We start from the raw sequence: 56822 nt of genomic DNA on the forward strand, positions 1-56822 counted from the left end.
CGGCGGTGAGGCCGGCCTTGTCGAGCTGGCGCGGGAGCAGGTGGTCGCGGGCGATCGCCACCTTCTCGTCCTCGGTGTAGCCGTCGAGTGTCACGACCTCCATGCGGTCCAGCAGCGGGCCGGGGATGGCCTCCAGCACATTGGCGGTCGCCAGGAAGAGCACGTCGCTGAGGTCGAGCTCGACCTCCAGGTAGTGGTCGCGGAAGGTGTGGTTCTGCGCCGGGTCGAGCACCTCCAGCAGCGCGGCGGTCGGGTCGCCCCGGTAGTCGGAGCCCACCTTGTCCACCTCGTCCAGCAGCACGACCGGGTTCATCGAGCCGGCCTCGCGGATCGCGCGGACGATCCGCCCCGACTGGGCGCCGACGTAGGTGCGGCGGTGACCGCGGATCTCGGCCTCGTCGCGGACGCCGCCGAGGGCGACACGGACGAACCTGCGGCCCATCGCGCGGGCGACGGACTCGCCGAGGGAGGTCTTGCCGACTCCGGGAGGGCCCGCCAGCGCGAGCACGGCGCCGCTGCGCCGTCCGCCGACCACGCCGAGCCCCCTCTCGGCCCTGCGCCCGCGGACGGCGAGATATTCGATGACGCGGTCCTTGACGTCGTCGAGGCCGGTGTGGTCGGCGTCGAGGACGGCGCGGGCCGCGGTGATGTCGTAGGAGTCCTCGGTCCGCTCGTTCCACGGAATGTCGAGGACGGTGTCGAGCCAGGTGCGGATCCAGCCGGTCTCGGGAGACTGCTCGGAGGTCCGCTCCAGCTTGTCGACCTCCTTGAGCGCGGCCTCGCGCACCTTGCCCGGCAGGTCGGCCGCCTCGACGCGGGCCCGGTAGTCCTCCTCCTCGGTCTCCGGGGAGGAGCCGTTGAGCTCGGCCAGCTCCTTACGGACCGCGGCGAGCTGCTGTCGGAGCAGGAACTCGCGCTGCTGCCTCTCCATGCCCTCCTGAACGTCCTTGCGGATCGTCTCGGCCACGTCGAGCTCGGCCAGGTGCTCGCGCGACCACTCGACCAGCATCGAAAGCCGGTCGGCGGGGTCGGCGGTCTGCAGAATCTCGACCTTGCGCCGGGTGGTCAGCCAGGGGGCGTAGCCGGAGTTGTCGGCGAGGACCGACGGGTCGTTCATCTGGTTGACCGCGTCGACGACCTGCCAGGCGCCCCGCTTCTGCAGGATGGTGGTGGCCAGCGCCTTGTACTCCTTGGCCAGTTCCTCGGCGCGGGGCCCCACCTTGACGGTGTCGATCAGGGTGGCCTGGACCCACAGGGCCGCACCGGGGCCCGTCGTGCCCGCGCCCACCCGGACCCGGCCGACGCCGCGCACCACGGCGGCGGGCTCGCCGCCGGGCAGCCTGCCGACCTGCTCGACCACGGCCTTGACCCCCACGGAACCGTACCTGCCGTCGATGCGGGGGACGAGCAGCACCTCCGGCTTGTTCTCGGCGAGTGCCCGAGCCGCGTCGATCGCAGCCCGGACCTCGTTCTCGGACAGGTCCAGCGGGACGACCATGCCCGGGAGCACGACCTCGTCGTCGAGCGGCAGGACCGGGAGGACCAAACTCTCACTCATCTGCACTCCAGGGGTTGAGTTATACAGACTCAATTAATGGGAGCGCAGGATTGTTCCCGACGTTGAGCGTGTTCGCTGTGAGCGATGGTAATGGTGTAATTTTCCCGCCGGGAGGGCGTGCCGGGTTCCCTCGGCCCGGCCTCCGGGCCGCCGGTGCGGCCACCGCCCCGCCCCGGCCCCCGATCACGCGGGCGCCGTCACGGGCCACGCCGGGCCGTCGACGACACCGTCGGCCGGTCGGCCCGGCCGGGGTGTTTTAATGACAGGGTGTCGTCATCGACTTGACGAGGGTTCCCGCTCTTTGTGACACTGTGTCATGAAAAGCCCTTCTGACGCGGAGTGATCATGAGCGAGTCGCCCTTCTCTGAAGTACTCAGAAACGCCACCTGGAGCGACCACGAGTCCGCCGAGGACGAGGGCTACCTCAAAGCCCTGATGGCGGGCCGGCTCAGCCGCGAGGCCTACGGCGAGCTGGTGGCCCAGCACTACTTCGCCTACGTCGCTCTCGACAACGCCTCCCGCGCGCTCGCCGACGACCCCGTCGCCGGGCCGTTCGTCTTTCCCGTGCTCTACCGCGAGGAGGCGCTGATCCGTGACCTGGAGACGATCTACGGCGCCGACTGGAGGTCCAGGATCGAGCCTTCCAGGCCGACCAGGACGCTGGTCGCCAGGATCGAGCAGGTCGCCGACTGGCCGGGCGGCCACATCGCCCACCACTACACCCGCTACATGGGCGACCTGTCCGGCGGGCAGTTCATCCGGATGGAGCTGCAGAAGATCTACGGCTACCAGCCGGGCGGCGGCGTCGACTTCTACCTCTTCGACGAGGTCGGCAGCCTGCCCCGCTTCAAGAACGACTACCGCGCCCGCCTCGACGCGCTCCCGGTGGACGAGGCGGAGAAGCAGCGGATCATCGGCGAGACCAGGCTCGCCTACCAGCTCAACACCGAGGTCCTCGCCGACCTCGGCCGGGTGGCGCGGGCCGAGCTCGTCGCCTGACCCGCGGCCCGACCTGCCGCACGCATGGCGAACGCTCCGGTACGGCATGCCGTACCGGAGCGTTTCACACCCGGGACGCGGCGCCGCGGGGCACGGCACCGGAGAGCGCGGACGCGGCGCGAGGCCGTACGGCGGGGCGGGAGGACGGCCCCGGAAACCCCGGAGGACCGTCCCCGAGGACCCGGCGGGAACGGCCCGGTCGCACCACCGGCACTGTGCGACCATGGGAGCATGCCCCGGATTTCGGCCGCGACCATCGGCGAGCACCGCGCCCAGACCCAGGACCGGATCCTGCAGGCCGTCTCGCGCCTCTCGCGCGACCAGGGCATCGACACCATCTCGATGACGGACGTGGCGCTTGAGGCCGGGATCACCCGGACCGTTCTCTACAACTACTTCCCCGACAAGGCCGCGCTGCTGCTGGCCTTCACCGAGCGGGTGACGCACTACTTCATCGAGAGCTACGAGCGTGAGCTGCACGGGCAGGCCTCCCCCGTCGAGCGACTGCGGGTGTTCGTCAGGCTCCAGCTGGCCGGGCTGCTCGCCCACCCCCATCCCGGCCCCGCCGACCTGTCGGCGGCCCTGGGCCCCGACGCCTACCAGCGACTGGCCGACCACGTCGCGCCGATGCAGCGCATCCTGACCGGCATCATCGACAGCGGCGTGGCCTCGGGCGACTTCCAGGCTCCCGATGTGACCGCCACCGCCCGGATCATCCTCGCCGTCATCGGCGCCGAACGGGTGCCGCTGCTCAGCGGCACGGTGACGCCCGAGGAGGCCGAGACGATCGTCTGCGGGTTCGTCCTGCGCGGGCTGGGCGCCTGAACCGCCCCACACGGGCCTCCCGGATCACCGGCGTCACCACGAGGGATCGGCGTCACCGTGGGTGCCGGGCTCGCCCCATGTCCGGCGGGCGGCCTCTCACCCGCCGGGGCGCAAGGCCGTCAACGATGAACCTCAACGGAAGAGGGCGAACCGGACGCGCGGCGCGGTGATCGCCCGGTCCCGGTCCGCCGGGAGGAACGGTCCGCCGGGAGGAAAAAATGTCGGCGGCGGCCGATAGCTTTCGATCACCCCCGATTCGAGGAGCCTACGAGATGTACCGCCAGGGAGACATCCTGATCGTGCCCGTCCGCGAGGAGACCGTGCCCGCCTCGGCGCTGACCTCGCCGTCCGTACCGCGTGACGCCCACGGCCGCCTGGTGCTGGCCCTGGGCGAGGCCACCGGCCACGCCCACGCGGTGGTCGGCTCGGGCACTCTGGTCCGCGGCCTGCGCCCGATGGACCCCGACTTCCTCCACGTCCCCGCCGGCGGGCGCGTCGTCCACGAGGAGCACGCCGCGATCTCCCTGCCCAAGGGCTGGTACCGCGTGCAGCGCCAGCGCGAATACATCCCCGGCGCCTTCCGCGTCGTCGCCGACTGACTTTCGAGGAGACCCGCGAAGATGACCGTCACCACAGAGCTGGCCGACGTCCTGACCTCCGCCGCCCTCCGCTGGGAGCGGGTGGCCTTCCAGACCGGCCCCGCCGACCGTCCCGGCGCGGAGGCGGGGGTACGGCTGGCCTACCGGATCGCCGGGCTGGCCGAACCCGAGAAGATCGTCTGGGTCGGCTCCCCCGCCGCGGGCGCGAGGGCCGTCGCCGCACTCGGCGCCGAAAGACCGGTGCGCGACGCGGTGCGGACCGGGCCGTGGGAGCGGGCGAGGGCCGACGCGCACGCCTCGCTCGGCATCACGACCTGGTCACTGGCCTGGTCGCTGACCGGTGGGCGGCTCTGGGATCCGGCGAACAGGCTGATCACCCAGATCCGCCGGGGCATCGCCGCGACGGAGGAGTCGGAGACGCTCGCGGCCGCGCTGCGCGCCTCCACCCTGGACGCCGTGCTGGGCCAGCAGGACGCGCCGTGGCTGTCGCTGTTCGACGCGCTGGACAGGCCGGAGGTGGAGGGGCTGGTCCAGGTCGCCCGGTCGGCGGGCTGGTGGTGGCCCTTCGAACAGGTGGCCGTCGTCTGCGAGCGCCCCTCCGAACTGCATCTCGACGACCTGTCGCGCCTGCACCGCGCCGACGGCCCGGCGCTGCTGTTCCCCGACGGCTTCGCGGTGCACGCCTGGGGCGGCATGCCCGTCCCGGCCGATTTCGCCGCCTCCATGGCGACGCTGACCCCGCAGCGCATCCGCGCCGAGGAGAACGCGGAGCTGCGCCGGGTCATGCTGGAGCACTTCGGCTACGACCGCTATCTCGCCGAGTCCGGCGCGACCCCGCTGCACCAGGACGAGACGGGCGTCCTCTGGCGGATCGAACTGCCCGAGGACGAGCCGGTCGTGATGGTCGAGGTGGTCAACTCCACCGCCGAGCCCGACGGCACCTTCCGTAAGTACTGGCTACGCGTCCCGCCGTCCGTCCGCACCGCCCGGGAGGGCGTGGCCTGGACCTTCAACCTGTCAGAGACCGACTACCGCCCCGCCCGGGAGACCTGAGGTCCGCCGGATCCGCCGCCCGCGACCGGGTTCACACGGGGGATACGCTCCAGGATCCCGCCGGCGAAGACGTCGTAGAGGCCGGTCCGTTCCAGGTGGACGTAGCCGATGTGACAGTCGCACAGGGCCGCCGGGCAGGCCCTGGCCTCCGGGCGGAACGTCCCGTCGTAGAGGTTGCCGAGGACGGCCGGGACGAAGTGGCAGCGCCGTACGGTGCCCTCGCCGTCCACCGAGATGACGGTGTCCCCCGTACGGCAGGGCTGCCCGGCGCTGCGGTGCGGCGTGCGGCTGTAGGGGAAGAGCCGGTCGATCTCGGTCCAGTGGGCCGCCTCGTCGTCGGTGTAGAGGTGCCCCTCGGCGGCGTTCACCCACAGATACACCTCGGCGGGCAGGTCGGCCCGCAGGCGCCGGGCCCGGTCCAGGTGCTCGGGCAGCCCGACGACGCCGACGCTGAAGCGGACCCCGCGGGTGACCAGGTCACGGCACCTGTCCAGGAAGCGCTCGTAGTCGACCTGGCCGGGGTGGTAGGTCACCCAGAGGGCGAGCGTGTCCAGGTCGGCCTCGGCCAGCCAGCCGGGGCGGCAGCTGAAGTTGGTCTGGATGGCGACCCGGCGGACGTGCGGGAGATGGCTGAGCTCGACCATCGCCCGCCGGTACCAGGACCGGACCAGCCCCTCGCCCCAGGGTGTGAACAGTATCGAGATCGGGCGCTCCCGCTCCGCCACCCACCCGGTGAAGCGCTCCAGCGCCGCCCGGTCCCGCCGCAGCCGCTCGGGGCTGTCGCGGCGCTTGGCGAACGGGCAGTAGGGACAGTCGTAGTCGCAGCTCGACAGCGGCCCCCGGTACAGGATCGTCAGGTGGCCTCCGGCACGGTCCTCTCCCCCGAGTCCCTGGAGGACGGGGAGGTGAACCCTCTCGCGCTCGTTCACCTGTCCTCGTATCCCGCCATCAGCTCGCGGACCCTGCCGGAGAACAGCGCCGGGCCGATCGCGTCGGAGTGGGCGAGCCCCTCGGGGGTGAGCCGGAGGCGGGTCTCACCGGCCCGCGCGGTCTCCAGCCAGCCCCGGGCCGCCAGGCGCTCCAGTTCCCCGCCGAAGTCGGCCGCCGCCTCGGTGCCGAAGCGCTCGCGGTAGGCGGCCGTGTCCAGCCCCTCGGCCTGCAGCAGCGACTGGATCAGATGGCGGCGGCGGCGCTCGCCGTCCTCCAGGCGGAACCCCACGTTGGCGACCGCGAACTCCTCCGGCGCGAGCCGTACGTAGTCGTCGATGATCGCGCGTACCCGGCCCGCGCCCACGGCGTACTCGTAGGAGTAGTGAAGATCGGAGGTGTAGGACCGGGCTCCGCAGCCGAGGCCGACCATGCCGTCGCTCTGGCAGCAGTACTCGGTCGCGCCGGAGGATCCCGGCAGCCGGAACATCCGCATCGAGACCTGCTCGTATCCGGCGGCGAGCAGCCGGTCGCGCCCCTGCCGGTAGAGGCCGAGCCGGTGGTCGTCCCAGTTGCGCGCGCGACGGCCCAGGCCGGTGAGCGGGCGGACGTACAGCGGGTAGAGGTAGATCTCCTCCGGCTCCCAGCCGAGCGCCGCGTCCAGCGAGTGACGCCAGGACCGCTCGGTCTGCCCGTCGATCCCGTAGATCAGGTCGATGTTGAGCGCCTCGAAGCCGGTCTCCCTGATCCGGCCGAGCGCCGCCTCCACCTCCTGCCGCCTCTGCGGCCGGACCGCCGCGCGCGCCTCGGCGTCGACGAAGCTCTGCACACCGATCGAGATCCGGGTCGTGCCCCGCTCCGCCAGGACGGCGAGCCGGTCGGCCGTCGCGGTCGCGGGCGAGGTCTCCACCGACAGCGGCACGGCCCGCAGGTCGGCGCCCATGATCCGCTCGGTGAGGTCGAACATCCGGGTGAGCTCGGCCGCGCTCAGGTAGGTCGGCGTGCCGCCGCCGATCGCCGCGGTGACGAACCGGGGGCCGTCCAGCGCGTCCCGTACGGCGTTCGCCTGACGCTCCAGGGCGTCCAGGTAGGCGGCGACGAGTTCCTCGGGGGCTCCGGTCCGGGTGAACAGGTTGCAGAATCCGCAGCGCATCTCACAGAACGGGATGTGCAGGTAGAGGAAGAGACCGCCGGACGGCTCGCCCTCCCACACCTCCCGGAGCGACGGGCGCGGATCCAGCGGCCGGTAGGCCGTCTTGTGCGGATAGGCGTAGACGTATCCCTGGTACGGTCCCGCGTCGATCGAACCACTCGGACCACCGGCCGGACTCGGCGTCAACGCCATTCTCCCCGCTCCATCGTGAACTCTCCGTAGGGCACGGTCCAGACGACCTCGTGGCCGATCCGATGACCGATGTATCCGTCTTCACCGTAGGCAGTGCCGTGATCGGAACAGACGATCGCGAACCCCGGCCGCCGAGCGCTCATCAGCGCGAAGAGCCGACCGATGTGCCGGTCCACGTACTCCAGCGCGGCGGCGTGGCTCCGCCTGTCGTCACCGTGCCCGGCGGTGGCGCCCGGCAGGTGGAACCAGTTCGGCTGGTGCAGCGCCGACACGTTGACGAACAGGAACACCGGCCCGTCCGCCCCCGCCACCGCCCGCTCGGCGCACGCGATCTGCGCCTCGAACGAGGTCGGCGAGGTCACCCCGAACGCCGGATCCCAGTGGCTCTCGGCGAACAGTCCCGGCAGCGCGGAACCGAGCGGGGTGAGCTTGTTGAAGAACCCCACTCCCCCGACGCAGACGGTGTGGTAGCCCGCCCCCGCCAGCCCGCCGGGCAGGTCGGGGGCGTCGAACGCCCATGTGGTCCCGGCCGTCGTCTCGCTGCCGGGGAACGCCGCCGCGAACAGCCGGGGATGCGGCCCCGGCGTAGCCGGGGTGGGCAGGAAGCCCGCCAGGATCGCGGCGTGCGCGGCGTAGGTGAAGCTCCCGGGGCTGTGCCGCCGTTCCCACCGCCCGCCGGGGAGCGCCCTGGCCAGAGTGGGCAGCCTCCCCGCGCCGATCAGCTCGTCGGCCACGTCGTAGCGGAGCGTGTCCAGCGTCACCAGCAGCAGGTCGTGGCCGCCCACGATGTCGTTCATGTCCCGCACGAGCCTCACCGCGCCCCCGTCCCCGCCACCGCCCCGGCCTTCGCCGTACGGCGGGCGATGACGGCCCTGACCTGGGCGTCATAGGCGTCCAGGCCCTCCGCGCCGCCGCCCGGCATCCCGGTCAGCCCGGGCAGCAGGTCGCCGAAGGCGTTGACCTCGGCCACCGCGACGTTCCGCCAGCCGACACCGATCATCAGGTCGACCCCGGCCGACAGGCTCCCGGGAAAACACGCCGCCGCCCCCGAGCAGGTCTCCAGAACCCGCTCCCAGCCTCGCGGGCCGAGCCGCCGCCTGACCGCGTCGAGATCACCGCGTTCCCCTCCGAGGTGCAGATTGGTCATGGGCGTGCGGCTCGCGCGGACCACCGCGTGCGTCGGCGTGCCGTCGACGACCACCACCCGCAGATCGATCGTCCGGCCGCCGAGCCCCGCCTTGGGAAACCACCGCTCCACGTGGAGCCCGTCACCGGCCAGCAGGTCGACGATCGCCGCCACGTCGATCTCGTCCTCGTAGGAACGCACCCGCAGCGAGTTGTACAGCCCACCGGCGGCCGGCTCCGCCGACGTCACCGCCTTCACCCGCTCTCCGGACGCCTGCAGGGCGACGACCCCTGAGGCCGAGGAACCGTGGGCGGGCTTGACGAACACCCGGCCCCACCCCGCCTCGCCCATCCGCTCGCGGAGCTCGGCGTAGCCGCCGATCGGCCCGGGCAGGGCGGGCGGCACCGGCACCCCCGCCTCCGACAGCCTCGCGTGGCACAGCCTCTTGTCGAACATCACTGCGATCTCGCCGACGTCGGCGAGCAGCACCGCTCCCGGCGTCCGCTCGACGGCCTCGCGGACGCGCGCCACGGCGGTCGTGAAGGCGGCGTACCAGGCGGCTCCGCCGCCGACCCGGGAGGGCTCGCCCGGCCCGCGCAGCAGCGCGTCGGCCGCGGCGTCGCCTCCGGGCGACTCGATCCGCACGAGCGTCCCCGGCTCCAGCCGGATCTCCGCGCCCCGGAGCACGGAGGTCCACGGCACGACCTCGGGTTCGCGCAGGCCGTTGCGGAGGCAGGCCTCGGCGAACATGGTCACCCGCCGTTCTCCGGGCGTGCCGACGACCGTCAGCGCGGTCGCTCCGGCACCTCCGCGTAACGCCGGGTCCTGTGGTGGGGCTGCGGCAGCACGCCCGGCGAGGGACGTCATACGCTCATGGATCATGGAAGAACCTGTTCGCTGATCGCGACGTGGCGCGTTGGGGAGACTCATGCGCGGATCGGCGACGCTACTCGGCCACCGCGACGTAACGCCACTCGTCGTCCGATCGCTCCTGCTCCGAGACGTCGACCTCGACGCCCGCGAGGGCCGTCTCGACGCGGCTCGTCATCGCGTCGCTCATGAAGTGGTGGTGCAGGTCGAGGCGCCTGAGGTGGGTCAGCGGCTGGCCGGACAGCAGCGCCTCGGCACCCTCGTCGGTGAGGACGCCCATCGACAGGGCCAGCGACTCCAGCCGCGCCACCACCGGAGCCGACGCCACCGCCGCCGCGATCTCGTCCTGGATCTCGCTGTCCTGCAACCCCAGGTGCCGCAGCGCGGGCAGCCTCTCCCCCGACAGGATCGGCTCCAGGTCCGCCACCGTGGCGTCCCCGCCGTACCCCGAGACGCCCAGCCACAGCTCCAGGTACTTCAGCGCGGGGAACTCGCTCTCGGCGACACCCCGGACCACCGAGGCGGGCAGCCCACCCGTCTCGAACCGGAGCATTCGCAGGTTGGCGTGCCTGACCGGGCGCAGCTCCAGCCCGGTTCCCCCCCTGACGTCCAGCCGCTCCAGCAGCGGGAACGCCTCCAGCAACGGGGTGACGTCACTCTGCTGGATCCAGGAGATCTCGCACTCCTCCGACGACATCTCCCCGAAGAAGAGCAACCGGAGCGCCGGGAACCGGGCGGCGTTCTCCACGAGCAGCCGGACGACGTCCGCCGAGCTCCTCTCGTAGGCCTCGCCCCATCCACCGATGATGATCGCCCTGACCTCGGCGGTGGCCACCGTCTCCAGGAAACGGCCGAACAGCTCCTCGAAGGTCTCCTCCGAATCGTGCACGTCCTCCGAGATCTGCCACACCACCTCACCGGCGGCGAGTGTCCGCACGTCGGCGGAGCTCAGGTCCGCGATCGGCAGGCCGGCGTAGTTTCCTCGGTAGAGGTCGTCGACCTCGTCGTTGAACTCGGTGTGGTCCATCCAGGGCTCCTGTCAGGCGAAACGTGACAGACCACGTCCTACCAGAGATCACCGACACTTCGAGAATCCTTCCTCCGGACTGGACGGGCAAAAACGGTCAGTCAAGATGAAGGTTATGGACAACGGCCGCATACGGCTCAGCTCGGCCTCCGGCCGCTGGGTCCTGCTCACCACGGTGCTCGGCTCGGGGATGGCCATGCTGGACGGCACGGTCGTCAACGTGGCGCTGCCCGCGCTCGGCGCCGATCTCAAGGCCGACATGGCCGGCCTGCAGTGGACGGTCAACGCCTACACCCTCACCCTGGCCGGGCTGATCCTGCTGGGCGGCTCGCTCGGCGACCGTTACGGCAGGCGCAAGGTCTTCCTGATCGGCGTCGTCTGGTTCGCGGTCGCCTCGGCCCTGTGCGGGCTGGCCCCCACCATCGAGACGCTGATCGCGGCCCGGGCGTTGCAGGGTGTCGGCGGGGCGCTGCTCACCCCCGGATCCCTCGCCATCATCCAGGCGTCCTTCGCCCGGGAGGACCGGCCCAGGGCGATCGGGGCCTGGTCGGGGCTGGGCGGGGTCGCGACGGCCATCGGACCTCTGCTCGGCGGGTGGCTGGTGGAGACGGCCGGCTGGCGATGGGTGTTCCTGATCAACCTGCCGCTGGCTGTGCTGGTGGTGGCGGTGGCCGTACGGCACGTGCCGGAGAGCAGGGACGTGCGGGCGGGAGGCCGGTTCGACGTGCTGGGCGCGGCGCTGGCCGCGCTGGCGCTGACCGGGATCACCTACGGCCTGATCGGCCTGGAGACGATCCCGCTCGTGGCGGGCCTGCTCCTGGGCACCGCGTTCGTCTGGCTGGAGATCAGGCGCTCGCCCGGCGCGCTCGTGCCGGTCGGGGTCTTCACCTCGAAGGTGTTCACCGCGGTCAACGTGGTGACGTTCGTCATGTACGCCGCGATGGGAGTGGTGTTCTTCCTGCTGGTCGTGCAGTTGCAGGTCTCGGCGGGCTTCTCCCCGACGGTGGCCGGGGCCGCGCTGATCCCGGCGACGGTCCTGATGCTGCTGCTGTCGGCCCCGGCGGGTGAGCTGGCCAAGCGGATCGGCGCCCGGATCCCGATGACGGCCGGCATCCTGACCTGCGCGGCCGGGATGCTGCTGATGTCACGGATCGGCGAGGGCTCGTCCTACGTCATGGATGTGCTGCCGGCGACGACCCTGTTCGGGCTGGGACTGTCGGCCGCGGTCGCCCCGCTCACCGCGACCGTGCTGGCCACCGCCGCCGAGCGCTACGCGGGGGTGGCCAGCGGGGTCAACAACGCCGTGGCCCGGACCGGCGGACTGCTCGCGGTCGCCGCGATCCCGCCGCTGGCCGGCCTGACCGGCGACGCCTTCGACTCCCCGCCCGTCTTCACCGCCGGGTTCCACACCACGATGCTGATCGCCGCGGCGATGATGGGCGTCGCCGCGGCGATCACCTCCCTCACCATCAGGGAGAACGTCCTGGCCGAGTCCCAGCCCCGGCCGGACTGCCCGGTGGCCGCCCCCCATCCGGGAAAATGACGCCTCCCCCTCCGGGGAACGACACCGCGCCGGCACCCGCCGGGCGGCCGGTGACACGGCGGCACACGGGCGGTACGGTTCCCCCGCCTCGCCCGCGGGCGAGGACGCGAGACCGCGGGGTCAGAAGGTGAACGCCTGGGTGCGGACGCTGTTGTCGAAGTTGGAGACCAGCAGTTCGGGCTCGCCGACCGAGCGGATCTCCGGCAGCCGGGTCAGCAGTTCGCGGAACATCGTCCTCATCTCCTGGCGGGCGAGGTTGGCGCCCAGGCAGAAGTGCGGGCCGGGACCGCCGAAGCCCACGTGCGGCTTGGTGTCGCGGGTGATGTCGAACCGGTCGGCGTCCGGGAAGACCTCCTCGTCGCGGTTGGCCGAGCCGTAGAAGAGCACGACCTTGTCCCCGGCCTTCAGACGCAGTCCGCGCAGGTCGTAGTCCTGGGTGACGGTGCGGCGGAACTGCATGATGGGCGAGACGTGGCGGACCATCTCCTCGATCGCCCCGCCGATGCGGGCGTCGAAGTCCTCCACCAGCAGACGGCGCTGCTCGGGGTTGTCGGTGAGCAGCTTGATGCCGTGGGCCATGGTGTTGCGGGCCGTCTCGTTCCCCGCCACCAGCAGGAGCGCGAAGAACGACCCCAGCTCGCGATCGGTCAGCCGCTCGCCGTCCACGTTGGCGGTGACCAGCGCCGAGACCAGGTCTCCCCCGGGCGCCTCCGCGCGCTCCCTGCCGAGTTTGATCACCAGACGTTGCAGGGCGAGCAGCGCCGTCATGTTCCGGGCGCCCATCCGGACCGTCTGCGCGAGGCTGGGCCGTACCCCGGTGTAGGCGGTGGAGACGTCCACATGCCGGTGCACCCGGGTCCGCACGTCGTCGGGGATGCCCATCATGTCGCAGATCACGTGGATGGGCAGCCGGGCGGCGACCTGGGCGACGAAGTCACCGGGGCCGGCGGCCACCACGTCGTCGACGATCCTCGCGCACGCCCCGTCGATGTCGCCCTGCAGGTTGCTCAGCATCCTGGGGCTGAACGCGCGGGAGACGATGCGCCGCAGCCGGGCGTGCCGGGGGTCGTCCATGTTCACCATGGACTCGCCGAACACGTGCTTGACCCAGCCGGGCGGCTCGGGGTTGGTCACCGCGGGCTCGCTGGAGAACACCTTGGCGTTGCGGCTGGCCTCCACCACGTCGGCGTGCCGGACGAGGGCGTAGAACCCCTTGCCCGAACGGAGCAGCGGCACCCGCCTCTCCGGGAAGAAGACCGGCCGGTCGAGCTCCCGCAGCCGCGCGAACGCCTCGTGCCGCTCCTTCGGCGGGCGGCGCCAGAACCCCAGATCAGCCAGGTCGATTCCCATACCCCAATCCTGGCACGTTCTTTACCCGCGCCCGCCCGCCGGGAACACGCTCCTCCACTCCGCGCTCAAAGGACCTTCGACGTCGCCCTGACGTGATGGCGGATCCGCTTGGCGAGCCTTCCCACGGAGACGCCCGGTTCGTCGGTGACGACCGCGCCGAACCTGGCCACGGCGGTTCCCCGGCGCGAGCCCACCCATCCGCGCAGTTTGACGGTGGTGGAGTCCCCCTTGTCGAGCGAGGAGATCAGGCAGGCCAGGGTCCGCCGCTTGACGGCACACCTGACGCTGCGCGGTCTGTCGATCACCTTGAGCCTGCGGAAGTGGCGGGAGAACTCCCCGACGAGCGCCACGTAGTGCTGGCCCCTGGCCTTCCGGTTGCGCACCTTCACGGTGTAGGTGAGGTATCCGCCCCGGCGGGTGTACTTGGGGAAGTAGACGTCGTAGTGGAAGTCGGCGGCGGTGGCGGCCGCGGCGGTGGTCATGGCGGTGGCCGCGGCGGGAGGTTGGACGAGGAGGGTACCGCCCAGCGCGGCGGCGAGAACCCCGGCGGCGAGCCTCTTGGCGACGTAACTCATATGCCGCATCATCTAACAAATCATTCAGAATTCCTGGCGATCAGATCAAGCGGGAGAGCGGCCCGCCGTACCGGAGTCCGCCGGCCCGGGGCCGCTCACCCGCGTCCGCGCCGTCAGCCCAGGTACGGCTCCAGGTGCTCGTTGAGCGCGCCGCAGCCCAGATACTTCTCCACCGTGTGGAAGTCGAGCCAGTCGAGGTTCACCAGCGTCTCCTGGTCGACCCCGGTGAAGCACCCTCGCAGCGCCGCCGGGATGGCCGCGATGTCATCCTTATCGGCGATGTTCACCCATCGCCGGACATGTGGCGGTTTTTCACCCCAGCCGTTGACCGGGGCGGGCAACAGGCGGTCGAAGATCACGTTGCGCATGCCGAGCGGGCTGCCGAGAGTGATCAGCAGATCCACCTCCGGGCCGGGATCGGCCCAGAGCGCCTCGTAGGTCACCACGCTGCCGAGCGAGTGCGCGATCACCACCTCCGGCCGACTGCGCTCGATCACCTCCGCCACGGCGAGACGCGCCTTCGCCCGCGTCTCGCCGTCGGCGGTCATGTACGCGGCGACCTCGGGGCAGAAGAACCTGGCGAAGTCGGCGGCCTTGGCCTGCAGGCGGTCCAGCAGCCAGCCGGTCATCCGGTGCAGCGCGCCGGTCAGCCCCTCCCCCAGCGAGCCGGGCAGCCCCTCCCTCAGCGAGCCGAGCTGCCCGGCCCACGCGACGAAGACCTGCTGGGACGGGACGTCCATGGTCTGCACGGCGCGAGGAGACTCGTCCTTGTGCTCCCCCAGCAGGTGGGCGTAGTAGGCGATCTCGGTGATATACCGCTGCCGGTCGTACGGCAGGCCGCCGGTCAGCCCCCTGTGCAGATAACGGTCCCACTTGTCGCGCACCGCCGCGGCCGCGTCGCCCACCGAGTTTCCGGCCTCCCGGTAGTAGTGGTACTTGCCTATCCCGTGCACGCCGACAATCTTGCCCACGCGTTCCCGCCCTTCCGTTCGCGGATCCGTGCGGCCCCCCAGGTCACTGTGACGGAAAAAGACCGGGACTCACAAGTCCGTATCCGTCGCCCCATTCAGGATGGGCATAAATCACTTGATCAATAGGTTTGTCCTCTCGATATCCTGGACGCACACCCCGATCAAGACGTCCCGGTGCACCCCGTGGGAAGGAGGCGGTCGCCATGTCGGGCCCACTTCAGGTCAGCGACTCGGTCTCCGTCCCCGAGGCCGAGCTCCACTGGCGGTTCTCCCGTTCCTCGGGCCCCGGCGGGCAGGGGGTCAACACCACCGACAGCCGGGTCGAGCTCAGCTTCGACCTGGCCGCCACCGAGGCGCTCGACCCGGCACTCAAGGTCCGCGCCCTGCAGCGCCTCGGACCCCGCCTGGTGAACGGGGTCATCACCATCGCCGCCTCCGAGTTCCGCTCCCAGCTGCGCAACCGCGAGGCCGCCGAGACGCGCCTGGCCCGGCTCCTGCGGGAGGCCGTCGCCCCGCCGCCCAGGAGGCGCCGCCCCACCAAGCCCAGCAGGGGCGCCGTCGAGCGGCGGATCTCCGCCAAGAAGCGCCGTTCCGACCTCAAGCGGCTGCGCCGGGACGACCACTAGGCCTCCGTTCTCCGGACGTGGCGCCTCGTCGCCGCCCGGAACGCCGAGAGGTCCGGCGCCGCGGGTGGTCGCCCCGGACCGGCCCGGATCGGGTAAGGACGCGCCGGCGCTTACGGGCAGGGGAACCTTACCTTCAGGGCACGGTGACTTTGAGTAGTCGATCTGAAACACTCGGTCACTGTCGGGCTGAGCCCCGAGCCGGACGACGAGTCGGCCCATCCAGCCCGCGGTCCCTCTCCGCAGTACAGACAAGGAGCATGTCCCCATGTTCACCATCCGCAGGATCTCCGCGCTCGCCGCCCTCTCCGCGAGCCTCCTCGCCGCCGTCGTGGTCGCCGGGGCGGGTCCGGCCTCGGCCGCCCCCGACGGCAGGATCTTCATCCGGAACGAGGGCGGAAACCAGAATCTGGATGTGTCCGAGGGGGACGTCAGACCGGGCGCGGTCGTGCTGACCTACACCCCCAACTGGCAGGACAACCAGAAGTGGATCCTGGACAGGCAGAACGACGGCACCTTCCACATCATCACCGTCGTCGACCCCGACCTCTGCGTCACCGCCGAGTCGCCCCGGAGCACCACCGGTCAGATCAAACTGCGCATGTGCGACACCCGAGCAGCCCAGAAGTGGCACTTCTCGCCCGAGGGCCCCAACATCGGCCTGTTCGAAAGCGCCAGGTACGAGGGGCTGTCCCTGGCCGCCGGAGACGACGAGGCCGGCGCCGTTCTCAGCCCGACCGACCCCGACGACGACTACCAGCGGTGGAGCTTCATCGACGCGTCCTGACTCGGCGAAACCCCCTGCCGCGGACCTCGTGACCACAGGTGGCCGGCCTCGCCCCCTGCGGCACGCGCGGGACGAGGCCGACCACCGTCCAGCGGCGGCGCCCGGTCACCTGCGGACCGGGGTCTCCACGGTCAAGGTGACAGAATGAACAGATGCCTCTCGTCCCCAGCGTCCGCGCGGTTCTCCTCGACGACGACCGGCTCGTGCTGTTCCGGCGTACGGTTCCCGGCGAGGAGCTCTACTGGTCCATCCCCGGCGGCCACGTCGAGCCCGGGGACGCCTCCCTGGAACACACCCTGCACCGCGAGGTGCTGGAGGAGCTGGGCGCCACCGTCTCCGGCGTCACCCCGCTGACCACCCTGGAGTGCGTCCGCGAGGAGGGCGTCAAGACCCAGCACGTCTACGGCTGCCGCCTGGTCTCCATGGATCTCGCCCTGCGCTGCGGCCCGGAGTTCTCCGACCCCGCCAGGGGTCTCTACGAGGTGGTCCGGCTACCGCTCGATCCCGCCGAGATCACCGCCATCAACCTGGTCCCCCCGGAACTCGGCGCCTACCTGGCCGACCACATCACCAGGCTGCCCGAGCTGATCTCCTGACCCGGCCCCGGATCCCCGCCGGCCCGGCACGACCTTCCCGGACGCCCCGCTCCCCGGACGGTTAGCAGACCTTCCCAGCCTGCCGCGGCGCCGCCTCCCCGGGTGGTCGCGCTCCCCGGGCGGCCCTGGCGGACCCTCCCGGGCGATCGTGTCAGGTACCGTTGTCGATCATCTCGATCAGGTCGGCGACCGAGTCGGCCACCTGGGAGGGGCGGAACGGGTAACGGTCCACCTGGTCCCTGGTCGTGACGCCGCTGAGCACCAGGATCGTGTGGAGCCCCGCCTCCATCCCGGAGACGATGTCGGTGTCCATCCGGTCGCCGATCATGGCGGTGCTCTCGCTGTGGCCGTCGATGGCACGCAGCGCGCTGCGCATCATCATCGGGTTGGGCTTGCCGACGAAGTAGGGCTGCACACCGGTCGCCTTGGTGATCAACGCCGCGACCGCACCGCAGGCGGGCAGCGAGCCCTCGTTCGACGGGCCGACCGGGTCGGGGTTGGTCGCGATGAAGCGGGCCCCGCCCTCGATCAGCCGGATGGCCCGGGTGATCTGGGTGAAGCTGTAGGTACGGGTCTCACCGAGCACCACGTAGTCGGGCTGGATATCGGTCAGGATGTAACCCGCCTCGTGCAGGGCGGTGGTCAGGCCCGCCTCACCGATCACGTAGGCGGAGCCGCCGGGACGCTGGCCGTCCAGAAACCTGGCCGTGGCCAGCGCCGAGGTCCAGATCGACCGGGCGGGGATGTCAAGACCGGCGGCGCGCAGCCGTACGGCCAGGTCGCGCGGGGTGTAGATGGAGTTGTTGGTGAGCACCAGGAACCGTCTGCCGGACTCGCGCAGGCGCCGGATGAACTCGTCCGCACCGGGGACGGGGTGGCCCTCGTGGACGAGAACCCCGTCCATGTCCGACAGCCAGCACTCGATCGGCTTGCGTTCCTCCATCACTCCCCCGTGTTCTCTCCGCGGTCCCGCACGACGGACCCAGGACAAGGGTGACAGGTGAGACGGGGCCGCGTGTCATCAGGTCCACCGCACCGCTCTACTGCTCGATGCGCCAGGACTGTTCCTCGACCAGTTCCCTGCTGCGCCAGCCGTAGGGGGTGCGGATCAGGCGGTGGTGATACCACCCGCCGCCGCGGACAAGCCCGGCCTCGCCGCCGGGGACCGCGCCCCTGGACCGCGCGAGCGTGCCGGTGAACGAGACCGTGACCACGGCCTCGTCCCCCTCGAACCTGATGACCGGCACCCCGATCAGGTGATGACGCCCCGGCCAGCGTGACAGCGTCTCGGCCAGCCACCGCCGCGCCTCGTCCCGGGTGCCGCGGACACCGCCGGACGCGGTGTAGTCGATCACCGCGTCCGCGGTGAACACGAGGTCGAGCCGTGCCCAGTCCCCGTTGTCCACGGCGTAGGCGTACTTGGCGAGCAGGTCGCCGATCTCCAGCCGGTCCGCGATCTCCCGTTCCCTCATACCCATATCCAACTAAACGCATGGTAAAGGCGCGAGGGCCTCCGGCACCGCCTCGGGGCGGCGCCGGGTGAACCGGTCCGCGGGTCGAGGTTGAGATCGTGGAGGACGTCCCCGGCGTCCCTGGCCTCCGGCCCGGCTCACCCCGGCGAGGCGGGCCTGTGCTCAGACCCCCGTACGGCGGCGCCGCGATCGGTGGTTCACTTGCCGGATGAACGACAGCGACGATCTGATCGGCGAGCTCCGGCGCCTCGCCGTCCGGTACGGCTCGGCCCCCGCGGAGGTGCTGCCGACCAGGCCGGACGTGATCATCGTGCGGGCCGGATCCGTCGTGGTGAAGGCCCACTCCCCCGGGGCGGAGCGGGCGCCGCTGGTGCGGCGGATGCACGCGGTCGCGGGGCCGGCACTGCGCGAGATCATGCTTGAACCGCTGACCGAGGAGGTCACGGTCGTCGGTGACCGGCTGGTCACCGTGTGGCCGGCCGGAACCCCGGTGGACCATCACGATCCGGACGCGGCCCCCTGGGAGGCGGCGGCGCGGCTGCTGGCGCGGCTGCACGCCGTGCCGGCGCGGACGCTGCCCCCGCTGCCCCCGCTGCCCCCGGCGGGCGGCCCGGCCCGGGTGGCCGCGATGGTCTCCCGGCTGGAGCACGGCTCGGCCGCGGCGCTCGTCGTGCGCCGGGCCCTGGCCTGCCTGCCCCCGGCACCGCCCGGTCCGGCCACGCCGGCGCACGGCGACTGGCACCTGGGCCAGATGGTCCGGATCCGGGGCGAGTGGATCCTCATCGACGTCGACGACCTGGGGATCGGCGACCCCGCCTGGGACCTGGCCAGACCCGCCGCCTGGTTCGCCGCCGGGCTGCTGGAGCCGGAGGTCTGGCACCGCTTCCTCACGGCGTACCGCATGGCGGGCGGGCACGCCGCCGGAGCGGACGGCGACCCGTGGGAGCGGCTGGACCTGCCGGCGCAGGCGATGACCGTGCAGCTCACGGCGGCGGCGGTGGCCAAGGCCGAGCGGGAGGGACGGCCACTGGACGAGGTCGAGCAGATCCTCGTCGATACCTGCCAAAGGATTGTCCGGTTCCGAAGCGCCTGCCATAGTGTGCCCACGCAGTAGGTTGTGGTTACGTCAACGACAACCCCGGGAACAAGGAGATCAGCCAGATGCAGTGCCCGAAGTGTCGGGGCGCGATGCGCACTTACGAGCGCAACGGCGTCCACATCGACCAGTGCGACAGCTGTCGCGGCATCTTCCTGGACTATGGCGAGCTTGAGACGCTGACCCGGATGGAGAGCCAGTGGTCCCAGCAGCGCCACGCGGCTCCCCCGCCGCCTCCGCCGCCCCCGCCGATGCACCACGGCGCCCCCGGCTGGGGCGCGCAGCACGGCCACTACGGCCACCACCGCCAGCGCAGCTGGGTGGGCATGCTGTTCTCGTCCTGATCCGACCGGGGGGACGCCGAGACCGCGATCTCACCACCGGGATCGCGGTCTTCTCGTCTCCGGCTCCTCCCCACGGTTCCCCGACGGCCCCGGGCCCGCCCCGCCGATCCCTCCCGGCGGCGGGCGGAGCGGCGGGTCAGCCGGGGAAGTCGCCCGGCTTGATGCGCTTGGGCCGTACATTGCCGCCCGCGACGGCGTTGAGGGTGATGGTCCAGTCGGTCCAGCGGACCTGGGTCGCGGTGTGCACCGTTCTGAACAGCACGGACTTGCCGAACTGCTCGAAGGTGCACGACCGGGTGAAGCCGCGCACCCTGGAGTCCCAGTCGGTGCCGAGGGTGTAGTAGATGTTGTACTTTCCGTCCCGTACGCCCTGGACCCTGAACTTCGACTTCCTGCGGACGTAGACGGTGATCACCTTCTTCTTGCCGCGTACCAGCACGACGACCGCGTCCTGCCTGTTGCCGTTCCTCAGTTCGAGGTAGGCGCGCCCGGGGCGGCCCTCGGACTTGATGAAGGCGCCGTTGCGCAGGCGGCGGGACCTCTTCTCCGAGACCTTCACCGGCACGACGTCGGTGCGGTACTCGCCCAGGGCGGCCAGGGCGGCCGCGCTCTGCAGAAGAGGCGACACCTGGCCCGTCTCCTCCAGCCCGGTCAGCACACCGGCCCCGGTGCAGACCTCCTGGGCCCGCACGTCCTCCTGGGCGCCGGCCAGCATGCCGGTGAACCGCCGGAGCGTGCCAACGTAGTCGCCGTGCGGGATCTTGATCTCGGCCGGCGGGGTCAGGGCCTCCAGGCCGGCGACCGCCCCCTCCAGGGTGGCGACCGTCTGTTCCAGCCGCCGGTCGAGCCCTTTGCCGCCGGTCGCGTTCAGCTTTCCGAGCGCGTCCCTGATGGGGCCGCGCGCCCTGTCGAGCTCGGCCCGGTATGCCTCGGGGGTCAGGTCCACCGTGGTGGGCGAACCGGTGGAGGGGGATGTGGGCGGCTCGCCACCGGCCCCCTGCCCCGACCCCACCACACCGCCCGCGGTGGCCGGGCCGACCACGGGCTCGGCGGGGCCGGTGAAGGTGCAGGCGCTCAGGGTCAGCATGGTGACCACGGCGCAGGAGAGCAGTCGGGGGGCAGTCACGCCTCACTATCGCCTGATCGACAACAACCCGTCAAACGCCCGGAACCGGGCCGTGTTTCCGGGTGACCGCCCCTCCCCGCGAGAGGCAGGTCAGGGACATGTCAAGGGCCCGCCGCGTCGGGAACACGACAGTGCGTCCGTCGGAGCGCACGGTCGCGGCCCACCGCCCGCACGACGGCCGATCGCCCGCCACCGGGAAAAATAAAGCACTTCCCACTAAAATATCGTCATTTACCGCGATATCAGAGAAAGCGTTCACCGGGCCGCGGCGGCGGAACGCCTAGCCGGCCGGGCGGATCACCAGGAGCGACCGGGGGCGTTTGGTGAAGTCCAGGTCCCCGGGCACGGTGCACGTCTCACCGTCGCGCGCCAGCCGTACCGGACCGGACGGTGAGGAGATCCGCAGCGTGTCGGCCCGCCACCGCCGGTAGTGACGCGACAGGCCGAGGCCGGCGGTCATCACGGTGAGGAACGCGCGGGTCCTGGGCAGCCGGTCGGCGGCGGCGAGCACGCGGATGTCCAGCAGACCGTCCTCCAGACGTTGCCGCCTGGTGGGCACCGCGCCGCGTGAGTCGTAGCCGCAGTTGCCGACGAACACCAGCCAGACCCGCCTGGGCACGCCGTCGACGACGAGGTCGACGGGGCTCGCGCCTCCGGGACCGAGCACCTCGGCCATGGCCCACAGCAGGGCGGGCCACTTGCCGATCCGGCCCTGAAGCCGCTCCCTGCGGTCCACCAGCTCGGGGTAGAGGCCCAGGCTGGCGGTGTTGACGAAGACGCCTCCCGCCACCTCGCCGACATCGACGGCGGCGAGTTCCCCGGCCCGGTAGGCCCCCACGGCGTCGCCCGCGGTCTGCAGGCCGAGTGTGCGGGCGAAGTGGTCGAGGGTCCCCGCGGGCACGACCAGCAGCGGGACCTCGGCCGCCAGCGCCTCCCGTACGGCGCAGGCCACGGTGCCGTCGCCACCGGCCACCGCGAGCACGACGGCGCGTGTGGCGGCCTCGCGCATCACGGGCCGCAGATCGGCCTCCGGATCCGGCTCGACGACCTCGGCCCCGGGCAGCGCCTCGCGCAACAGCCCCGCGGTTCCCGTGCCGTTCCCGGCCGCGTCGTTCACCACCGCGACCACCCCCGCTCCCCCCGGGTCGAAGCGGGCCGAGGGCGCGGTGACGGCGGCCCGGGCCTGCCCGGCCTCGGCGGCACGGGGCCAGAGCCGCCGGGTGAGCAGGCCGGTCGCGACACCGACCGTGGCTCCGGCGAGGACGTCTCCCGGGTAGTGCACGCCGGTGTAGACGCGGGAGAAGCAGACCGCGGCGGCGAGCAGCGTCACGGGGGCGGTCACCGCGAGCGGCGCCTCCATGGCCACGGCGGTGGCGAACGCCGCCGCCGAGGCCGAGTGGCCGGACGGGAACGACGCCGACGAGGGCACCTTGATCAGCCGCGTCAGCGGGAGACCCTCCGACGAGGGTCTGGAGCGGCGGAAGATCTGTTTTCCGACCAGGTTCACCAGCGGGCTGGCCAGACTGACCGCGAGCAGCCCCCTGGTGGCGGCGCGGCGCAGGGGCCGCCGCCCGCTGACCGCGCACGCGGCGGCGAGTCCGGCCCAGAGCAGCGAGTTGTCCGCCGCCCGCGACAGGGCGGGCAGGAGACGCTCGACACCGGCGAGCCTCGCATCCGCCACCGCGGCGAAGAGCCGCCGGTCCATCCTGCCCAGCCGCGACATCAACCGCATTTCCCACGCTCCTCGAAACGCCGGGTACCCGCACGGAAACCTAGTCCTGTCGCATACTCCGATACCCGGCGGGCGTCCCCTTCGCGCCCCCGCCGTCACTCCGTCGAAAGGCGGGTGTTCACCGAGACGGGGCGGGGCGGGACGACCGCGCGGACGGACGGTCCGTCAGCGGGCCGCCGTCTCTCCGGTGGTCGCCGACGTGCCGAGGCGCACCTTCATCGCGTGCTCGACCAGGGCGATCAGCACTCTCTTGCCGGACTCCCGTTCCCGGGCGTCGCACAGCACGATCGGGATGTCCGGGTGGAGGGTCAGGCCGAGCCGTACCTCGTCGAGGTCGTAGCGGCGGGCTCCGTCGAAGCAGTTGACCGCGACGATGAAGGGCGTCTGGCGCCGCTCGAAGTAGTCCAGCGAGGGGAAGCAGTCGGCCAGCCGGCGCGTGTCGGCGAGGACGACGGCACCCAGCGCGCCCAGGGCCAGCTCGTCCCAGAGGAACCAGAACCGCTCCTGCCCCGGGGTTCCGAAAAGGTAGAGCCGGTACGCCTCGCCGATGGTGATGCGGCCGAAGTCCATGGCCACCGTGGTGGTCTGCTTGGCCTCCACCCCGGACAGGTCGTCGACCCCGACACCCCTGTCGGTCAGCGTCTCCTCGGTGCGCAGCGGCTGGATCTCGGAGACCGCGCCGACCATGGTGGTCTTGCCGGCCCCGAAGCCGCCCGCGACCAGGATCTTGATCGCCTTGGGCAGCTTGATCCGCCCGGCGTCGCGGCTAGAGCGCACGGAGTCCATCGAGCACCGCCCTGTACAGCCTCTCGTCGTGCATGTCCGTCTCCGTATGGGGCTCCTGCAGAGCGATGAACCCCTGTTCGAGCAAGTCGCTGAGCAGGACACGGACGGTGCCTGCCGGAAGGTTCGTGTGCGCGGCGATCTCGGCCACCGACTGCGGCTGGCGGCAGAGCTTCACGATGGCGAGACACTCGGGATCGAGGCCCGCCTCCTTGGACGGGATGGAGCGGACGGTCACCGCGAGGGTGATGAGATCGAACCTGCCGCGCGCCGGTTCGGTCCTGCCGCGGGTGAGGACGTACGGCCGGACGATCGGCCCGGCCTCGTCGCCCACCCACTGCGTGTCGGATCGCTCTTCGAAGGGGTTCATCGCGGAACGTCGTCCTTCACGACGGAGTCCGTGGCCCGGGGGGGCGAGATGAGGTACTGGCCGACGCGGGTGACGAGCATGGCCATCTCGTAGGCGACCAGGCCGACGTCGGCCTCCTGCGTGCAGAGCACGGCCAGGCAGGCGCCCTGCCCCGCCGCGCTCACGATCAGGTAGGCGGAGCGCATCTCGATGATGGTCTGGCGCACCGCGCCGCCGCTGACCCGATCGCTGACCCCCCTGCCCAGGCTCTGGATCGCCGAGCCGACGGCGGCCAGGTGTTCTGCGTCGGCCCGGTCGAACCTCGCCGACGCCGCCAACAGCAGGCCGTCGGTGGAGAAGACGATTCCGTGCTCGGCCTCTTCCACTCGGGCGACCAGGTCGTCCAGCAACCAGGCCAGATCGGTGAAAGATCCTGTTCCCTGCACCACTCGTTGTCCTCTTTCTGCCGGCGGGCGTTCGGCCGGCGGCCTCTAGCGGCTCGTCGGCGCCGGGCCGGCACGCGCGATTCGAGATCATCACTGGCGTCACATATGGGGTCTGCGGCCGTTGGTACGTTTCCCCTCCTGGTCGAGCAGGTCGGCGGCGTCGGAGCGACCTCGGCGGGTGCCCTCCTGGAAGGAGGCCATGGCCGCGCGGATCTCCTCGGGTGAGCGGTCGTCGTCGCCGTCGTCGGGGACGGGCTCGGGGGTGGGCGGGTCCCCCTCCTGCAGCGGGGTCGCGAGATGGGTCTGCGGGATACGGCGGGGGAGGCCCCCCGGCGTGTGACTGGTGTCGGGCGGGGGCAGCACGAGAGGAAGCGGGACCACGGGATCACCGGGAACGTCCCCGCCGTCGGAGACACCCGGCGCGGCGGGAGCACCGGACACCCTGGGGAGACCGGGGTCGCCGAGCGCCTCGGGAGCGCCGCCGGGCGCGTGACGGCCCGCGGTCAGCGCGGCCTCCCACCCATCGGACGACATCGCCTGGACGGACTGGTCGATGGCCTTCTCCCTCCTGCCGGTCGATCTGACACCGGTGACACCCAGCGGATCGGCCCCCCGATCGCGGGTCCCGGTCGTGGGCGCCCCACCGGCCATCACGCTGGCGTTCACCGCGCGGGGCTGCGGCACGGCCGCGCCCCCCTCGGCCTCGGACTCGCGCTGCTCGCCGACCAGATCCTGCGGGAGCAGGACGACGACCGTCGTGCCGCCGTACGGCGAGGCCTTGAACGTCACCCGGATGTCGTGGCGTTCCGCCAGCCGGCTGACCACGTACAGCCCCAGCCGGGCGTTGCCCCCCAGTTTGAGCTCGGGCGGGTTGGCGATCCGCTCGTTGGCCCCGGCGATGTCCTCCGGGCTCATGCCCAGGCCCCGGTCCTCGACCTCCAGGGCGTATCCGTGGGCCACGGCGTACCCGCTCACCTGCACCGTGGTGTAGGGCGGGGAGAAGGAGGCGGCGTTCTCGACCAGTTCGGCGACCAGGTGGATGACGTCGCTCACCGCCCGGCCGTCCAGCGCGACGTCTCCCAGGGGGAGCACGTCCACCCGGGTGTAGTCCTCGATCTCGGCCAGCGCGCCGCGGACGACGTCGATCATCGGCACCGAGTCGCGCCACGCGCGGCCGGGTGCCGCGCCGGAGAGCACCAGGAGGTTCTCCGCGTAACGTCGCATCCGAGTGGCCAGGTGGTCGAGCCGGAACAGGTCGCGGAGTTCCTGCGGGTCGTTCTCACGCCGCTCCATGACGTCCAGCACACTCAGCTGACGGTGGACGAGCGACTGGGTACGGCGGGCGAGGTTGCGCAGGATGTCGGCGATGTCACGCCGTAGCTGAGCCTGCTCGACCGCGACCTTGATCGCGGTCTGCTGCACGGCGTTGAACGCCTGGCCGACGTGACCGATCTGGTCGTTGCCGAACTCCAGCGGCGGCGCCTCGGCGGCGATGTCCACCTCCTGCCCGTGACCGATCCGGTCCACCACCGAGGGCAGTCGCTCGTTGGCGAGGTCCCATGCCGCGACGCGCAGCTTGTCGAGCTGCTGGACCAGGGCCCGCGCGGTGGTGATGGACAGGACGATCGAGGCGATGACGGCCAGCAGCCCTAGACCACCGGCCAGCGAGAGCCGTACGATGACGCCGACCGCGACCGGGGTGGCCCGCTCGACGATCCCGTCGCCCGCGGAGAGCACCACCTCCATCAGCTTCGTCAGCACGGGCTGGGAGGCGGAGGTCCACTGCCGGGCGTCGACGGACTCGGCCGGGGTCGCCGGGCTGGCGGAGGTGACCGGGTTGGCGGGGGTGACCGGGTTGGCGGGGGTGGTCGAGGTGGTGGGGTTGACCGGGCTGGTGGGGTTGGCGGTCCCCGCGGGAGCGGCCGGGGCGCCCCGCATGAGCTGTTCCTCCATACCGCGCATGCGGGCGAACGACTCGCTCTCGATCAGCCGCTGGCAGAGCTCCCGGTCGGCCGCGGGCAGCTCGGCCACGGCCTCCTGGAGGATGAACCGCCGGGTTCCGACGATCTGTGCGAACAGGGCGCGCTCGGCGTCGGTGAAGCGGCCCGCCGTCAGGGCGCCGGCCGCCAGGGCGTCCTCCTGGGCGAGGACCTCCCTGGCCCGGCTCAGCTCGATGACCGTACGGGTGTCCTTGGCGATCGCCACGTCGTCCAGCGTCGCCATGGAGTCGTAGATGCGATACAGGGACTCGATGACGTCGGTGAACAACTCGGCGGCCCGGATCCGGTCCAACGTCCCGGCGTCGATGGCCTTACGTCCGCCGCCGAGGCCGTTCAGTTTCTGGAACGTTTCGCCGATCCGGCGGTTGAGGGCCGCGCCCCCCAGCCACTGCACGTCACCACCGCTCGCGAGCTTCCGGAAGTTGGCTCCGGCCGCCTCGGTCCGCTTGCGCTGCGCGCTCAGCGACTCGCGCTGCTGACGGGTGGAGCGGGGCTCGGCCAGGTAGATCAGGCTGAGCCGCCGCTCGGACTGCAGCTCGACCAGCAGCCGCTCGCTCGGTTCCGCCACGCCCGAGTCGAGCTTGGCCACACCGAGCATGTTGACACCCTCACGGACCGTCACCCACGCGGTGAAGGCCCAGAGCGCGATAAGTGACACCAGCAGTGCCGTGACCTTGGTCCGCAAACGCGCGTTGCGCAAGCGCATAGCACCCATCCTGGTGAAAGTGAAAGAAAGTCACATTACTTTTCACGGCAATCAATGTGTGTGAACAAATCAACGCCACATCGCACCGTTGGCGGCATCCAGCAACGCACCCGCAGAACCCTAGCAATCTCCCCAAATACACTCAAGGCAAGATTGACCAGATGGGGCGGTCTGTCCTTTTCTCCGACCAAAATTCTGTGACATATTTCAGTTACTCTCCGTTATCGCGAGTCGCGGCCCCACCCCTCCGCAGGAGCCCCTGCCAGCGGGTACGGCACGCCGGAGGGCATGACGGACAGTGTGGAGGACGACGCGACGGATGCCGGGAGGGACAGTGCGCGCCGCGCCAGATGGAGCGCTCCCAGGATCGCCGCCCTGACGATCGCTACGGGCACATACAGGTCCTTGTCATGCCAGAGTGCCGGAGCGTCGATCGGCGCACCACGCTCGGTGACCGAGCCCAGCAGGCTGCGATACCCTCGCTCCACCGCCCGCGCGCGGCGCTCCTCGCCCACCGGATCCGCCGGGCCCGCCGGGACCGGTCCCGGCGGGGCGGGGCCGTCCGCCGACACCGGCCGGGCTGACGGATCCGTCAGCAGCAGGGTCTGCAGGGCGTAGGCCGTCTCCTCCGCCGTCCCCGCCCACCGCCCCCAGGATCCGTCATCGCGCTGGGTGTCCAGCAGCCACCGAACGGCTCCGCGCACGGCGCCCGCCGCCCCCTCGCCACCGTAGTCCTCCAGGGCGAGCGCGCAGCAGGCCGTCGCGTAGTAGGGCGAGGCGTGCCACCGGTCCATCCAGCTCCCGTCGGCCCGCTGGCAGCCGCGCAGCCACGCCGACAGCTTGCCCACGGCGATGGCGTAACGCGCGGTGTCACCGGACGGGCCGGCGGGGCGGCGCAGGTGCTCGCCGAAGGCGTCGAGCACGTGCGCGTTGACCGTCGGCGAGGCTCCCTCCTCCCCCTGCCAGGTGCAGAAATGGGTGTCCACCTCGTACGCCCAGAGGCAGCCGGGCTCGCGGGGCACGCCCAGCAGCGCCAGCGCGTACAGCCCGACGGAGGTGGTGTCGGAGTCCGGTGGCAGGCCCGCCCCCGCCGCGGTGCCGCCCGGGCCGATCGCGCGTTCCAGGCTCTCCACCAACTCGCCGGGTACGGTCACCGGGATGCCCGCGCGCCGCAGCCAGCTCAGCGTCCAGCCGCGTTCGAACACGGTGACGGGGATGGCGCAGGGCACCGGACCACCGGACCGGTTCACCACGGCCTCCAGGTAACGCCGCACCGGGGAGCTCCCGTCGAACGCCCCCGCCGCGCCGAGCCACGCGGCCCCGGCCGCGGGTGACGCTCCGACCGCGGCGACCGCCGGGGGGCGGGCCCCGCCCGGCTCCGCGCCAACCGGCTCCGCGCCGCCCGGCGAATCTCCGGCCAACCTCGCGGACGGGACCTCGGGGAGCGTCCCGAAGTCCTCGATCGGGCTCGGCGTGACCCCGGCGGCCCCGGCCGCCGCCTCACCCGCCACCTCCAGCGCGTGCAGCAGTTTGCGCGGGACCGTCGCGCCCGAGGCCAGCCGTGCCCGGATCATCGACAGTTTCACGCCGTCCATCCCCGCCGGAGGTTCCAGCGGCCCCCGCTCCCCCAGCGCCTCCAGATGGTTGTTGATCATGGTGGTCAGGGCCGGCACGATGAGCTCGATCGCCGGCATGTCGGGCAGGTCGCGCGAGACCGGCCCGCTCCGCCAGCGGCGCAGCGCCCCCAGCCCCCGCCGCGCCCCCACGGCCGCGAGGCCGCCCCCGTGGCCGGGGGGCTCGCGCCGCGCCTCCGCGAGGAGCGCCTCGGTCGCGCTGAGGGTGGGCACCAGGGCGTATCCGCCGGGGGCTCCCCAGCCGCCGTCCGGCCGCTGGGCGGCCAGCAGGAACCCGACGCGCCGGGCGTGACCGGCCAGCCACGGGGTCAGGCTCACCAGCCGCCCGGTCTCGTACGGCGAGGCCGAGACCTGGCCCCACGGCTCGGCCAGCAGACCCTCGACCAGCTCACGGGCCTCGGCGATCACGTCGATCTCCGGGAGAACCGTCCGCCGTGCCGTACCCGGGACCCGCGGCACCGTATCGGACCGGAGAAGGTCGTCGATGCTCACAGGGTGCCCCAGTAGTCGCCGAACCGATAGAAACCGGCGCAGAAGTCCATCTGCCGTTCGAGGTAGCCGGCCACCTCCGGATGGTCCGCCCGGAGTGGGGCGATCAGCTCCCGGCTCCGGGCGGCGAGCTCGGCGACGTGCCGCTCGACCTCGGGACGGGTGGGGCCGAGGAGCAGGGCGTTGAGGTCTCCCCAGGTCACGTCCCGTTCGTAGGTGCCCAGGTCGTTGAGGAGCCGGATCACCCGCTGCACCGCCCGGCCGGCCTCGGTGATCGGATCGGGACCGGCGGTGACGTCCGGACCGGCGGTGTGCAGCCGGTGGGCGGCGAAGACGAAGGAGAAGCCGAGGTTGTCGGCGTTGCCGAGGTACTCCTCGAACGTCGGGCGGACCTTGGCGGTCTTCCAGCGCCACTCCTCCAGCATCGCGGCCAGCATCCGACGGAGCTCCTCGCGCCAGACCGGCCCGAGCACCGGGAAGGCGGGGGCGGCTGCGAGCTCGTCGCGGACGTCGGCCAGCATGCGGGTGAGATCGTCGCCGGGGAGCGGCGGGGCGCCGCCGGCCACCTCCAGGCACCGCCGCGCGAGGTCGTCCACCTCCTGTGGGGAGGTCGCGACGTAGTCGACCAGCCAGTCCAGCCCGAACGCCCACAGGGTGGCCTTGTTGGCCATCCGCAACTGCTCGGCGGTGAACCAGGGCCCGCTGAACGCCATGGCCAGCGAGAGCGTGCTGTAGAGGGCCGGGTCGAACGGCTTGGCCGCGAACAGCTCGGGGTAGGCCGCCGCCCATTCGCGCATGCCGCGCTGGGACTGTCCGGCCACGGCGCAGACCGCCCCGCACTCCGCGGCGGTGGCCGCAGAGGCGAGGTCGGAGGGGGCGAGGCTGGAGGGGGCGAGGTCGGAGGGGGCCGTCACAGCGCCTCTCCCAGGGCGCGGCGGACCGGGACGAGCTTGAGCGCGATCTTCTCCCTGGGCCTCAGCGAGGCGGCGGGAGACGGCGTGAACGGCCCCGCGGTGGCGAGCGTCGGGCGGAACCGGCTCAGGATGGCGGCGACCAGGAGCGGCGCCTCCACGTAGAACAGGTGCTGTCCGAGACACTGGTGCGGTCCGCCGCCGAAGGGGAAGTAGGAATACTTGTGCCTGCGCTCCTGCCCCTCGGGCGCGAAGCGCTCCGGGTCGAACTCCAGCGGGCGCTCCCAGAACCCGTCCAGCCGGTGGGTGGCGTATGGGCTGATCAGCACCTGCGAGCCCGCCTTGACCCGCGTGCCGCCGATCTCGGCGGTCCTGGTGGCCATCCGAGGGAAGATCCAGCCGGCCGGGTAGAGCCGCAGCAACTCCTGCAGGACCATCCGGGTGTAGCGCAGTTCGGGGACGTGCGCCGGTACGGCCGGCCCGGCGCCGACCACGCGGTCGATCTCCTCGTAGAGCCGCTCCGCCACCTGTGGGTGGGCGTCCAGCAGCGGCCACAGCCAGGTCAAGGTCATGGCCGTGGACTCCGAGGCCGCGCCGTAGACGCTGACCAGGTCGTCGCGGATCTGCCGGTCGCCGATCTCCGCGCCGTCCTCCCCCCGGGCGCGGCAGAGGGCGGAGATGACGTCGAGGCTGTCACTGCGGTCGGCCCGCGCCTTCCTGATGACGGGGAACAGCACGTCGTCGACGGTCTCGACGGCCTTCATGAACGCCCGGTCTCCGGGCACCCGGACGGAGTAGGGCATGAAAGGCATGAGCAACCGGAAGTTGATCGAGGTGGCGGCGGTGTCGTAGGCGGGCGCGAGGCGCTCGCCGTCCGCCCGGGTGATCCGGTCGCCGAACAGCACGCGGATGACGGCCTGGTTCACGATCCCGGCCATCTCCTCGGCCGCGTCGACGAGCCGCCCCGACAGGGCGTAGCGGTCCAGCTCCTGGATGCGCAGGGTGATGGTCTTGGCCATCTCCTCGGCGATCGAGGCGATGTAGCGCCTGGTGAACAGGGGTTGCAGCACCTCCCTGCTGGACTCCCAGGGCTTTCCCTCGCCGAGGATGCTGGCGCCCAGGATGCGCCGCAGGGGCCGCCAGAACATGCCTTCGCGCCGGTAGTTCGTCCAGTCGGACTTGAGCACCTGCTGTACGTGGTCGGGGTGGGTCACCAGGTAGGGGCGGAAGAGCCCGAGGTCCAGGCGGACGACCTCGCCCTCCGCCTGCCTTCCGATCTCGGCGAGGGCGTTCACCGGATCTTTCACGAACCTCGGCAGGACACGATGGACAGGGATTGTTCTGCTGCGCCGGAACGCTCCAGCAGCCGCACCGATCGACATTACTTTGCTCTCCCACCTCGCGCGACGCGAACCTACGCAGCGTGAACACCGCCCACGGCGGAGCCAGGGCGGTGAGGCGCATTCCGGGATTCGGCCACTCCGGTGTGGCCTGTTCCCACGCGAAAACGGTCAGGGCTGGTCGACCGGCAGCCCCTTGACAACCCTTCCGCGCCTCGCCATGCGCCTTCTCACACTCACGTATCTAAAGAGTGCTTTTGTACGACTTTCGTAACCCTTTGGGCGAAGTATCACATGATCCACAGGGGCCGATCAAGGTCACAACCCGATAATATTTTCCATATGACTAGAATGACTTGCTTTATAGGGCAAATATTCGCGTAGCATGAACCAAATCCGTCAGCGGGCCTCCACCTCGGTCACGCACGGCGATGACGGGCGCAAGGCTGCCGACGGGTCCACCGGGGCGGCGGACGGTGATGGACCGGTCCCCGGCGCGCGGGTCACCTCCGGAGCGTCCCCACCCCGGCCACCGGCGCCCCGAACTGCGACGACGCACACCGTCCCGGATCCTCCCCGAGACCGGCACCTCAGTGCCCGAACGCCTCCAGGAGCCGGTCGGCGGCGAGGGAGGGGGTCAGAGCCCCGGTCTGAACCTCACGTTCGACCTCGGCGGTGATCGCGGCGACCTCCGGATGCTCGCGGAGCATGGTCAGCAGGCGGTCGGTCACCAGGGACCAGGTCCAGCCGACCTGCCGGCGACGGCGGCGGGCGGCGAGCTCACCGGAGGCCGCCATGGCGTCCTGGTGCGCGACGACCTGGCGCCAGAGCTCCTCCAGTCCGGTACCCTCGTACCCGCTGCACGTCAGGACCGGCACCGCGCGCTCCGAGCGGAGCAGCCGCAGCGCCCCCGCCAGCTCCCTGGCCGCCCTCCTGGCGTCCATCTCGTGGGGGCCGTCGGCCTTGTTGACCGCGATCACGTCGGCGAGCTCCAGCACCCCCTTCTTGATGCCCTGAAGCTGGTCGCCGGTCCTCGCCAGGGCGAGCAGCAGGAAGGTGTCCACCATGTCGGCCACGGCGGTCTCGGACTGGCCGACGCCGACGGTCTCCACGAGCACGACGTCGTACCCCGCCGCCTCCACCACGACCATCGCCTCGCGGGTCGCCTTCGCCACCCCGCCGAGGGTGCCCGAGGTGGGCGAGGGGCGGATGAAGGCGTGCGGGTCGGCGGCCAGACGGGACATCCTGGTCTTGTCCCCCAGGACGCTGCCGCCCGTCCTGGTCGACGACGGATCGACGGCGAGCACGGCCACCCGGTGGCCGTCCCCGGTCAGACGCACGCCGAGCGCGTCGATGAACGTGGACTTGCCGACCCCGGGCACGCCGGTGACGCCCACCCTGCGCGCCCGGCCGGCCAGCGGCGTCAGCTCCACCAGCAGCCGTTGCGCCAGGTCCCGATGGTCGGCCCTGGAAGACTCCACCAGCGTGATCGCCCGGGCGATCCAGAGCCGGGAGCCCTCCTTCACCCCCCGGACGTAGTCCTCAAGCGTCCGCGACATGGCCCAGCCGGGTGAGAAGGTCGGCGACCAGTTCCCGGGCGGCGTCGGCGATCACGGTGCCCGGCGGGAAGATGGCCGAGGCCCCGGCGGCGCGCAGCTCGTCGAAGTCGCCCGGCGGGATGACACCGCCGACCACGATCATGATGTCGTCCGCGCCGAGCCCGGCGAGCGCCTCACGGAGAGCGGGAACCAGCGTCAGATGCCCGGCCGCCAGCGAGGAGACCCCGACCACGTGCACGTCGGCCTCGACCGCCTGACGGGCGACCTCCTCGGGCGTCTGGAAGAGCGGGCCGACGTCCACGTCGAATCCGAGGTCGGCGAAGGCGGTGGCGATCACCTTCTGCCCCCGGTCGTGACCGTCCTGCCCCATCTTGGCCACCAGGATGCGGGGGCGGCGGCCCTCCAGGCGCTCGAACTCGGCGCACGCCGTGCGGATCTCGTCCACGCCGGACCCCACCTCCTCGCGGTAGACGCCGGATATGGTGCGGATCTGGCCGGCGTGCCGGCCGAACACCCGCTCCAGCGCCTCGGAGATCTCTCCGACCGTCGCCTTGGCCCGCGCGGCCTCGATGGAGAGCGCGAGCAGGTTGCCGTCGCCCGCCGCTCCCTTGGTGAGCGCCTCCAGCGCCTGGGTCACCCGGCCGGCGTCCCGCTCCTCGCGCAGGCGGCGGAGCTTGTCGAGCTGCTGCGCGCGGACCGAGGTGTTGTCGACCTTGAGCACGTCGATGGCCTCGTCGGCGTCGGACCGGTACTTGTTGACGCCGATGACCGGCTGACGCCCCGAGTCGATGCGCGCCTGGGCACGGGCGGCGGCCTCCTCGATGCGGAGCTTCGGCAGCCCCTGGTCGATCGCCCTGGCCATCCCCCCCGCGGCCTCGACCTCCTCGATGTGCTCCCACGCCCGGCGCGCCAGCTCGTGGGTGAGCCGCTCCACGTAGTAGGAGCCGCCCCAGGGGTCGATCACCCGGCAGGTGCCGGACTCCTGCTGGAGCAGCAGCTGGGTGTTGCGGGCGATCCGCGCGGAGAAGTCGGTGGGCAGGGCCAGCGCCTCGTCGAGGGCGTTGGTGTGCAGCGACTGGGTGTGGCCCTGGGTGGCCGCCATCGCCTCGACGCAGGTGCGCACGACGTTGTTGAAGACGTCCTGGGCGGTGAGCGACCAGCCGGAGGTCTGCGAGTGGGTCCGCAGCGACAGCGACTTGGGGTCGCGTGCTTCGAACCCGGAGACCAGCCGCGCCCAGAGCAGCCGGGCGGCCCGCAGCTTGGCGACCTCCATGAAGAAGTTCATGCCGATGCACCAGAAGAACGACAGCCTCGGCGCGAAGGCGTCGATGTCCAGGCCCGCCCCGACGCCCGCCCGGAGATACTCCACCCCGTCGGCGAGGGTGTAGGCCAGCTCCAGGTCGCAGGTGGCCCCGGCCTCCTGGATGTGGTACCCGGAGATCGAGATCGAGTTGAACTTGGGCATCCTCTCACTGGCGTAGGAGAAGATGTCGGAGATGATCCGCATTGAGGGGCCCGGCGGATAGATATAGGTGTTGCGGACCATGAACTCCTTGAGGATGTCGTTCTGGATGGTGCCGGCGAGCTGCTCGGGCGCCACCCCCTGCTCCTCGGCCGCCACGATGTAGAGCGCGAGCACCGGGAGCACCGCGCCGTTCATGGTCATCGACACGCTCATCCGGTCGAGGGGGATCCCGTCGAAGAGCTGCCGCATGTCGTAGATGGAGTCGATGGCCACCCCGGCCATGCCGACGTCCCCGGCCACGCGCGGGTGATCGGAGTCGTAGCCTCGGTGGGTGGCGAGGTCGAAGGCGACCGACAGGCCCTTCTGCCCGGCGGCCAGGTTACGCCGGTAGAAGGCGTTGGACTCCTCGGCGGTGGAGAACCCGGCGTACTGCCGGATGGTCCACGGCTGGTTGACGTACATGGTCGGGTACGGCCCGCGCAGGTACGGCGCGGCCCCCGGATAGGTGTTCAGGGAGTCGAGTCCGGCCAGGTCCTCGGCCGTGTAGAGCGGTTTGACGTCGATCCCCTCGGGCGTCTGGAACACCAGCTCGTCCGGGGTCCTGCCGGTGGCCGCCCGCACGGCCCGCGCCCAGCCGGCCGGATCCGGCGCCGAGGGCTCGGTCCTCAGCCCGATTCCGGAGAAGTCGGGGATCATCCGGTCACCTCCAGGTCGTCGAAGGTCGTGCGGAGCACGGCGAGCGCGTCGCACCCGGCGTAGAGGTTGGCGTCCACGCCCGCGTACCTCCCCTTACCCGCCAGCCAGATCCTTCTCGCACCCGCGGCGCGCAGCGCGGCGGCCACGGCCTCGGCGTGCTCGCCGTACAGCCGGTCGCTGGAGCACAGGCAGGCGATCCGCGCGCCGCTCGCGGTGAACGCCGCGGCGATCAGGGCGGGGTCGACGGTGGCGCCGGGGGTGAGAGTGGCGATGCCCCCCGCCTGGAACAGGTTGGCCGCGAACGACGCCCTGGCCGTGTGGGCGGCCGGCGGGCCGATGACCGCCAGGAACACGGCGGGCCGGACCTCCTGGGCGTCGGCCAGGTCGCGCAGCGCCTCGAAGTCCTGGGCGTATCGCACCCCCGTGGCCCTGACCGGCCGGGGGGCGCGGACGGGGAGCCGCTCGGTGAGGTTGGGGAACTCGCTCACGCCGGTGATCGGGTCGCGACGGTGGGCGATGTTGTCCGCCCGCCGCCGCCAGGTGGTGGCGAGCCGGGCCTCGACGAGCCCGCTCTCCAGGGCCGCGGCCATCCCTCCGGCGCGCTCGATCTCCTGGAACCACTCCCAGGCCACGCCCGCCAGGTCCTCGGTGAGCCGCTCGACGTACCAGGATCCGCCGGCCGGGTCGATCACCCGGGCCACCCCCGCCTCCTCGACGAGCAGCGAGTGGGTGTTGCGCGCGATCCGGCGGGCGAAGGCGTCCGGCAGTCCCAGGCAGGCGTCGAACGGCTGCACGGTCACCGCGTCGGCCCCGCCGACCCCGGCGGCGAAGCAGGCGAGAGTGGTGCGGAGCATGTTCACCCAGGGGTCGCGGGCGGTCATCATGGCCGAGCCGGTCACCGCGTGCTGCCGCTGCCCCGCCCCGGCCCCCGCCCCGCACACCTCGGCGACGCGCGCCCAGAGCCGGCGCGCGGCGCGGAGTTTGGCGATGGTGAGGAACTGGTCGGCGGTGGCGGCGTAACGGAACTCCAGCTGGCCGAACGCCTCCTCGGTGGTGAGCCCGGCCCCGGTCAGCGTCCGAAGGGCCGCGACCCCCGCGGCGACGGAGCAGCCGAGCTCTTCGGCGTCGCTTCCGCCCGCGTCGTGGTACGGCGTGCCGTCCACCACGATCGCCCTGAGGCCGGGGAACCCCGCCACACAGCGCCCGGCCAGCTCGACCGCGGTCTCCACGTCGCGCAGCGGGTCGGCGCCCAGGTTGCCGGTGAGCCGCCCGGTCCCCCGCTCCGCCGCCTCCTTCGCCTCGGCCACCGCGAACAGCGCCTCGGCCGCCTCGCGGGTGCGCGGGCCCGCGTCCAGCGTGACCGAGATCAGCTCCAGGTAGACCCGGTCGAGGACGCGGGGCAGGTCCTCGGGTTCCAGGGCGAGCCAGAGCGAGGTGACACCGTTCTCCAGGTCGGCGAGGACCGCCTCGGGGTCGGCCACCTCGTGCCGCTGCCTGACGTCCCAGCTCCCGCCCTCCGGACGGGCGCCCCGGACATAGGGAGCGGCCCCCGGCAGCCCGGGGTCGCCGGGAAGGTCGGAGGCGTCGTAGAGCGGCGCGACGGTCACGCCGTCATAGGTCGTGGAGGCCAGGGCCTCTTCAGGAGAGGCGGCCTCGATCCCGGACTTCCGTAGAACACCGAGGGCCAGCTCGCGCCACCGCTCCCGCGTGATCGGCGGGAAGTCGGCGGGTGGTCGAAGTCCCTGAGGTGGCACCGTCATGAACCGGATAGTAAGGGGCCCCACCGCAGAACGTTATTCCGGGGTCGGGTCTCGGGAGCGCGGGACCCGCGTCCGCGTGACGGTACCGCGGGCCCTGCCGGAGCGTCCGGCCGTGCCTTCGCGATCGGACGAGGGTCAGGTGACGGGTTTCTTCCAGGCGGCTTCCCAGGTGGCGCGGTCCACGGTGCCGGTGACCGACAGCCCCTTCTCCCGCTGGAAGGCGCGGCAGACCTCACGGGAGCCCTCGCCGTACAGGCCGTCGACGTCGAGCTTCCAGCCGCGCTTCTTCATCTGCCCCTGCCAGGTGCGGACGTCCTCACCCTTCATGATCGGCGGATATCTCAGGACGCGACCGGGGAAGACCGGGGCCGGGGCTGTCGGGGTGGTGGGGGTGCCGCCGGGACGGGGGGCGCCCTTCTTCACCCAGGCGTACAGCGGGCCGCCGGGACAGTCGGTGGAGTAGCCGTCGCGGTGCCCCTTGATCTCCGTGCCGGCGCCGCCCTTGGCGCGGAGATACTCGACGGCGTCGAGGATGGCGTGCAGCATGGCGTCGTTCGGCTGGATCAGCCCGGAGGAGCCGACCAGGCCGAGCACGGCGTAGTGGTCGCTGTTGAGCCCGGCGCCGTTGGCGGCCGGCAGCCTGCCGGGGCCCCGGCCCTCGAAGACCTTGCGGTGCGGGCAGGCCACCATCGAGTAGCCGATGTCCATCCAGCCGTTGCCGTCCATGTGGTACTTCTGGATGGCCTTCATCATGGCGACGCACTTGGCATGGTCGTTGACGATGTCCGAGCTGACCTGACCGCCGGTGTAGTGGACCTTGGCTCCCCGGGTGGAGGTGAGCCGGCCGTAGGAACCACGCGGTTCCCGGGCACCCCACTCGCGACGGGTAACGAGATCAATGGCCACGAGACTTCTCCACGGTTTGGGTAACGAATGCTAACCAGAGCGTAAAGCTCGTCTATCACCATACGGTGCGGCTCGCCAAACGATCTACCAGTATCCCGACGCGCCGCGAGTTTCCTGGGATGGCCGGTATCGGGACGGGCGTCCTTTTCCCCGGAGCCGACCGGCCAAACCTCTCTCCCGGCTCCGTCCGGCCCTCGAAGACCTCCGCCCGCTCTTTCCCGGGTGTCCTCCCCGGCCTCCCGCCGGGCTCCGGCCCGCCGCCGGAACCACGGGCGCCCCCGCACGGGCCTTCGAGCGCTCCCCGGAGGTCTCAGGGGCGTTCCCCCAGGCCGGGCCGGATCACCCGGCGTTCGGTGACGATGGCGGTGACGAGGTCGTGCGGGGTGACGTCGAAGGCCGGGTTCAGGGCGCGGGCCCCCTCGGGTGCCAGCCGTACCCCGCGCACCGAGAGCACCTCCTCGGGGTCGCGCTCCTCGATCTCGATTCCGGCCCCGGTGGGGGTGGCCGGGTCCACGGTGCTCTCCGGGGCGACGACGACGAACGGCACGCCCGCGCGACGGGCGCCGAGGGCCAGGGCGTAAGAGCCGATCTTGTTGGCCGTGTCGCCGTCGGCGGCGATCCGGTCCGCGCCGATCAGCACCGCGTCGGCGTATCCCCTGGCCAGCAGGGCCGGTCCGGCGGAGTCGGCGACCAGGCGGTACGGCGCGCCCAGTCGATCGAGCTCCCAGGCCGTCAGCCGGGCGCCCTGGAGGAGCGGCCGGGTCTCCAGGGCCAGTGTCTCGGTCAGCTGTCCCCGTTCGTGCAGGGTCCGCACCACACCGAGTGCGGTACCGCGCTCCACGGCGGCGAGACCTCCGGTGTTGCAGACGGTCATGATCCGCACCCGGTCGCGCCCGGTGAGCTCGCGCACCAGGCCGGCGCCCCGTTCCCCCATCGCCCGGCAGGCCGCGATGTCCTCGTCCCGGATCCGCAGCGCCCGGCCGAGAACCGCGTCGAATCCGCCGCCCAGGCAGCTGAGCGCCTCGTCGACGCCCCAGGCGAGGTTGACCGCTGTGGGTCTGGCCGCCCGCAGCCGGGCCGCGGCGGCGACCGGATCGGGTTCGCCCCGCGTCGCGAGCGCCACTCCCATGGCCCCGGCGACGCCCAGGGCGGGAGCCCCCCGTACGGCCAGCCGCCGGACGGCGTCGACGAGCCCGTCCACCGTGTCGATCCGGAGCACGAGGAACCTGCCGGGCAGCTCTGTCTGGTCCACGAGCTCGACGGCTCCGTCAACCCAGTCGATCGTCCGCATATCTCAAGATATGCCGATAAAACTCAGGTACCGGGCCTGCGCGTGCGGTCTTATACGCACATATGAGATATGCCCATGACGCGATGGTGTCGGTAGCCTTGCCCGCATGGCCGCCCCCCTGACCCCCGAAGATCCGCCCAGCCTCGGGGCATACCGGCTGGCGGGAAGGCTCGGCGAGGGCGGCCAGGGCGTGGTCTACCTCGCCTACCCGCCGGACGGCGAGCCGGTCGCCCTCAAGCTGCTGCTCCGCGGCGACCCCGAGACGCGGACGCGGCTGGCGCGCGAGCTGTCGGCCCTGGAGAGCGTCGCCCCCTTCTGCACGGCCCGCGTGCTGGCGGCCTCGGTCGACGGGCCCCGGCCGTACGTGGTGAGCGAGTTCGTGGACGGGCCGTCCCTGCAGCAGCGGATCAAGGAGCGCGGGCCGCTGCGGGGCGGCGAGCTGGAGCGCCTGGTGATCGGCACGGCCACCGCCCTGGCGGCCATCCACGCGGCGGGGGTCGTGCACCGGGACTTCAAGCCCGCCAACGTGCTGCTCGGCCCGGACGGTCCCCGCGTCGTGGACTTCGGCATCGCCAGGGCGGAGGGCGCGGCCACGATGACCTCCGGCATCGTCGGCACTCCCGCCTACCTGGCCCCCGAGCAGATCGGCGGGGCCCCGGCCTCGGCCGCCTCCGACGTGTTCGCCTGGGCGGCCACCATGCTCTGCGCGGCGAGCGGCCGATCGCCGTTCGGGGCCGACACCCTGCCCGCCGTACTGCACCGGATCCTGCACGCCCACCCCGACCTGTCGGTCCTGCCGCCCAGGTTCGCCGGTCTGATCGGCTCCTGCCTGGACAAGGACCCCACCCGGCGGCCGACGGCCCGCTCCCTGATGGTCGGTCTGGTGGACCCGGACACCCGGAGCGCGGCCTCCACCGAGGACCTGGCCAGGATCGGCACCCGGATCGCGGCCCCGGACACCGCGCTCCCGCACGGCACCGGCACAGGCGACACGGACGGCACAGGCGACACGGGCGACACGGACGGCAGGCGCGGCACGGGCGCGGCGGGTCTCGGCACCCGGCCGTCCCGGCGGTCCCGGGGCACCGTCGGCGGCGCGGTCCTCGTCGCGGTGTCGCTGGTGATCGCCGGAGGCGTCGCCGGCTGGTTCCTCCTTGGCGACCACACGGCCTCCCCCTCCTCCCGCGGCTCCTCCTCCCGCCCCCCGACCGGCCCCGCCCTGCCCCCGGCCGGTACGGCCTCCCCCTCCCCCTCCCCCGACGGCGCCGACACCGACGGGAGCGGCGACACCGACGGCGTCGCCGACCCCGGTGACGTCGTCGACACCGCCGAGCCCACCCCGGCACCGGCGGGGACGACCGCATCCCAGCGGCCCGGGAGCGCGGGGAAGGTCCCCGCCTCCTTCGCCGGAACCTGGTCGGGACACATCAAGCCCAGCATCTCGTACGGCAGTTTCCGGGAACACGACGTGAAGATCGACCTCGTCGCCGGAAAGAGCTCGGGCACGTGGGAGGAGCCGACCTCCGGCTGCACCGCCGCCCTCGACCTCGCCAAGGCCGGCGCCGGGACACTCGACTTCGAGTTGCGGCCGGACGACCCGCTCAACTGCGTCCCGGGCACGCTGACCCTCACCCGCAGGGGTGCCGTCCTCGCCTATCACTGGATCGACGGCCTGGGGCTCGTCTCCTACGACGGTGATCTGTCCAGGGGCTGACCGGCCGCCGCGAGGCCACGCTCACCCCCGCCTGCGGAACACCGGCACGGGCGGCACGGGCGGAGTTTCCGGCCGCCACGCCCCGGGGAAAACCCCTCGACCTCCGTACCGGCAAAGGGGATCATTGCCGTCATGTCCACACTCAGGGAGGTCCACTTTCCGCCGGAGCCGCTCCAGACGGGACTGCCGGCGGCGCTCTGGCTCGACGACTCCGACTCGGCGATGGACGTGATCGACGCGCTCGCCCTGTCGCCGTTCGTCACGGGCGCGCAGCCGTGGTCGCGCGTCACGGAGCTGGAGCGGGTCCGCCGCGAGGCCACGCTCACCCCCGCCGGCGGGACGCTGGTCCGGGCGGCGCGGGAGGAGAACGGCCGGGAGTCGCGGCTGGTGCGCGGGGAGGGCTGGACGCTGCGCGTGATCCGCTACCGCAACCGCTCCGCCACGGTCGGTGTGACGGCGGTCGACGACGAGCTGGCCCGCGCGGTGATCGAGGAGACCGTCAAGGACGCGGTGGAGCCCGTCCCCGAGAGCGACCACGTCGAGATGGGCTTCTGGTGGCACGGTCCGCAGAGCCCCCGGCGTTCCGACAAGCCCATCACCGCCTCCCCGTGGGCGCGGATCTCCGGAAACTACGCCCGTTCCCTGAACGACCCGCTCTCCCGGCTGATGTCGGTCACCCCGGCCGACGTACACGGCCGCCTGATCCTCCTGCACGGCCCGCCGGGCACCGGCAAGACCACGCTGCTGCGCACACTCGCCCGTGAGTGGCGGTCGTGGTGCCAGGTGGACTGCGTGCTCGACCCGGAGAGGCTGTTCGACTCACCGGGATACCTGATGGATGTCGCGGTCGGCTTCGACACCGACGAGGGCGACGAAGGAGACGGCAAGGGCGGAAAGTGGCGGCTGCTCGTGCTGGAGGACTGCGACGAGCTGATCAGGTCCGGCGCCAAGGAGGCGACGGGGCAGGGGCTGTCCCGGCTGCTCAACCTGACCGACGGACTGCTCGGCCAGGGGCGTGACGTGCTGGTGGCCATCACCACCAACGAGGACCTGGCCCGACTCCACCCCGCGGTGGTCCGTCCGGGCCGCTGCCTCGCCCAGATCGAGGTGGGCGCCCTCCCCCACGACGAGGCGTCCCGCTGGCTCGGCACCTCCGAGGGTGTTCCGGCGTCCGGGGCCACTCTCGCCGAGCTGTTCGCCCTGCGCGAGGGGGTGACCCACGGCTCCACCGCCCCGGAGGGCATCGGCCTCTATCTTTGACATCCTCACCTGCCCTGAGAAGGCAGGGATTCCCGGCCGAAACCAGGTGGTTCGCGGAGCGGGACTGCGGGAAACATCGCCGGTCCATATTTTTATGTATGGCGATATATATTCCCATTTTCGATGGTTCAATTTCACCGTGGAGGAACTCCGGCACTCCGCGATCCCGGCCGCCTCCGGCGCGGGATTCCTCCGTTCTCACAGCGGTCACACCTCTCCCGCCCCGCGGTCGCGGACTCGGGGGGTGACGCCGATCGGCGCCGCGCCGGCCGGGAGGGTCCGGGTCAGGACTGGCTGTCGGTCCAGACGTTGCTCACCCTGCCCCCGGAAGGGCACAGGTAGCTCTTCGTGAGCGAGGCGTACTGCCATGCGCTGTAGTGGTTGGCGCTCCTGGTCGTGCACTTCACGCCGAGCCGCCACCGCTCCCAGCCCGCCACGACGTTGCAGCCGCCGTACCCGATGGTCGCCGCGGCGTTGGTGTAGGACCAGCAGCTGGCCAGGGGGCCGGCCGGGGAGGCCCGGGTCAGGGCGGGGGCCTGGGGGAACGCCGGCCCTCCGGCCACCAGGACGCCGGCGGCGAGGGCCACCGCCGCCTTCAGGGAAATCACGCGCCGATACCTCCGATCAGAGTGCGAAACCGATCTCCGGGCGACGGGCGCCCACATATCCGTGCGTGAAAGAACTTATCCCTGACATAAGAAACGGACAAGAAATTTCCTGCCGAGAGCACAGATGTTATATCTGAGTCACCTGTGTTATATCCAGCCGGAGCCGACAAAAGATCGACTCCGGAAAGGACCGCCGCAGGTAATGCGGCAAAACCGCTAGTCTGACCCGTTGTGAAGAGCACGATCCGATCGGCGACGGCCGACACCCTTGCCCGTATCGGCTCGGCGGCGGGCGTCCTGGGCGTGCTGACCGCGCTCTCCGCGGTGCTCTACTCCGCCGTCGGCCTGACACGCCTGCGCGCCTTCCAGCTCGGCACCTACGACCTCGTCATCTTCGACCAGGCCGTCCGGTCCTACTCCCGGTTCGAGGCACCGGTGTCGATCGCCAAGGGGGTCCACAACGACCTGGGCTGGACCTTCGCCGTCCTGGGGGACCACTGGTCGCCGATCCTGGCCCTGCCGGCCCCGTTCTACTGGGTGCACGACGGGCCCGAGACCCTGCTCGTCCTGCAGGGCGTGCTGCTGGCCTCGTCGATCCCCCCGCTCTGGCTTTTCGCCCGGCGCCGTATGGGGACGACGGCCGCCCACCAGATCGCGGCGGCCTACGCGCTGTCGTGGCCGATCGCCGAGGCCGCCGCCTTCGACTTCCACGAGGTGGCCTTCGCCCCGGTGCTCACCGCGTGGATGATCGAACGCCACGACGCCGGGAGGGCGGGGCAGGCGGTCGCGGCGGGCGCGCTCCTTCTGTGCGTCAAGGAGGACATGGGCCTGATCGTCGCGGGATACGGCCTGTTCCTGCTGGCCACCCGGCGCCTGGCCGCCGGGGTGCTGCTGACCGGCGGCGGGGTCGGAGCCGTGATCCTCACCACCCGGGTGCTCATCCCGGCGTTCGGCGGACGCGCCGACTACTACTGGGCCTACGGTGCCCTCGGCCCCGACCTGCCCTCGGCCGCGGCCCGGGCGCTGAGCGACCCTCCGGGCGCGCTGGCGCTGCTGGGCACCCCGCCGGAGAAGCTGCTCACCGTGCTTCTGCTCGGTGGGATGGTCCTGTTCCTCTGCCTGCTCTCGCCGCTGACGCTGGTCGTGGTGCCGCCGCTGGCCGCCCGCATGATGGCGAGCTCCTTCCCGAACTGGTGGGGCGTCGAGTACCACTACAACGCCTTCCTCGTTGTGGTGATCTTCTGTGCCGCGGTGGACGGCATGGGCCGCCTGCGGTCCGGGCTGAGAACCCCGCTGGCCGCGGCCCTGCTGGGGGTCGCCGTCGTGCTGCTGCCCTTCTTCGCCTACGGCCGGCTGTCCACCCCCGACGGCCGTACGCGGGCCGCCGCCGACGCGGCGGCGGCCGTACCGGACGGCGTGCTGGTGGAGACCGCCAACCAGCTCGGCCCCGCGCTCACCTCCCGCACCCGGGTCCTGCTCTGGGACCGCGAACCCCGCTGGGCACCGTGGGTGGTCGCCGAGACCGGCAGGAAGACCTTCCCCTTCACGGGGCTCGGCGAGCAGCTGGCCCGGGTGGAGCTGCTGAAGCGGAGCGGCTACCTGGTCGTCTTCGACCGCGACGGCTACCTCGTCCTGCGGAGGGGCGAGACCTCCCGGTGACGGCGTGACCCGGGCCCCCGCGCCGAACGTCAGATCCCGCGCCGCATCGCCCGGACACCCAGGGCCAGGCCGACGGCCGCGACGGCGACGGCCGCGAGCACGCCGTACAGCACCGACGTGTCCGTGAACCGTCCGGCGAACAGCGCCCTCTCCGCCTCGACGACGTAGGAGACCGGGTTCAGCGCGGCGGCGACCCGGAGCCAGGCCGGGCCGAAGTCCAGCGGCAACAGCAGGCCCGACAGCAGGAGCAGCGGGAACATCACCATCTGGGTGACCCCGAAGAACAGCGTGCCGCTCGGCCGGGACGCGATCGCGAGGACGAAGGACAGCGCGCCCAGGCCGACCCCGAACACGATCAGCAACGCCAGCCCGGCCGACGCCCCGGCGGGATGGAGGCGGAAACCCAGCGGCAGCGCGAGACCGATGATCAGCATGGCCTGGGCCAGCAGGATCACGAACTCCTTCAGGGTCCGGCCGACCAGCATCGCCGTACGGCTCAGCGGAGTGACGAGCATCCGCTCCATCGAGCCGCCGATCAGCTCGACCAGCAGGGAGTATCCGGCCATCATCGGCCCGGAGAGGCACATCATGATCAGGATCCCGGGCACGAACCACTGCCACGAGGAACCGTCGCCCCCGACGCTCCCGGCGCCGGCGAGCATCGGGCCGAACAGGAACAGGAGGATGAGGGGCTGCCCCATGGTGAACAGCAGGCCGAGGGGTTCGCGCAGCACGGGGGCGAACTCGCGGGAGAAGACGGTCGCGGTGTCACGGACGAACGGGATGCTCACGTGTCATGCCTTTCTGCGCCGGGGAACGCGTACGAAACACCGGGGAGACCGAGGGGACGGCCCCTTCCGGAGAACAGACGGGGGCAGGGACGGGACAAGGCCGTCCGAGCCGGTGGAAACACGAGGGTGGCGGGGAGAGGAGCGGGGGTTACCCGCCGCCGCCCGGGGCGTCGGCCTCGCGCAGGCTGCGGCCGGTGAGCGCGAGGAACACGTCGTCCAGAGTGGGCCTCGCGGTCTCGGCGGTGGTCACCTCCACACCCGCCGCCTCCAGCGACCGCAGGTATCCCGGCAGCGCCGCGCCCGCCCGGGGCACCCGGAGCCGTACGGCCGTCCCGTCCACGGCGACATCCCCGGGCGAGGCGATCCGTTCGGCGATCGCGGCCGCCCGCGCCGCCCCCGCCTCCTCACGGGTGGTGATCATGATGCGGTCGCCGGCCAGGTCGCCCTTCAGCCGCTCGGCCGTTCCGTCGGCGATGATCCGGCCGTGATCGATGATCACTACCCGTTCGGCCATGCTGTCGGCCTCCTCCAGGTAGTGGGTGGTCAGGAGGACGGTGGTGCCCCACTCCTCGCGCAGCCGCAGGATGTGCTCCCAGATGTTGGCGCGGTTCTGCGGGTCGAGGCCGGTCGAGGGCTCGTCCAGGAACAGCAGATCGGGCCGGTGGACCAGCCCCAGGGCGATGTCGAGGCGGCGCCGCTGGCCGCCCGAGAGCGTGCCGGGTTTACGCATGGCCAGCGGCTCCAGGTCCAGCAGTCCGAGCACTTCCCCGGCCCGCCGGCGTGCCTGGGCGCGGGTGAGACCGTAGCAGCGGCCCTGGGTCACCAGTTCGTCGTGGAGGCGGAAGTTCTCCCCCGCGCCGCTCCTCTGCCCGATGTAGCCGATCCGGGCCCGCACCCCCGCCGGGTCGGAGACGACGTCGCGGCCCGCCACGGTCGCGGTCCCCGACGTCGGAGGGAGCAGAGAGGTCAGCATGCGCAGGCTGGTGGACTTCCCGGCCCCGTTAGGGCCGAGGAAGGCCACGAGCTGGCCGGCCTCCACATCGAGGTCGAGGCCGCGCACGGCCTCGATGTTCTCTCGTCTGGTCTTGAAGCGGCGGGTCAGTCCTCGGGCATGGATCATCGTCCCCTCCTCGGGGCGGGCGCGTTCGGCGGGCAGGCGGCGGGAAGCCGGGGCACGGTGAGGAAACCCCAGGTCGGGGGCTCAGCCGGAGATGGTTCATCCTTGACCACGCAGTCCGGATCTGGCAAACGTGAAACGTACGTTCATGTTCTGGCTGACCTGCGGAAACGCGCCTTCTCCAAGGAGACGTAACGAGCGCCGGCCTCCTCGCCCCAGGCCGGGCGCCCCGGCTGACCTGCGCTTTCCCTGATATGGCGAAAAAAGATGAAAAAAGGTTGGGTGCCCGGGACTCATGCCCCGCGATCCCGCCCGGGGGCACGGGGCCGTGCCGGGGCACAGGGCGCGGAGTGGGCACGGGGTGGGGCACGGGCCGCCTGAGGTGCCGTCCGCGGTCCGGCGGGGTATGCACCGGTGGTCGATCGGTCTCCGGGGGGCGCTCTTCCATGGACAACGAGGTCTCACTGATCTGCTCGAACCTCATCAGGTTCGACACCACCAATCCGGGCCGCGGGGAGCGCCCGGCGGCCGAGTACGTCGCCGGGCTGCTGGCGGAGGCCGGCATCGAGCCGGTGGTGTTCGAGTCGGCCGAGCGGCGCACCAGCGTGGTCGCGAGGATCCCGGGTGAGACGCCCGAGGCCCTGCTGATCCACGGGCACCTCGACGTGGTCCCCGCCGAGCCCGCCGACTGGCGGATCCATCCGTTCTCCGGGGAGATCACCGGCGGCTGCGTCTGGGGCCGGGGCGCCGTCGACATGAAGGGCACCCTGTCCATGACGCTCGCCCTGGTCCGTGACTGGGCCCGGCGCGGCGTACGGCCGAGGCGGGACGTCGTGCTGGCGTTCCTCGCCGACGAGGAGGCCACCGGCGAGTACGGCTCTCGGCACGCGGTACGGCGGCACCGGGAGCTGTTCGACGGCTGCACCGAGGCGATCAGCGAGTCGGGCGGCTACAGCGTCGAACTTCCCGGAGCCCGGGTCTACCCGGTCGCGGTCGGCGAGCGCGGCACCGCGTGGATGAGACTCACCGCCCGGGGCGTCGCGGGCCACGGCTCCCGGCCGCCGGTGGACAACGCGGTGGCCGAGCTCTGCCACGCCCTGTCCAGGATCGCCTCCCACCCATGGCCGGTACGGCTGACGCCCGGGGTGGCGGCGCTGATCACGAGCCTGGAGGACATCCTCGGCGAGAGGATCGACCGCGACCGCCTGGAGCTGGAGGCCAAGCGGCTCGGCCGGGCCGGCACGCTGTTCGAGGCGCAGATCCGCAACTCGGCCAACCCCACGATGCTGGAGGCCGGCTACAAGGTCAACGTGGTTCCCGGCACCGCCGTCGCCCACGTGGACGGCCGGTTCCTGCCGGGCCACCGGGAGGAGTTCCTGGAGACGATCGACCGCCTGCTCGGCCCGAAGGTCACCCGCGAGTTCGTCAACGTCGAGGACGCCCCCTCGGCGCCGCTGAACTCGCCGTTCTTCGAGCGGCTCTGCGCCGCGATCGTCGCCGAGGATCCGGTCGCGCGGCCGGTGCCGTACGTGATGTCGGGCGGCACGGACGCCAAGTCCTTCGCCGCGCTCGGCATCAGGGGGTACGGCTTCGCACCCCTGATGCTCACCCCGGACCTGGACTACTTCGGCATGTTCCACGGTGTGGACGAGCGCGTTCCGGTCGAGGGCCTGGAGTTCGGCGTCCGCGTCCTGGACCGTCTCCTCGTCTCCTGAAGGCCGCCCCGTCACCCCTGGGGGGGGGAGGAACGGCCCGCGAATCGATCAGGCGGCGGGCCGTGGCCGGTCGGGCCGAGGCGTGCCGGGTTCGAACCGGTCAGATCCACGCCCGTCGGGTCCGGGCCTGTAGGGTCCGCGACTGTCGAGTCCGGGCCGGGAGAAGATCTCACGCAGGCGCCCCGGGGGATGGCCGACCTCACGCCGCACCGTACGGGTGAGGTGGGCCTGGTCGGCGAAGCCGAGTTCCACGGCGAGCCCGGCCAGGTCGTCCTCGCCCTCCTCGATCCTGGCGAGCACCCGGCTGACCCGGACACGGTTGCGGTAGCGGCTGAGGGTCATGTCGCAGTGCGCTCGGAAGGTCCGGCTGAGGTGGGCCGGGGAGACGCCGAGAGCGCGGGCGAGCCGTATCAGGTCTCCGGCGTCGGGGTGGTCGGCGAGGACGGCCTCCCGCGCCAGCAGCGCCAGGTCCCGCCGCCCCGGCCCGGCGGGCACACGGGAGACCAGCCCAAGGGCGCGGACCAGGTGCTCGGCCCTCTCCCCCGGATCGTCCGCCGAGCGCAGCAGCAGGCGGTGGGCCAGTTCCAGCCTGCCGTCCACGGGAACGTGGGAGGCGATGGACGTCTCGCCCGCCACCTCGTGCCAGAGCCCTTCGCCCACCGCGATCACGGTGCAGACGTCCCCGCCCGCGTGGTGGGCGACGCGGTGGTCACGGCCGGGGATCAGCAGGTAGCCGAGCGTGGGGTCGACGGTCTGCCCGATCCCGTCGCTGCGCACCCGGAACACGCCGCGGCGGACCAGGACCACCTCACGGACCTCTACCCGCCGGGGGGCGGACCAGCCGGGGCCGTCTCCGGCACAGGACACCACCCGGACCGCGAACTCGGGCGTCTGCATGGCGGCACATCATATTCGTTCAAGACCGGAGGGACCGTACCTGAGATTTTGGCCGCCATGAGAACGACGACTCGGCGGAACGTCCTCCCGGTACTGCTGACCGGCCAGCTCATGGCGACCATGGACAGCAGCGTGGTCACCGTCGCCCTTCCCTCCATCCGCCGCACCTACGGCGCGGACGGCGCCACCATCCAGCTGATCGCCTCCGGTTACGTCCTGACGCTGGGTGTACTGATCGTCACCGGAGCCCGGGCCGGTGACATCCTGGGGCACCGCAGAGCCTTCCTCGGCGGTCTCGCCGGGTTCACGGTCGCGTCGGCGCTCTGCGCCGCGGCACCCTCCGCCTCCGTCCTGGTGGCGATGCGGACCGCACAGGCGGCCGCCGCCGCGTTGATGATCCCGCAGGTGTTCTCGCTGATCCAGCTCGAATTCGACGGCCGTGCCCGGGAGCGGGCCATCGGCCTGTACTCGATGGTGCTGGGGCTCGGCGTCGTGGTGGGACAGTTCGGCGGCGGGCTCATCGCCGGCGCCGACTTCCTGGGGCTGGGCTGGCGCGCGGTGTTCCTGATCAATGTCCCGATCGGGCTCGCGGCGTTCGCGGCGGGGCGGCGCGCGCCGGCCGAGGCCGCCCCCGGGCGGTCCGCCCGGCTGGATCTGACGGGCGTGCTCCTGCTGACGACGGCGATGGTCGACATGATCACACCGCTCATGTTCGGCCGGGAGTACGGCTGGCGGCCGTGGGCCTGGACCGCGCTGTCCGCCGGGGTGCTCGTTCTGGCGGGTTTCCTCCGGCACCAGCGGCGGCTGGCCGCCCGCGGCGGCGCACCCCTGCTCGACTTGCGCCCGCTGCGGCGCACAGGGGTCGGACCGGGGCTGGTGGCGTGCTCGGTACTGGCCGGCTGCTACGCCGGGCTGCTGTTCTCCCTCTCCCTCCATCTGCAGGAGACGACGGGGCTGGACCCGCTGCGTGCGGGCCTGGCCTTCGTCCCGTACGCGATCGGCTTCGCCGTGATGAGCCTCGCCTGGACCAGGTTGCCGCCGTGGCGGCACCTGCCGGCGGCCGGAACGCTGACGTTCGCCGCCGTCGTCGCGCTCCTCGCGGCCTGCGGCGGCTGGCCGGGAACCTGGTCGGCGCCGCTGCTGGTGATCGCCGGCGCGGGACACGCGGCGGGCTACAGCCCGCTGATCTCCCGGCTGTCCCGGCTGGTGGGTCCCGAGGGAACGTCGGCCCTGGCCGCGCTGAACGCGACCGGTCCCATGCTCGCCTCGGTCACCGCCGTCGCCGTCCTGGGCGGGATCTATCTGACCTGGGGCCTGCCCCGGGTGGAGACCGTGATCGCCGCGCTGCTGGTCGCGGGCGCGTGCTGCGGCTCGGCAGCGGGTGCGCGGGACCGGCCCCGCTGATCGGCCGGGGTCACGCGCGTGGACGGCGGCGCCGGCGGGAAACCGGAAAGACCGGGAAACCGGAGAGCCGGAGAACCTCGGAGGCCGGGAGGCATGGGAGCACGTCAGGCCCGGCCCCCTATCGGCGGGCCATGGCCGCCAGCGCGCCGCCGGCCACGGGTGGCCCGGCAATCGCGACCGGCTCCAGGACGAGCTCGAACCAGACCTCGTTGGTGCCCGCCTGCCGGACGAAACCCCAGCGGTGTGACAGCGCCTCCAGCAGCGGCAGACCTCGGCCCCCCGTGGCGTCCGTCGGGGCCCGGCAGACGCAGGGGGCCCCGGGTGAGCCCTCGTCCAGGACGCGGACCCGCACGGTCTCCACGGTGCGGACGACGGCGACGGTGAACGCCCCGTCCTGCCCCGACCTGGAGTGGAGCACCGCGTTCGTGGCGATCTCACTGGTCAGTAACACGCAGTCGTCGTGGAGGGGGTGATCCCTGCCCAGGGCCATCGAGACCATCCGCCGAGCTCTCGCCACCTGGTCGGGAGAGCCCGCCAGATGGAGAATCCATTCGCCTCCGTCGTACTCCGACGAGTCCATGTGGCCCCTCCGATGCTTTTCGCGCCTTTGGAAGGACGCGGGACTCGGGAAGGGAGATGTCTCGAAAAAGTATGAATGGGGTCACTTACCAGATAGATAGGTCAGCCTTGGCAAGGCGCCCTTTCTCTGCCTACCCGCACCGGTGGCCCCGTACGGACCACCCGTCACAGCCGGTGCCAGCGCGCCTCGAAGAAACAGTAGACGGCGAAGAGCAACAGGCCGACCGCGACCACCCCGAGAAGCCACGGCCCTGCCGGGGTGTCGGCCAGCGCGCGCAGCGTCGAGTCGATCCCCTTGGCCTTGTCGGGGTCGTAGGTGATCGCGGCCTGGACGAGGAAGACCCCGGCGACTGCGGCGATCACACCGCGGGCGACGTATCCGGCCATGCCCAGCCTCTCGGCGAGCCGCCGCGCCCTGGGCGGCATCTCACCGGTGAGCAGATCCTCCAGGAACCTCTTCCGGTAACCCTTGTGAACCCAGTAGACCCCCAGGGCGATCAGTCCCAGCCCGGCCAGGCCCACGAGCACCGGGCCGCCGGGCAGGTCCATCAGCCCGGCGGTGAGGTCGTGCGAGCTCTCGTCGGTCGAACTGCCCGCGTCGCCGCGGAGCAACAGGCCCAGCAGCGTCGCCACGATCAGCCCGTAGACGGCCGTGCGCGCCCCCGCCTCCACCCGATCCTTGACCCGCCCCCGACCCATGACCGCCTCCGACAGCTGCCAGAGGGTGAGCGCGGTGAAGCCCACGGCCATCAGCCAGAGCAGCACCGTGCCGAACGGCTGTTCGGCCACCGTCTGGACCGCGCCGGTCTTGTCGGCCTCCCTGCCCCCGCTCCCGCCGCCGAAGGCGATCTGCAGGGCCAGGAATCCGATCAGCCCGTAGAGGACGCCGCGACCGGCGAGCCCGATCCGGGCCAGCCTGTCCAGTGTCTGACTGTTCGCCGCTCTGCGCGCGGCGCCTTCCACCTGAGCGCTGTTCATAACAACGCGCTCTAACCGCTCAAAAAGCAGGTAAACCTTAGGACATAGGTATCGGCGTTCGCCGGACGACTCAGCCTTCCGGCATCGCGTCCAACCGTCGCAGGATGACGCCCTCGCGGAGCGCCCACGGGCACACCTCCAGCTCACCCACTCCGAACAGATCCATCGTGGCGTCCGCGACGATCGCCCCGGCCGGCAGCTGAGGCGCCCGTCCCTCCGACACTCCGGGCAGCCCGGCCCGCTCCTGCGAGTCCATCCTGGCCAGCCGGTCAACCCACTCGACCAGGTCGGCGTGCTTGAGCGTCCGCCGTACGGTCTGTCCCTCGTAGGAGGAGCCGGACCCGGCGATCCTGGCAAGCTGCCTGAAGGTCTTGGAGGTGGCCACCGCGTGATCCGCCTGGCCGTACCGCGCCACATCGCCCACCGTACGGGCGATCTCCGCCCGTACGTGCCTGCGCAGTGCCCGCACCTCGTCGACCGGCGGCGGGTCGGCGGTGAAGCAGTCTCGGGTGAGCCGGCCGGCCCCCAGCGGCAGCGAGAGCGCCACGTCCGGCTGTTCGTCGATCCCCGAGGCGATCTCCAGGGACCCGCCCCCGATGTCCAGCACCAGCAGCCGCCCGGAGGACCAGCCGAACCAGCGCCGCACCGCCAGGAAGGTCAGCCTCGCCTCGTCCTGACCGGAGAGCAGCTGGATGTCCACCCGCGTGTCGGTCTTGAGCCGCGCGAGGACCTCCTCTCCGTTGACCGCCTCCCTGACCGCCGAGGTCGCGAACGCCATCAGGTCCTCGACCCCCTTGTCCTCGGCGAGCCGCAGGGCCTCCTCAACGAACTCGCGCAGCCGCGCGGCCCCCTGGTCGGAGAGCCGGTTGCCCTCCTCCATGTGCTCTGCCAGCCTCAACTCCACCTTATGGGAGTAGGCGGGCAGCGGCCGAGCGCCCCGGTGCGCGTCCATCACCAGTAAATGCACCGTATTGGAACCAATGTCGAGAACACCCAGTCGCATGGGTTGAAATTACTACTGTTCACGATCCCTCCCGCCCCCCGTCCGGCCGCCGGGGGCGGAGGCCGGGGCTGGGGGGCCGGGCGCCGTACGGCTCAGCCGACGTGGACCTGCGGCCGGCGGTCGACGCGGGGCTCGGCCCGCCGGAGGATCTCGCGGGTCAGCGGGGGCACGTCACCCCCGCCCAGGACCAGGTAGCCGAGCAGGGCGACCACCGGGTTGCCCTCGGCCCAGTGGAAGAAGATCTGCGGCATGCGGCCGGTGTGGTCTCGCAGATACAGCAGGAGTGCGGCGATCGCGTTGGCGACCGCGGGGCCCCGGAGGACGAGAACGTGACAGCCGTCGCGCTCCTCGCCCCGGACCGTCAGCGTGCCGCCGAACTCCGAGGCGTCGCTCACCATCACCTCCAGAAAGAGCACCGGGACGTCGCCGGGCAGATGGTGCAGCTCGCGGGCCCGCCGATCCTTCTCCCGGTAGTCCGGGGGGTCTCGCAGGTCCGGGTTGCTGGCGATCAGCAGTAACTGCCCCGAGGCGGCCTCCTCCTCGACGAACGTCCGCGCCCCGGGTTCGAGGATCACCTCGTCCACCCGGAGCTCGAACGACCGGGTGGCCCGCGAGGCGAAGGAGGTGATGATGATCGCCGTGATGAAGAACGAGGCGATCTTGATTCCCTCGGGGCGTTCGAAGACGTTGGCGACCGTGGTGTAGGCGAAGAGCAGGGTGATCACGCCGAACGCGGCCGTCGACCTGCGATCGCCCCGGCGGTGCGCGGACAGGGTGACGGCGAGCGCGGCGGAGAGGATCACGACGAGAACGCCCGTGGCGTACGCGCCGCCCTGCGCGTCGACGTCCGCCCTGAAGACGATCGTGATGACGAACGCGACCGCGGTGAAGACGAGCACCAGGGGCCGTGTCGCCCCAGCCCACCGGGGGGCCATGCCGTACCGGGGCAGGTAGCGCGGTACGACCGTCAGCAGCCCGGCCATGGCCGACGCCCCGGCGAACCACAGGATCACGATCGTGCTGAGATCGTAGACGGTACCGAAGGCGGGGCCGAGGTATTCGTGGGCGAGGTAGGCCAGGGCACGGCCGTTGGCCCTGCCGCCCGGCTCGAACTCCCGGGCCGGGATGAGCATGGCGGTGGTGAGGCTGCTGAGGATGAGCAGAAAACTCATGATCGCCGCGGCGGTGGTGAGCAGCCGCCTGGTGTCGCGGATCCGGCCGGCCGGATGCGCGGGGTCGTCGTCCGGTGAGCCCCGCACCAGGGGCATCACGGCCACGCCGGTCTCGAAGCCCGACAGTCCCAGCGCCAGCTTGGGAAAGATGAGCAGGGCCACGACCATCATGGCCGGCGCGCTGGAGTAGTGGGCGGTCAGCGCGGCCCTCCAGTCGACCACGTACTCCGGCCGGGCGAGCAGATGCCCTACGGACACCGCCACGACGATCAGGTTGAGCGTCAGGTACGCGCCGACCAGACCCACCGCGATGCCGATGGCCTCGCCGAACCCGCGCAGGAAGACGGCGCTGAGCAGCCCGATGAACAGCAGGGTGACGCCGATCCGGTGGCCGCGCAGTATCTCGGGGGCGAGGGGGTTCTCGATGAGGTGGGCGGTGACGTCCGCGGACGACAGCGTGATGGTGATGATGAAGTCGGTCGCCATGAACCCGAGCAGGACCAGGACCAGGAGTTTGCCCCGCCATCGGGGCAGGTACTGCTGCAGCAGGGCGATGGAGCCCTGGCCGTTCGGGCTCTCCTCGGCGACCCTGCGGTAGACCGGCAGCGCGCCCAGCAGCGTCACCGCGACCAGGACCAGTGTGGCGATCGGGGACAGGGCTCCCGCGGCCAGGAAGGCGATCCCGGGCTGGTAACCCAGTGTCGAGAAGTAGTCGACACCGGTGAGGCACATGACGCGCCACCACGGATGGCTCCCGTCGGAGGTCGCGTGCGGGGCCGTCTTGGGAGCGGAGCCCTCCAGCAGCCACCCGGCCAGCCCTCCCGGTCCGCGAGCGCCTTCCGGCTCCGCCTCGCCCCGGCCCCCGCTCGGACTCGGGCCTGCCGCCATTCTCGCCACCCCCGTGACCTCTCTCCGATCTCCGGAGACCCTCCGCCCCTTTTCGTCCCGAAGGCCTGCGGTGTCACAGGGATATCCCCAGGTGAGAGCCGGTCTACTCCGCCGGCCGCTCCCCCTCGGCCCGGCCCGCCGGCACCGTGGCCCCCGGGCCCGGGCCGGCTATCGGCGAATCCATTGGCGCACGTTCGGGCAAAGCGCGTTGTTACCGTATTTCGCTACTGCCTACCAGTTGTCCCGAAATAGTCGTACACCTTAGGAGGCGGCCAGAGTACGGTCAATCGCCATCCGGAGGAAGTTGCGCGCCAGTCGCGCCCTCCGAATTCGCCACAGCGGCGATATGGGATGCGGATCCCCGTAACGGCGCTCCCGGATGTCGTCCACGACTCTTGGGGGTGCACCCATTTCTACGAGTACGTCCAGCGCCTGCCGCTTCGTGATCAACCGTCCGTCTCGAAGAGTGACCGTTGCTCGGGCGAGAGTAAGCAGTCCAAGGTCAACCCAGATGTCACGGAGCCAGCGCCTTCGATGCCGGGCTGCGGGGCGCCAGTACTCCCCCAGGTCCTGTCGGATGAAGTCCACCAGTTCCCGGTCGGTGAGGGGCGGCATCGTGTCCGCGGGCGCCGTCCCGTACAGCACCGATCCCCCGTCCAGCAGTTCACGGCGGGTCACCGGGGTGACCGGCCGATGCATGAGCTCCTGATGCGCCCAGGTCAGGTGCTTAATCCCACTGTCGGATATCTCATGAATCACAATGTAGCTGCAGTGTAGTTTACCGGCCAGCGCGGTGTCGTGAATCAGATGCCGATGTACGTGCTGAAGCCGCTGCTGCTCCGCGTCCGTGATGTGCCTGCTGACGACCGCGATCAGGTCGAGGTCACTGCGAGTGGGTTGATAGTCGCCTGCCGCCAGCGATCCGTGGGCCCACACGGAAATCAGGGGGATGACAGGCTTGATGTCAGCGACAAATCGCCCTAAGAGCTCAACAGTGGAACTATCTCGCATGTGAGTCATATACCATCAAAGGCCGGACTTTATTCTTTACTCAGCCGACAGACCACCGTACTCGGCGGAGCAGCCCTTTACCCCGGGCTGTACAACGCGATCGACCGCACCGCGTTCAACCGCCTCATCCGGAAACCAGGGCTCTCCGGGGAGCGGAAACCTGTCCCGCCCTGCGGGATTCTTTGGGCACACCAAGACTCACACCCGACCTGCGGGAACACCTATGCCACTAATGCAAATACCACATAAGGTGGAATAATCACCCTTTTCAGAACATCGAGATGTGGACGTGGTCGTAGTGGTTGGCGGTGACCCCGCCCCGGTTGGACATGCCGCGCCAGCCGGAGCCCGTGTTGATGCGCTGGCGCCAGATCACGTACTTGACGCCGAGCCGGTCCTTGTTCTTGATGGCCCAGGCGGCGATCTCGTCGCCGAGCCCGACGTTCTCCGCCGAGGGCATCGAGCCGCCGGCGCTCATCATGAAATCGCAGGCACGGCCCAGGGGGTGCTCGCCGCCTCCCGCGATACCACCGTCGGCCCGGTAGCAGCCGATCCCGAAGCGCACGCCGAAGCGTTGCGCGATCAGTTGCCGGACCAGCCGCATCCGGGGGGTGATGTTGTCGGGTCCCGACGGCAGCTGGGGAACCCAGGTCCCGTCGGCCCTTCTGAGGCCCGGGGTGGGATAGAGCAGGTCGATCCGGTCCTTGATCATGACGATCAGCTTCTCGGTCCGCTTCTTCTGCGCGTCCAGCGTCTCAAGTGACGTGCGGATCTCGGCGGCACGCTGCGCCGCCGCCGTCCGCGCCCGCCGGTGCGCGTCGCGGATGCCGGTGAACCCCCGGAGTTCGGCGTCCTGCTCGTTCACGATCTGCTGGCTGAGCGCCATGCGGTTCAGCATGGTGGCCGGGTCGACCCCGCCCATCAGCACGGTCACCGCCCCCAGGCCGCCGGTGCGATACCGCTCGACGGCCATCGTACGGATCTCCTCGGACGCCTGCTCGAAGTCCTTCTGCGCTCGACGCAGGTCGCCCCGGGCCGCCTTCTCCGCCTTCTCGGCCTTCTGCAGCGCGACCCGGCCCGCGTAGTACTCGGCGATCATGGTCTTGGACCGCTTCTGCAGCTGGGCCAGCTCCTTGCGCAGCTTCCG

50 protein-coding genes (2 of these 50 cut by a window edge) are annotated in these 56822 nt (G+C 71.5%); 15 read left to right on the forward strand and 35 right to left on the reverse strand.

The annotated features are described in order from the left end of the window. A protein-coding gene (gene lon / locus ACWEF2_RS19340) for an endopeptidase La (RefSeq protein WP_453816952.1) crosses the window boundary here: on the reverse strand, positions 1-1558 show its 5' portion. 812 nt of this gene lie to the left of the window's left edge; the window shows 1558 of its 2370 coding nt (coding positions 1-1558); the start codon lies at positions 1556-1558; its stop codon lies beyond the left edge, outside the window. 345 nt (positions 1559-1903) lie between these two features. On the opposite strand from lon, the gene ACWEF2_RS19345 reads away from it, so the two are divergent. The 4 genes from ACWEF2_RS19345 (at position 1904) to ACWEF2_RS19360 (ending at position 5034) form a co-directional block, all read left to right on the forward strand. Next, positions 1904-2557, forward strand: a complete 654-nt coding sequence (locus ACWEF2_RS19345; RefSeq protein WP_355597189.1) for a biliverdin-producing heme oxygenase — start codon at positions 1904-1906, stop codon at positions 2555-2557. 231 nt (positions 2558-2788) lie between these two features. Next, on the forward strand, positions 2789-3382 hold the full coding sequence (locus ACWEF2_RS19350) for a TetR/AcrR family transcriptional regulator (RefSeq protein ID WP_355597187.1): 594 nt from the start codon (positions 2789-2791) through the stop codon (positions 3380-3382). A 272-nt stretch (positions 3383-3654) separates the two neighbouring features. Further along, on the forward strand, positions 3655-3981 hold the full coding sequence (locus ACWEF2_RS19355; protein ID WP_453816955.1) for a hypothetical protein: 327 nt from the start codon (positions 3655-3657) through the stop codon (positions 3979-3981). Between the two features lie 21 nt (positions 3982-4002). Further along, positions 4003-5034, forward strand: coding sequence for a DUF6745 domain-containing protein (locus ACWEF2_RS19360; RefSeq protein WP_453816957.1), 1032 nt, complete (start codon positions 4003-4005; stop codon positions 5032-5034). Here the strand turns inward: ACWEF2_RS19360 and ACWEF2_RS19365 are convergent. The 5 genes from ACWEF2_RS19365 to ACWEF2_RS19385 all read right to left on the reverse strand — a co-directional run bounded on the left by ACWEF2_RS19365 (position 5010) and on the right by ACWEF2_RS19385 (position 10329). Further along, positions 5010-5891 carry an STM4011 family radical SAM protein gene (locus ACWEF2_RS19365; RefSeq protein WP_453817058.1) on the reverse strand — a complete coding sequence of 294 codons (882 nt, stop codon included), beginning with the start codon at positions 5889-5891 and terminating at the stop codon, positions 5010-5012. The two genes, ACWEF2_RS19360 and ACWEF2_RS19365, sit on opposite strands and share 25 nt — an antisense overlap. Before the next feature lie 68 nt (positions 5892-5959). Next, complete coding sequence (locus tag ACWEF2_RS19370) at positions 5960-7306, reverse strand: STM4012 family radical SAM protein (RefSeq protein WP_453816959.1); 1347 nt, start codon at positions 7304-7306, stop codon at positions 5960-5962. Next, a complete protein-coding gene (locus ACWEF2_RS19375) occupies positions 7297-8103 on the reverse strand; it encodes an STM4013/SEN3800 family hydrolase (RefSeq protein WP_453817060.1) in 807 nt (268 codons plus the stop codon). Before ACWEF2_RS19375 ends, ACWEF2_RS19370 begins: the two co-directional genes overlap by 10 nt. A gap of 14 nt (positions 8104-8117) precedes the next feature. Further along, positions 8118-9314: an STM4014 family protein gene (locus ACWEF2_RS19380; RefSeq protein WP_453816961.1), complete on the reverse strand. Its 1197-nt coding sequence runs from the start codon at positions 9312-9314 to the stop codon at positions 8118-8120. 64 nt (positions 9315-9378) lie between these two features. After that, positions 9379-10329: an STM4015 family protein gene (locus ACWEF2_RS19385; RefSeq protein ID WP_453816963.1), complete on the reverse strand. Its 951-nt coding sequence runs from the start codon at positions 10327-10329 to the stop codon at positions 9379-9381. A 115-nt stretch (positions 10330-10444) separates the two neighbouring features. Between ACWEF2_RS19385 and ACWEF2_RS19390 the strand changes: the two genes are divergently transcribed. Further along, a complete protein-coding gene (locus tag ACWEF2_RS19390) occupies positions 10445-11872 on the forward strand; it encodes an MFS transporter (RefSeq protein ID WP_453816965.1) in 1428 nt (475 codons plus the stop codon). Positions 11873-11992: 120 nt separating this feature from the next. On the opposite strand, the gene ACWEF2_RS19395 is transcribed toward ACWEF2_RS19390, so the two are convergent. From ACWEF2_RS19395 to ACWEF2_RS19405, 3 genes are all read right to left on the reverse strand, one after another. Beyond that, a complete protein-coding gene (locus tag ACWEF2_RS19395; RefSeq protein WP_453816967.1) occupies positions 11993-13222 on the reverse strand; it encodes a cytochrome P450 in 1230 nt (409 codons plus the stop codon). Positions 13223-13287: 65 nt separating this feature from the next. Further along, positions 13288-13797 carry a hypothetical protein gene (locus tag ACWEF2_RS19400; protein WP_453816969.1) on the reverse strand — a complete coding sequence of 170 codons (510 nt, stop codon included), beginning with the start codon at positions 13795-13797 and terminating at the stop codon, positions 13288-13290. A 113-nt stretch (positions 13798-13910) separates the two neighbouring features. Beyond that, positions 13911-14768, reverse strand: coding sequence for a hypothetical protein (locus ACWEF2_RS19405; RefSeq protein ID WP_453816971.1), 858 nt, complete (start codon positions 14766-14768; stop codon positions 13911-13913). Positions 14769-14971: 203 nt separating this feature from the next. On the opposite strand from ACWEF2_RS19405, the gene arfB reads away from it, so the two are divergent. The 3 genes from arfB (at position 14972) to ACWEF2_RS19420 (ending at position 16774) form a co-directional block, all read left to right on the forward strand. Beyond that, positions 14972-15394, forward strand: coding sequence for an alternative ribosome rescue aminoacyl-tRNA hydrolase ArfB (arfB, locus tag ACWEF2_RS19410; RefSeq protein WP_453816972.1), 423 nt, complete (start codon positions 14972-14974; stop codon positions 15392-15394). Positions 15395-15659: 265 nt separating this feature from the next. Beyond that, positions 15660-16178, forward strand: a complete 519-nt coding sequence (locus ACWEF2_RS19415) for an RICIN domain-containing protein (protein WP_453816974.1) — start codon at positions 15660-15662, stop codon at positions 16176-16178. 152 nt (positions 16179-16330) lie between these two features. After that, positions 16331-16774 carry an NUDIX hydrolase gene (locus tag ACWEF2_RS19420; RefSeq protein WP_453816976.1) on the forward strand — a complete coding sequence of 148 codons (444 nt, stop codon included), beginning with the start codon at positions 16331-16333 and terminating at the stop codon, positions 16772-16774. Between the two features lie 151 nt (positions 16775-16925). Here the strand turns inward: ACWEF2_RS19420 and ACWEF2_RS19425 are convergent, their stop codons facing one another. Both ACWEF2_RS19425 and ACWEF2_RS19430 read right to left on the reverse strand, forming a co-directional pair. Then, positions 16926-17717 (reverse strand): HAD-IIA family hydrolase, encoded by a 792-nt coding sequence (locus tag ACWEF2_RS19425; protein WP_355597141.1) that lies wholly within the window; start codon positions 17715-17717, stop codon positions 16926-16928. A 97-nt stretch (positions 17718-17814) separates the two neighbouring features. Further along, positions 17815-18246, reverse strand: a complete 432-nt coding sequence (locus tag ACWEF2_RS19430) for a nuclear transport factor 2 family protein (RefSeq protein ID WP_453816979.1) — start codon at positions 18244-18246, stop codon at positions 17815-17817. Positions 18247-18454: 208 nt separating this feature from the next. Between ACWEF2_RS19430 and ACWEF2_RS19435 the strand changes: the two genes are divergently transcribed. Both ACWEF2_RS19435 and ACWEF2_RS19440 read left to right on the forward strand, forming a co-directional pair. Then, positions 18455-19360, forward strand: a complete 906-nt coding sequence (locus ACWEF2_RS19435; RefSeq protein WP_453816981.1) for a phosphotransferase family protein — start codon at positions 18455-18457, stop codon at positions 19358-19360. Positions 19361-19407: 47 nt separating this feature from the next. Beyond that, positions 19408-19686 (forward strand): TFIIB-type zinc ribbon-containing protein, encoded by a 279-nt coding sequence (locus tag ACWEF2_RS19440; protein WP_355597137.1) that lies wholly within the window; start codon positions 19408-19410, stop codon positions 19684-19686. A gap of 136 nt (positions 19687-19822) precedes the next feature. Here the strand turns inward: ACWEF2_RS19440 and ACWEF2_RS19445 are convergent, their stop codons facing one another. From ACWEF2_RS19445 to mtnA, 14 genes are all read right to left on the reverse strand, one after another. Beyond that, a complete protein-coding gene (locus tag ACWEF2_RS19445; RefSeq protein WP_453816984.1) occupies positions 19823-20812 on the reverse strand; it encodes a hypothetical protein in 990 nt (329 codons plus the stop codon). A gap of 280 nt (positions 20813-21092) precedes the next feature. Further along, positions 21093-22544: a phosphatase PAP2 family protein gene (locus ACWEF2_RS19450; protein ID WP_453816986.1), complete on the reverse strand. Its 1452-nt coding sequence runs from the start codon at positions 22542-22544 to the stop codon at positions 21093-21095. Positions 22545-22709: 165 nt separating this feature from the next. After that, positions 22710-23330 carry a GTP-binding protein gene (locus ACWEF2_RS19455; RefSeq protein ID WP_355597131.1) on the reverse strand — a complete coding sequence of 207 codons (621 nt, stop codon included), beginning with the start codon at positions 23328-23330 and terminating at the stop codon, positions 22710-22712. After that, positions 23311-23697, reverse strand: a complete 387-nt coding sequence (locus ACWEF2_RS19460; protein ID WP_355597129.1) for a DUF742 domain-containing protein — start codon at positions 23695-23697, stop codon at positions 23311-23313. Before ACWEF2_RS19460 ends, ACWEF2_RS19455 begins: the two co-directional genes overlap by 20 nt. Then, the gene (locus tag ACWEF2_RS19465; RefSeq protein WP_355597127.1) at positions 23694-24125 is read right to left on the reverse strand and encodes a roadblock/LC7 domain-containing protein; all 432 of its coding nucleotides are present in this window, start codon (positions 24123-24125) and stop codon (positions 23694-23696) included. The genes ACWEF2_RS19460 and ACWEF2_RS19465 overlap by 4 nt, the downstream gene beginning before the upstream one ends. 96 nt (positions 24126-24221) lie before the next feature. Continuing rightward, a complete protein-coding gene (locus tag ACWEF2_RS19470; RefSeq protein WP_453816989.1) occupies positions 24222-26828 on the reverse strand; it encodes a sensor histidine kinase in 2607 nt (868 codons plus the stop codon). Positions 26829-27049: 221 nt separating this feature from the next. Then, on the reverse strand, positions 27050-28954 hold the full coding sequence (locus tag ACWEF2_RS19475; RefSeq protein ID WP_453816990.1) for a prenyltransferase/squalene oxidase repeat-containing protein: 1905 nt from the start codon (positions 28952-28954) through the stop codon (positions 27050-27052). After that, entirely contained in the window at positions 28951-29865 is a 915-nt protein-coding gene (locus tag ACWEF2_RS19480) for a terpene synthase family protein (RefSeq protein ID WP_453816991.1), read from the reverse strand. The genes ACWEF2_RS19475 and ACWEF2_RS19480 overlap by 4 nt, the downstream gene beginning before the upstream one ends. Next, complete coding sequence (locus ACWEF2_RS19485) at positions 29862-31157, reverse strand: cytochrome P450 (protein WP_453816993.1); 1296 nt, start codon at positions 31155-31157, stop codon at positions 29862-29864. Before ACWEF2_RS19485 ends, ACWEF2_RS19480 begins: the two co-directional genes overlap by 4 nt. A 635-nt stretch (positions 31158-31792) precedes the next feature. Beyond that, positions 31793-32761 carry a methylmalonyl Co-A mutase-associated GTPase MeaB gene (gene meaB / locus ACWEF2_RS19490; RefSeq protein ID WP_453816995.1) on the reverse strand — a complete coding sequence of 323 codons (969 nt, stop codon included), beginning with the start codon at positions 32759-32761 and terminating at the stop codon, positions 31793-31795. Then, complete coding sequence (gene scpA, locus ACWEF2_RS19495) at positions 32745-34922, reverse strand: methylmalonyl-CoA mutase (protein WP_453816997.1); 2178 nt, start codon at positions 34920-34922, stop codon at positions 32745-32747. Before scpA ends, meaB begins: the two co-directional genes overlap by 17 nt. Next, positions 34919-36682, reverse strand: coding sequence for a methylmalonyl-CoA mutase family protein (locus ACWEF2_RS19500; protein ID WP_453817062.1), 1764 nt, complete (start codon positions 36680-36682; stop codon positions 34919-34921). The genes scpA and ACWEF2_RS19500 overlap by 4 nt, the downstream gene beginning before the upstream one ends. 135 nt (positions 36683-36817) lie before the next feature. Next, on the reverse strand, positions 36818-37588 hold the full coding sequence (locus tag ACWEF2_RS19505; protein WP_453816999.1) for a peptidoglycan recognition protein family protein: 771 nt from the start codon (positions 37586-37588) through the stop codon (positions 36818-36820). Between the two features lie 310 nt (positions 37589-37898). After that, positions 37899-38879, reverse strand: a complete 981-nt coding sequence (gene mtnA, locus ACWEF2_RS19510; protein WP_453817001.1) for an S-methyl-5-thioribose-1-phosphate isomerase — start codon at positions 38877-38879, stop codon at positions 37899-37901. Positions 38880-38985: 106 nt separating this feature from the next. Between mtnA and ACWEF2_RS19515 the strand changes: the two genes are divergently transcribed. Beyond that, positions 38986-40593 (forward strand): serine/threonine-protein kinase, encoded by a 1608-nt coding sequence (locus ACWEF2_RS19515; RefSeq protein ID WP_453817003.1) that lies wholly within the window; start codon positions 38986-38988, stop codon positions 40591-40593. A gap of 132 nt (positions 40594-40725) precedes the next feature. After that, the gene (locus tag ACWEF2_RS19520; RefSeq protein WP_453817005.1) at positions 40726-41853 is read left to right on the forward strand and encodes a DUF5925 domain-containing protein; all 1128 of its coding nucleotides are present in this window, start codon (positions 40726-40728) and stop codon (positions 41851-41853) included. Positions 41854-42137: 284 nt separating this feature from the next. Here ACWEF2_RS19520 and ACWEF2_RS19525 read toward each other — a convergent pair whose 3' ends face one another. Further along, positions 42138-42461, reverse strand: coding sequence for a hypothetical protein (locus ACWEF2_RS19525; protein ID WP_453817006.1), 324 nt, complete (start codon positions 42459-42461; stop codon positions 42138-42140). Positions 42462-42692: 231 nt separating this feature from the next. Here ACWEF2_RS19525 and ACWEF2_RS19530 point away from each other — a divergent pair, with 231 nt between their 5' ends. Continuing rightward, a complete protein-coding gene (locus tag ACWEF2_RS19530; RefSeq protein ID WP_453817008.1) occupies positions 42693-44120 on the forward strand; it encodes a DUF2079 domain-containing protein in 1428 nt (475 codons plus the stop codon). Positions 44121-44149: 29 nt separating this feature from the next. On the opposite strand, the gene ACWEF2_RS19535 is transcribed toward ACWEF2_RS19530, so the two are convergent. Continuing rightward, positions 44150-44911 carry an ABC transporter permease gene (locus ACWEF2_RS19535; RefSeq protein WP_453817010.1) on the reverse strand — a complete coding sequence of 254 codons (762 nt, stop codon included), beginning with the start codon at positions 44909-44911 and terminating at the stop codon, positions 44150-44152. A gap of 148 nt (positions 44912-45059) precedes the next feature. Continuing rightward, positions 45060-46031, reverse strand: coding sequence for an ATP-binding cassette domain-containing protein (locus tag ACWEF2_RS19540; protein WP_453817012.1), 972 nt, complete (start codon positions 46029-46031; stop codon positions 45060-45062). A gap of 443 nt (positions 46032-46474) precedes the next feature. On the opposite strand from ACWEF2_RS19540, the gene ACWEF2_RS19545 reads away from it, so the two are divergent. Further along, positions 46475-47743: a M20/M25/M40 family metallo-hydrolase gene (locus ACWEF2_RS19545; RefSeq protein WP_453817013.1), complete on the forward strand. Its 1269-nt coding sequence runs from the start codon at positions 46475-46477 to the stop codon at positions 47741-47743. Positions 47744-47791: 48 nt separating this feature from the next. Here ACWEF2_RS19545 and ACWEF2_RS19550 read toward each other — a convergent pair whose 3' ends face one another. Next, complete coding sequence (locus tag ACWEF2_RS19550; protein ID WP_453817015.1) at positions 47792-48640, reverse strand: helix-turn-helix domain-containing protein; 849 nt, start codon at positions 48638-48640, stop codon at positions 47792-47794. Between the two features lie 57 nt (positions 48641-48697). On the opposite strand from ACWEF2_RS19550, the gene ACWEF2_RS19555 reads away from it, so the two are divergent. Further along, a complete protein-coding gene (locus ACWEF2_RS19555) occupies positions 48698-50044 on the forward strand; it encodes an MFS transporter (protein ID WP_453817017.1) in 1347 nt (448 codons plus the stop codon). Between the two features lie 118 nt (positions 50045-50162). Here the strand turns inward: ACWEF2_RS19555 and ACWEF2_RS19560 are convergent, their stop codons facing one another. The 6 genes from ACWEF2_RS19560 to ACWEF2_RS19585 all read right to left on the reverse strand — a co-directional run. Further along, positions 50163-50624: an ATP-binding protein gene (locus ACWEF2_RS19560; RefSeq protein ID WP_453817019.1), complete on the reverse strand. Its 462-nt coding sequence runs from the start codon at positions 50622-50624 to the stop codon at positions 50163-50165. A gap of 164 nt (positions 50625-50788) precedes the next feature. Further along, on the reverse strand, positions 50789-51601 hold the full coding sequence (locus ACWEF2_RS19565) for a DUF1206 domain-containing protein (protein ID WP_453817021.1): 813 nt from the start codon (positions 51599-51601) through the stop codon (positions 50789-50791). 70 nt (positions 51602-51671) lie between these two features. Continuing rightward, positions 51672-52604 carry a Ppx/GppA phosphatase family protein gene (locus ACWEF2_RS19570; protein ID WP_453817023.1) on the reverse strand — a complete coding sequence of 311 codons (933 nt, stop codon included), beginning with the start codon at positions 52602-52604 and terminating at the stop codon, positions 51672-51674. A gap of 92 nt (positions 52605-52696) precedes the next feature. Next, positions 52697-54664, reverse strand: a complete 1968-nt coding sequence (locus ACWEF2_RS19575; RefSeq protein ID WP_453817025.1) for an amino acid transporter — start codon at positions 54662-54664, stop codon at positions 52697-52699. A gap of 261 nt (positions 54665-54925) precedes the next feature. After that, entirely contained in the window at positions 54926-55684 is a 759-nt protein-coding gene (locus ACWEF2_RS19580; protein WP_453817027.1) for a nucleotidyltransferase domain-containing protein, read from the reverse strand. A 259-nt stretch (positions 55685-55943) separates the two neighbouring features. Further along, positions 55944-56822 carry the 3' portion of a coiled-coil domain-containing protein gene (locus tag ACWEF2_RS19585; protein WP_453817029.1) on the reverse strand. It continues 123 nt past the right edge of the window, so the window shows 879 of its 1002 coding nt (coding positions 124-1002); its start codon lies off the right edge, out of view; it ends in the stop codon at positions 55944-55946.

The organism is Streptosporangium sp. NPDC004631 (assembly GCF_053601935.1).

Coding starts and splice junctions, on each gene's coding strand:
- ACWEF2_RS19395 (WP_453816967.1), bottom strand. CDS start 13,222: ATGGGAATCGACCTGGCTGATCTGGGGTTCTGGCGCCGCCCGCCGAAG.
- ACWEF2_RS19360 (WP_453816957.1), top strand. CDS start 4,003: ATGACCGTCACCACAGAGCTGGCCGACGTCCTGACCTCCGCCGCCCTC.
- ACWEF2_RS19550 (WP_453817015.1), bottom strand. CDS start 48,640: ATGCAGACGCCCGAGTTCGCGGTCCGGGTGGTGTCCTGTGCCGGAGAC.
- ACWEF2_RS19580 (WP_453817027.1), bottom strand. CDS start 55,684: ATGACTCACATGCGAGATAGTTCCACTGTTGAGCTCTTAGGGCGATTT.
- ACWEF2_RS19455 (WP_355597131.1), bottom strand. CDS start 23,330: ATGGACTCCGTGCGCTCTAGCCGCGACGCCGGGCGGATCAAGCTGCCC.
- ACWEF2_RS19430 (WP_453816979.1), bottom strand. CDS start 18,246: ATGAGGGAACGGGAGATCGCGGACCGGCTGGAGATCGGCGACCTGCTC.
- ACWEF2_RS19565 (WP_453817021.1), bottom strand. CDS start 51,601: ATGAACAGCGCTCAGGTGGAAGGCGCCGCGCGCAGAGCGGCGAACAGT.
- ACWEF2_RS19520 (WP_453817005.1), top strand. CDS start 40,726: ATGTCCACACTCAGGGAGGTCCACTTTCCGCCGGAGCCGCTCCAGACG.
- ACWEF2_RS19560 (WP_453817019.1), bottom strand. CDS start 50,624: ATGGACTCGTCGGAGTACGACGGAGGCGAATGGATTCTCCATCTGGCG.
- ACWEF2_RS19440 (WP_355597137.1), top strand. CDS start 19,408: ATGCAGTGCCCGAAGTGTCGGGGCGCGATGCGCACTTACGAGCGCAAC.
- ACWEF2_RS19575 (WP_453817025.1), bottom strand. CDS start 54,664: ATGGCGGCAGGCCCGAGTCCGAGCGGGGGCCGGGGCGAGGCGGAGCCG.
- meaB (WP_453816995.1), bottom strand. CDS start 32,761: ATGTCGCGGACGCTTGAGGACTACGTCCGGGGGGTGAAGGAGGGCTCC.
- ACWEF2_RS19350 (WP_355597187.1), top strand. CDS start 2,789: ATGCCCCGGATTTCGGCCGCGACCATCGGCGAGCACCGCGCCCAGACC.
- ACWEF2_RS19425 (WP_355597141.1), bottom strand. CDS start 17,717: ATGGAGGAACGCAAGCCGATCGAGTGCTGGCTGTCGGACATGGACGGG.
- scpA (WP_453816997.1), bottom strand. CDS start 34,922: ATGATCCCCGACTTCTCCGGAATCGGGCTGAGGACCGAGCCCTCGGCG.
- ACWEF2_RS19400 (WP_453816969.1), bottom strand. CDS start 13,797: ATGAGTTACGTCGCCAAGAGGCTCGCCGCCGGGGTTCTCGCCGCCGCG.
- ACWEF2_RS19370 (WP_453816959.1), bottom strand. CDS start 7,306: ATGGCGTTGACGCCGAGTCCGGCCGGTGGTCCGAGTGGTTCGATCGAC.
- ACWEF2_RS19380 (WP_453816961.1), bottom strand. CDS start 9,314: ATGATCCATGAGCGTATGACGTCCCTCGCCGGGCGTGCTGCCGCAGCC.
- ACWEF2_RS19470 (WP_453816989.1), bottom strand. CDS start 26,828: ATGCGCTTGCGCAACGCGCGTTTGCGGACCAAGGTCACGGCACTGCTG.
- ACWEF2_RS19570 (WP_453817023.1), bottom strand. CDS start 52,604: ATGCGACTGGGTGTTCTCGACATTGGTTCCAATACGGTGCATTTACTG.
- ACWEF2_RS19435 (WP_453816981.1), top strand. CDS start 18,455: ATGAACGACAGCGACGATCTGATCGGCGAGCTCCGGCGCCTCGCCGTC.
- ACWEF2_RS19385 (WP_453816963.1), bottom strand. CDS start 10,329: ATGGACCACACCGAGTTCAACGACGAGGTCGACGACCTCTACCGAGGA.
- ACWEF2_RS19460 (WP_355597129.1), bottom strand. CDS start 23,697: ATGAACCCCTTCGAAGAGCGATCCGACACGCAGTGGGTGGGCGACGAG.
- ACWEF2_RS19415 (WP_453816974.1), top strand. CDS start 15,660: ATGTTCACCATCCGCAGGATCTCCGCGCTCGCCGCCCTCTCCGCGAGC.
- arfB (WP_453816972.1), top strand. CDS start 14,972: ATGTCGGGCCCACTTCAGGTCAGCGACTCGGTCTCCGTCCCCGAGGCC.
- ACWEF2_RS19515 (WP_453817003.1), top strand. CDS start 38,986: ATGGCCGCCCCCCTGACCCCCGAAGATCCGCCCAGCCTCGGGGCATAC.
- ACWEF2_RS19355 (WP_453816955.1), top strand. CDS start 3,655: ATGTACCGCCAGGGAGACATCCTGATCGTGCCCGTCCGCGAGGAGACC.
- ACWEF2_RS19555 (WP_453817017.1), top strand. CDS start 48,698: ATGAGAACGACGACTCGGCGGAACGTCCTCCCGGTACTGCTGACCGGC.
- ACWEF2_RS19420 (WP_453816976.1), top strand. CDS start 16,331: ATGCCTCTCGTCCCCAGCGTCCGCGCGGTTCTCCTCGACGACGACCGG.
- mtnA (WP_453817001.1), bottom strand. CDS start 38,879: ATGCGGACGATCGACTGGGTTGACGGAGCCGTCGAGCTCGTGGACCAG.
- ACWEF2_RS19345 (WP_355597189.1), top strand. CDS start 1,904: ATGAGCGAGTCGCCCTTCTCTGAAGTACTCAGAAACGCCACCTGGAGC.
- ACWEF2_RS19390 (WP_453816965.1), top strand. CDS start 10,445: ATGGACAACGGCCGCATACGGCTCAGCTCGGCCTCCGGCCGCTGGGTC.
- ACWEF2_RS19450 (WP_453816986.1), bottom strand. CDS start 22,544: ATGCGGTTGATGTCGCGGCTGGGCAGGATGGACCGGCGGCTCTTCGCC.
- ACWEF2_RS19500 (WP_453817062.1), bottom strand. CDS start 36,682: ATGACGGTGCCACCTCAGGGACTTCGACCACCCGCCGACTTCCCGCCG.
- ACWEF2_RS19540 (WP_453817012.1), bottom strand. CDS start 46,031: ATGATCCATGCCCGAGGACTGACCCGCCGCTTCAAGACCAGACGAGAG.
- ACWEF2_RS19545 (WP_453817013.1), top strand. CDS start 46,475: ATGGACAACGAGGTCTCACTGATCTGCTCGAACCTCATCAGGTTCGAC.
- ACWEF2_RS19375 (WP_453817060.1), bottom strand. CDS start 8,103: ATGAACGACATCGTGGGCGGCCACGACCTGCTGCTGGTGACGCTGGAC.